We start from the raw sequence: 57,671 nt of genomic DNA on the forward strand, positions 1-57,671 counted from the left end.
CATGAATCAAGCGTTCAATGAGTTGCGTATCCGTGAAATGAATGAACTTCGTAAAGCAGTACAGAAAAACTGAAAAAGAACTGGCGCTTTTTGCTAAAAAATCGTACAAACATCAACCATTATGAATACAAAACATGGAAAAGTTTCCGAGCACCAAAATACCCATTTCTTACTGAAGCAATGATGATTGATCGTTTGCTTGAGTTTTCTACGCCCCTGAAGGAGGCGTATCCCTTTTTTCATGAATTAGTTGAAGCCTTTCGAGACAGAGACCCTAACTTATTTTTCTCCTTATTGGCAGAACTTCCAGAAACGTCAGATGATGGCTTTCGCGAGAAGCTTCAAAACCTTCTGCCCCATGAAGAAGGCATCACCAACGCAATGATCTATCCTTATTCCAATGAAAAAATAGAAGCGAAGAATACCCACATAAAGACAATGAAACGAGTATCCTACGGATTTAAATCATTCGAGAACATGAGAATTAGAATCTTTTTTATCAATCAATTAATCAATATAAGATAACAAAAAATCTGCGCCAGAATGGGATACATTCTAACCCAGATTTGATTTTTCGAAAAATATTATTCCTTATTGACAAAGAGCATTAGGTTATAAGATTTTTCTATAATCTAAGACAACTAGATTTCATTTTTTAAACATCAAATATTATTTAAATTCACATGTTCTAAATCTATAACAATAGACACTTTAAAATAATCTTTAATAACTTTATTTTTTACTTTTTCATCTTTTGGATTAAAATGCACATGTCTATAGAACAATTTAAAATTAAAGATTTCTACATAGTTTTCTTTTGTATTACTGTAATAGTCTCGACATGGGTCGTTTGTGGGAACAAATCAACAGGTTGGACTTCTTTTGTCACATACCCTTCTTCCGCAAATAACGCGAGGTCACGAGCCAAGGTTGCTGGATTGCAGGAAATGTAGACGATGCGCTCTGGTTTAACCGCAGCAGTCGTTTCGATAAAGCTAGCATCTAAACCTTTGCGAGGTGGATCAACGAAGACGACTGTCGGTTGAATGCCTTCGCGTAGCCATTGCGGCATGATTTTTTCGGCTTTACCGATAAAATAATGCACATTTTCGACACCATTTCTTTTGGCATTGGCTTTGGCATCGTTCACTGCTTCAGGAATGACTTCCATCCCTAACACTTCTTTCACGCGATCAGCCAAACTAATCCCGATTGTTCCGATTCCTGCATAAGCATCCACAACGACATCATTTTCAGACAGTTGCGCCATCTCGAAGGCGTTTTGATACAAGACTTCTGTTTGCGCTGTGTTGACTTGGTAGAAAGATTTCGCTGAGATTTGGAAGGTTTTACCTAATAATTGATCATCGATCGATGACTTGCCATACAACACACGCTCGAATTCCCCCATGATCACATTGGTTTTTTCTTCATTGATGTTTTGAATGACAGAAACAACTTCTGGAATCTCTTCGTGGATCACTTCCGCGATTTCTTCTCCTTTGAAGAATTTCGGTTTACGTGTCACTAATACGACCATCATTTCACCTGAGTGATGCCCACGACGAACGACAATGTGGCGTAAGAACCCTTCATGGGCTTCTTCATTGTAGGCTTTGACATTGAACCGCTGCAAAATATCTCTGACTTTGATGATTGCTTGATCGATGTTTGGATCTTGAATATAAAAGTCTTCGATCGGTACCAGAGTATGGCTGTTTTTGCGGTAAAATCCAGTCGTTAATTCCCCATGGATTTTTTGCACAGGGATTTGCGCTTTGTTGCGGTAACCAAATGGTTTTTCCATTCCGATTGGCGCATTGACTGTGATTTCAGGCAATTTGGCGATTTTAGCCAAAACATTCTCTACTTGCTGCTGTTTGAAGGCTAATTGTTTGTCATAGCTCAAATGACTCAATGGGGCGATCCCGGTGCGCAACAATGCTTCATTCGGCAATTCTTGCCGATCAGGACTTGCTTGCAACAGTTTCATCACTTTGGCAAAACCAAATTTGTTGCCGACTTTCAATACTTTGACTAAGGCACGTTCATTTGGCAGGGTGTTTTCAATAAATAATAAGTACCCATCGACTTTGGCGATCCCATTTCCTTCATGGGAAAGATCCAAAATATCAACTTCAAGTTCCTGATTCTTTTTAACAGGATAATTTTTCATAGATTTCTCCTTTGTGCTTGCTTTCTTCATTTTAAAAAGGAATGGCCGAAATTGCAAGCGGTGCTTATTCTAACGGTTCAACTTGACTTCGAGCAAAAAAGAACCGAAGGAGGGAAATCGGCTGATTGCTTTTTCTGGGTCCTGCGGCGAAGAGCCGCTGCAACACAGGAGCAATCCCTTTTCCATCCTTCGGAAAATCGAACAGATCAGAAGTGTTTAAAACTTTTGATCACTGTTTTAGTTATCAGTTATTTTTCTTTTTCTGTGATTTTTCCCGTTCGCTCTTGTTCAAGATTTGTTTTCTTAAACGAATGCTTTCTGGTGTTACTTCACAGTATTCATCATCATTCAAGAATTCCAGTGATTCTTCCAAAGAAAGAATACGAGGTTTCTTGATAACTGAGGTTTGGTCTTTGTTTGCAGAACGGACGTTGGTCATTTGTTTTGCTTTCGTGATATTGACCGTTAAGTCTTTGTCACGAGAGTTTTCACCAATGATCATTCCTTCGTACACTTCGGTACCTGGTTCAACGAAGACCGTTCCACGTTCTTCAATACTCATGATCGAGTAAGTCGTTGCTTTTCCTGTATCGATCGATACAAGTGCGCCTTGATGACGGCCACCAATTTGTCCTTGGATCATTGGCAAATATTGATCGAAGGTGTGGTGCATGATGCCGTAGCCGCGAGTCATTGATAGGAATTCTGTCGTGTAACCGATTAAGCCACGAGCTGGTGCCAAGAAAATGATCCGTACTTGTCCATTCCCTGTATTGATCATATCTTGCATTTCTGCTTTACGCATTCCCAATGATTCGATTACTGATCCCATGTATTCTTCTGGGGTATCGATTTGCACCCGTTCAAATGGTTCGCATTTCACGCCATCGATTTCGCGTTCGATAACTTCTGGACGAGAAACTTGCAATTCAAAGCCTTCACGACGCATATTTTCGATCAAAATTGACAAATGAAGTTCGCCACGTCCAGAAACAATCCATGAATCAGGTCCGATTGGATCCACACGCAATGAAACGTCTGTTTGCAATTGCGCCATTAAGCGTTCTTCAATTTTACGAGCGGTTACGAATTTTCCTTCGCGACCCGCAAATGGTGAATTGTTCACGATAAAGGTCATTTGCAAAGTTGGTTCATCAATGTGTAAAACAGGTAATGAATCTTGATGATCGATTGGTGTAACAGTTTCACCAACGAAGATATCTTCCATCCCAGAAACGGCAATCAAATCACCGGCTTTGGCTTCTTGGATTTCCAAACGTTTCAAACCGAAGAAACCGAAAAGTTTTGTCACACGGAATTTTTTAACTTCTCCGTTTAATTTCATCAATGCAACTTGGTCGCCGACTTTGATTGATCCGCGGAAGACACGGCCAATACCGATACGTCCAACGTAGTCATTGTAATCAAGCAATGATACTTGGAATTGCAATGGCTCATCGCTGTTGTCGATTGGCGCTGGAATGTGTTTTACGATTGTATCAAACAATGGTGCCATCGTTTTTTGTTGATCGGCAGGATCATCTGATTCACTTGAGGTTCCGTTGATCGCTGAAGCGTAGATCACTGGGAAGTCCAATTGGTCATCGTCTGCACCTAATTCGATAAATAGTTCTAATACTTCATCTACCACGTGCTCAGGACGAGCAGATGGTTTGTCGATTTTGTTAACAACAACGATTGGGACTAAATGTTGTTCCAACGCTTTTTTCAATACGAAACGTGTTTGAGGCATCGTTCCTTCATAAGCATCAACAACCAAAACAACACCATCGACCATTTTCATGATCCGCTCTACTTCACCACCGAAGTCCGCGTGTCCTGGGGTATCCATGATATTGATTTTGGTTCCGTTGTATTCAACCGCTGTATTTTTCGCTAAGATCGTGATACCACGTTCTTTTTCGATCGCATTTGAATCCATCGCCCGTTCTTGTAATTGGGTATGGCTATCTAACGTTTGGGATTGTTTCAATAATTCATCAACTAATGTAGTTTTTCCGTGGTCAACGTGGGCAATAATAGCGACGTTGCGGATATCATTTCTAATATTCAATTTATAAACTCCTTTTTTGGTGACATTGCACTCGACAAGCCATTATACCAGAATTTCTTTCTGAAATATAGTGCAAAGTTTTCATTTTTACAGAAAAAACCAGATATTTAATAAATATCTGGTTTTTTCTTATTGATTGACGATCGCCAATAATTCTTCAAAAGCTTTCGGTGTACCGCCTACGAACAATTCCCGTCCATTCAAGGATAGCGGCTCTCCTTTGATGTTAGCCATCTTTAATCCAAGGGTTTCTAACAAAACGCCTCCTGGTGCATAATCCCATGGCGCAAGATGAGAAAGATAGCCTGCTCTTTGTCCTTTAGCGAGGGCAATCAGCTCTACCCCAGCACAGCCAGTCATACGAATGCCTAATGCTTTGTCACTGACCTCGGTTTCGTGGTGGCGGTTATGAATCAACATGGGCGAATTCAAGCCAACGAGACCTTCGGATAAGGCAATATCTTTCGGCGGTTCGATCTGCTTGCCATTGTTATAGACACCAATCTCTGGCCCACCCCATAAGAATTCATCTTTCATAACATTATAGACAAAGCCAAAGCGCCCTTTGCCCTCTTCGTAAATCGCGATCATGATACAAAAGTTTTCTTTTTCTAACACGAAATTCATCGTTCCATCGATCGGATCAATGATGAAGACCCGCCCACTCATGTCGGCAAGTGTGTCCAGTCCGTTTTCTTCACCTAAAATTTTGGCATCCGGATCATAGGATTGGATCTTACCAATCAGAAAATCTTGCGTGGCTTTATCCAATTCTGTCACTAAGTCTTTCCGTCCTGATTTTGTCTCGACCACTAAGTCTTCTTTATTTAAATTGTCTTTGATCGTTTCACCTGCAGCGATCATCCACTGGCGAACTTCATTAACGATTTCATGCATTCGTTGATCTACCCTTTCATTTTTAGTTTTCCCTCAGTCTTTTTCGCTGCCTGCACAGCATGGTACAGCGAATAGCCTGATAGTTCTTCAAATTCTCTGCCTAAACGGCGTTCCTCGCCAATGCTAGGAACGACTTTCTTAAAGGCTTGATACGCCTCAAGAAACGTACTACTAGGAAGGCCTTTTTCATAGGCTTGTTCTAATCGTTCCCACATCTTCATGACGACGACCATTTCATCTGTCGACCAATCTAAGTCAAGAGGATATTGATAATCCCGCATAGTTTTCACCTCTAGTTTCTTTCTCTTCCAGTGTACCATAAAACCTCTTATTGTCGAAAAGAGGTTCTTTGGTACAAGCATTTTTTTATAGGTAATTCTCTTAAAAAAACTAACAAAGAATCACTCTGCTCGTTTAGTCACCGACAGCAAAGCGGATATTTTGTTGTTTTTCTAGGCATTTGTTACACTTGTGTTAGCAACCTAAAGGAGGAATTCTCTTGCGTTTAGAAAACAAAAAAATCATTGCCTTAGTCGACAATGAATTCGAAGATTTAGAACTGTGGTACCCGGTCCATCGGTTACGGGAAGAAGGCGCGCAAGTCGATTTAGTCGGTGAAGAAGCGCATAAAACGTATATTGGCAAATACGGTGTACCCGCAGAATCAGCCTATGCTTTTTCTGATATTCATGCCGATGACTACGATGCCATCTTAGTTCCAGGTGGTTGGGCGCCTGATAAATTACGACGTTTCCCAGAGGTCATCTCTTTCGTGCAAACGATGGACAAAGACGAAAAAGTCATTGGTCAAATCTGTCATGCAGGCTGGGTCTTGATTTCTGCGAATATCCTGCAAGGCAAGACGGTCACCAGTACACCAGGCATCAAAGATGATATGACAAATGCTGGAGCCACATGGGTGGATACACCTGTGGTTACGGATGGACATATCGTTTCCAGCCGCCGACCTCCAGATCTACCAGACTATATGCGGGAATTTATCGCTGTATTAGAAAAGAAATAGTACCCGTTGATCAGATTTAAAAGAGTTGCGACCGAAGCAAATACGGCCGCAACTCTTTTTTTTACCTATCGATCATTCGCTTAGGATCGCTAGTTTCTTGTTACTTTTAGGGATTTTTTTCACACCGATAAAGGTCAATGCAGCACCTAGAACGGCAAACCCAGTCCCAATCAAAAGCATTTCCCAGACACCGAAGCTTTGGATCAGCATCCCGCCCAAAAGATTGCCAATCACGCCACCGATCGTGGTAGCAATGATAATAATCGTTTGTCCAAAAACCCGATCTTCATCTGCCAAACTATGGTTGAACAAATAAGCTGAAGCTGGAATAAACAAAGCAAAACTAACCCCTTGCATCAAATGGCTCAATTCCATCAAGATGATGGAGCTGATCAACAGCATCAGCACCCCACGAATGGCAAAGGCAACACTGGAAAACAACAGCCAAAAACGGCTAGACCGTATCCTCACTAACTGTTCAAAGAAAATCATGCCAGGCAATTCGCATAACGCCGCAACCATCAGGGCGATGCCAACTTCCTTACTGCCACCGCCAATATCTGCAAAAATTTGTGCCAAAAAGCTGTTGATCATCGTGTGGAAGCTGAAAAGAAAGCTAAACCCGACAAAGAGAAAGAGTAAAAAAGGATATTTTTTCAAAAAGGCACCTGAATGACTTTGTTCAGTAAGCATCACGGGCATTTCTGGCTTCTTGATCGCTGGCAGCAAAAGCAAAATAATGAGAAACAAAACGGCCTGCCCGATAGCGATCATAGGCAAAAGGGCTGCCGAAAACTCCTCCAAGAGCTGCCCCAGTAAAAAGGAGGTCCCCGCAAATCCTAGTGACCCACCCGCACGCGAAAAGCCAAAATTGATTTTGTTGCCGCTATTCGTGTATTCAAACGCCAAGGCGTTGAGAAAGGACTGCATGGAAACGAGCAAAATCCCTCCTAAAACATAGGTCAGTATTGATAATGCAGGGAAAATCACACCTGCTAAAAGCACCGCGACCACGCCGATTGTCATCGTTTTCAAGACAACGATCAGCGGTACTTTACTTTTTTTGATAATGATTTGACTGATGAAGGGCTGCAAGATCGTAGACGCAATATTGACTAAGGCTAAAATACCGCCAATTTTTGCTGGATCGACCTTGAAATAAATCAAAAAAAGGGTCGCAAAGCCATAGATTGAGCAAAACATCATCCAATAAAGAAATTGCAAACTTGTGTAGTAAAACCGAATCCTCTTGTCACTTGCATGATTACGCATACATCCCCCACCTTATCCATATTCCTTAGCAACTAAATATAGCATAGAACCGATGGATTTACTATCCTTCTATCAACAGAAACCGCAGTTTTATTTGAAACACTAACCGACAACAAAAAAGCGCAGCATAGTATCCTGCGCTTTTCCTACTGCTTCAACTATTTAGAGCTGTTGGAAGGCTTGCGTGAGATCTTCCAATAGATCGTTGATGTTTTCCAATCCAATGGATAAGCGAATCGTCTCTGGACGAATTTTGGCTGCTGCAAGTTCTTCTACGCTAAGCTGGGAATGGGTCGTCGAAGCTGGATGGATGATCAAGGACTTTGCATCCCCGACATTTGCCAGCAAAGAGAAGAGCTTGGTTGCGCCACAAAAGGTTTTGCTTGCTTCTGCCCCACCCTTTAATCCAAAGGAAAAGACGGAACTGGTCCCTTTGGGGAAATACTCCTGCGCCCGTTCAAAATAGGGGCTGTCCGGCAGTGTTGGGAAATGAACCCCAGAGACTTCCGAGTGCTTGGCTAAAAATTCAGCAACTTGTTGCGCATTTTCTACATGACGTTCCATCCGCAACGAAAGCGTCTCGATGCCTAACAGCAACACCCATGAATTGAAGGGAGAAATCGCAGCGCCTGTATCTCGTAAAAGAATCGTTCGTGCCCGAGTGATATAGGCAGCGTTACCAGCGGCTTCTACCCATGAGATTCCATGGTAGCTATGATCGGGATCGACCAGCTTGGGAAATTTGCCATTTGTCCAATCAAAGTTGCCGCTGTCGATAATGGCCCCTCCCAAAGCAGCACCGTGACCACCGAGGTATTTTGTCGTGGAATAAACGACGATGTCCGCCCCATGCTCAAATCCTCGAAACAGATAAGGAGTCGCAAAGGTATTGTCAATGATGAGGGGAATCCCTGCTTCATGAGCGATCGCTGCAATCTTTTTAAAGTCGGCAATATCAATATCTGGATTGCCTAAAGACTCTAGAAAAACTGCTTTAGTATTTTCTTGGATGGCTGCTTTTAGTGCTGCCAGATCTTCACTATCAACAAAGCTTGTAGTGATGCCAAAATCTGGCAACGTATGAGCGAATAAATTATAGGTCCCCCCATAAATTGAAGCAGCAGAAACGATATGATCTCCTGCTTGTGCAAGATTTAAAATCGCATAGGTGATCGCTGCTGAGCCAGAAGCCGTTGCTAACGCACCGACACCGCCTTCTAAGAGGGCTAGTCGTTCTTCTAGAACAGCCGTTGTCGGATTGGTAATACGGGTATAGATATTGCCATTCTCACTAAGACTAAATCTCGCTGCCGCTTGATCTGCGTCCTCAAACACATACGATGTGGTTTGATAAATGGGTACGGCGCGACTCCCTGTGGTAGGATCTGGTGTTTGTCCTCCGTGTAATTGAATCGTCTCAAATCTTTCTGTCATACTATTCCTCCTTAATAATACAAATAAAAAAGCCCTCTGATATCGAGATATCAAAGGACGTGTTTACGTGTTACCACCTTTATTCAAGCAGACTTTCCAGCATGCTTCTCAGCAAGTACGCGACAAATTAACGTCGTTATACTCTGACGCGATAGCGGGCGCACCCGGATCTTCTTATCTTTCGTACAAGTTCAGAAGATCACCTCTGAGGCCATTTTCGATTGATTCTACAAGTTCTTCTTGCACCCTACGAAGACTCTCTAGGCTTGCCAAATCAATGTACTTTCCTCATCAACGGTTGAAATATTAAGAGCATCGTATCATTTACAGAAGATTCTGTCAATAGCTTAGGATCGCTTTATTTTTGGTGATAAAAAAACTCGTTCACCAAATGATGAACGAGTTTCAAAAAGCTTAAATGTGGATTGGTAAACCTAGAGCTAACTCAGCAGCATCCATTGTGATCTCACCTAGAGATGGATGTGGATGGATGGTTAACGCGATATCTTCTGCGTTCATGCCAGATTCAATAGCAAGAGCAAGTTCTGAAACCATATCGCTTGCTCCTAAACCAGCAATTTGCGCACCGATGATCACATTGTCTTCAACCGTTGTTACTAAGCGAATGAATCCTTCGGTTTTTCCTAGAGATAACGCACGACCGTTACCTGAGAATGGGAATTTGAATGCTTTTGCTTCAATTCCAGCATCCTTGGCATCTTTGATCGTCATACCGACAGAAGCCAATTCTGGGTCAGTAAAGGCAACTGCAGGCATCGCTTTGTAATCAACGGCAACTTTTTTGCCAGAGATTGCTTCAGCAGCGATTTTTGCTTCGTAGCTGGCTTTATGTGCTAATGCAGCACCAGGAACGATATCACCAATTGCGTAGATGTTTGATACGTTGGTACGGCCTTGTTTGTCAACCGTGATCAATCCGCGTTCGCCTACTTCAACACCTGCTTGTTCCAAGCCCATGTCATCAGTATTTGGACGACGGCCAACAGTAACCATCACGTAATCAGCAGTAACTGATTCTTCTTTACCATCTACGGCATATTTCACAGTTACGCTGTCGCCATTGTCAATTGCTTCTTTCGCCATTGCGTTGGTAACGACTGTTACACCTTTTTTCGCAAAGTCTTCTTCAACCAATTTGACCATGTCTTTTTCATAGGTTGGCAAGATTTGAGGAGAACCTTCAAGGATCGTTACTTCTGCACCTAGGTTTGCATACGCTGCACCTAGTTCAGAACCGATGACACCGCCACCGATAACAACGAATTTTTTAGGAACTTCTTTTAATGCCAATCCACCAGTTGAATCAAGGACACGTCCGCCGAATTTGAAACCAGGGATTTCAATTGGACGAGAACCTGTTGCGATGATTGCATTGTTGAAAGAGTAAGTTTGTGCTGAATCTGGGTGGATGACACGCAATGTGTGATCATCAACGAAGAAAGCTTCTCCTTCAATTGTTTCAACTTTATGTTTTTTCAATAGGAAACCAACACCAGAAGTTAACGTTTTAACGACTTTGTTGTCTTTCCATTCTTGTGTTTTGGTAAAATCAAGGGAAACATTTTCACTTGTTACACCAAACATTGTTGAATCCAAAGATTCTTGGTAATGATGACCTGCAGCGATCAAGGCTTTTGAAGGGATACAACCAACGTTTAAACAAACGCCGCCGATGTATTCTCTTTCAATGATTGCTACTTTTTGTCCCATTTCAGCAGCGCGGATGGCAGCTACATAGCCGCCAGGTCCCGCACCGATTACAACTGTATCTAATTCAACAGCAAAATCTCCAACTACCATTTGTTAATCATCCTTCCATCATTAATAGCTCTGGATCAGCTAATAGACGTTTGATATTATTCATTGCTTGTTGCGCTGTTGCGCCATCAACGATACGGTGGTCGAAGCTTAATGAAAGTTTCATCACACGTCCGACAACGATTTCGCCTTCAGCGTTTACGATTGGTTGTTGCGCGATCGTACCTACACCCAAAATAGCTACTTCAGGGTAGTTGATTACTGGTGTGAACCAGCCGCCACCAACTGAACCAATGTTACTGATCGTGATGGTACCGTTACGCATATCATCTGCAGCTAATTTGCCGTCATGAGCAAGTTTTGCTTTTTCGTTGATTTCATCGGCGATAGCAAACATGCCTTTACGATCTGCATCTTTTACGTTTGGTACATACAAACCATGGTCAGTATCTGTTGCGATACCGATGTTGTAATAGTTTTTGTATACGATCTCTTGTTTTGCATCATCGATCGACGCATTCAAGATAGGGAATTTTTTCACTGTTGCAGTCAATGCTTTCACAACATATGGTAAGAAAGTAAGTTTTGTGCCGTTTGCAACAGCAACTTCTTTGAATTTCTTACGGTTATCCCATAGGTTTGTTACTTCAACTTCATCATGCAAGGTTACATGAGGTGCTGTTTGTTTGCTGTTTACCATCGCTTTAGCGATTGCTTTACGTGTAGGTGTTAAGGCCACACGTTCTTCTAAATCACCTAAGTTTGATTTGAAGGCTTTTGCTGGAGCTGCTGGTTTGCTTTCAGTTGCTGCAGCTTTTGTTTCTTCTTTCGCAGGAGCTTGAGTTTCAGCTTTTGCAGCTTGTCCGCCACCTGATAGGAAGTTTTCGATGTCTTCTTTTGTTACACGGCCGCCTTTACCTGTTGCTGATACTTGAGAAATATCAACATCTTTTTCACGAGCAAATTGACGGACAGAAGGCATAGCCAATACGCGTTTGTTAGGATCTGCTGCTTCAACAACACTTGCTGAACCAGAAGTTTCCACTTTTTCTTTTGGTGCTTCTACAGATGTGCTTGATGAAGCAGGCGCACTGTTGTGACCAGGTGCGTCGATTTCAACTAAAACATCCCCAACATTTGCGACTGTTCCTTCAGCAACAACGACGTTTTTCACTGTTCCTGTTACTGGAGATGGAATTTCTTCCACTGATTTGTCGTTTTGAACTTCAAGCAACGTATCATCTTCATTGATGGTATCTCCTGCTTTAACGAACCATTTTACGATTTCGCCTTCTGCAATTCCTTCACCGATATCTGGTAATTTGAATTGGAAAACGCCTGAACCTTCAGAAGAACCAGCTGATGCTTCAGCCGTTTCCGTTGTAGGTTCTGCCGCTGGTTTTGCTGGTGTTTGAGACTCTGCTGCTACACCTTCATCGCCTTCGTTGTCTTCATGTCCTGGTGCATCGATCTCAACAAGGACGTCCCCAACGTTTGCGACTGTACCTTCAGGGACAACGATGTTTTTCACTGTTCCTGTTACTGGAGATGGAATTTCTTCCACTGATTTATCATTTTGAACTTCTAGTAAGGTATCATCTTCATTGATGGTATCCCCTGCTTTGACGAACCATTTTACGATTTCGCCTTCTGCAATTCCTTCACCGATATCCGGTAATTTAAATTGAAATGCCATTTTCTATTCTTCCCTTCTTCAACTATTAAAAGTTCACGATTTCTTTCACTTTGTCTTCGATGTCTTTTGCATTTGGCAACCAAATGTTTTCAGCTTGACCGAATGGGAAGATCGTATCTGGTGCAGACACGCGTCCGATTGGAGCTTCTAGTGATAGAACCGCACGTTCAGAAATTTCAGAAACGACTTGAGCACCAACACCTGCTTGTTTTTGTGCTTCTTGAACGACAACCACACGACCAGTTTTTTCAACTGATTTGATGATCGTTTCAACATCAAGAGGAGCAACTGTACGCAAGTCGATGATTTCAGCGTTGATGTTTTCTTTCGCTAAGTTGTCAGCAGCTTTGATTGCTTCACGAACCATCGCACCATAAGTGATGATGGAAACATCAGAACCTTCACGAGTTACTGCTGCTTTGTCTAAAGGAACTTCGTATGCTTCTTCTGGCACTTCTTCACGGAATGAACGGTAAAGTTTCATGTGCTCTAAGAAAACAACTGGGTCATTGCTGCGGATAGAAGCAATCAATAATCCTTTTGCATCATATGGGTTTGATGGAATAACGACACGGATACCAGGTGATTGAGCGATCAATCCTTCCAAGTTATCTGAGTGCAATTCTGGTGTGTGCACACCGCCACCAAATGGTGAACGAATAGTGATTGGTAAATTACGTGTACCACCCATACGGTAACGAGTACGCGCCATTTGACCAACGATTTCGTCAAAGGTTTCAAATACGAAACCAAAGAATTGGATTTCTGGAACTGGACGGAAACCTTCTAATGCTAAACCGAAAGCCAAGCCGCCGATACCAGATTCAGCAAGAGGGGTATCGAAGACACGATCTTCGCCGAATTTTTCTTGTAAACCTTCTGTTGCACGGAAAACCCCGCCGTTTTTACCGACATCTTCACCAAAGACTAAAATCTCTTTGTCATTTTCCATTTCAACAGCTAAGGCATCTGTAATTGCTTGAATCATTGTTTTTTGTGCCATGACTATTTCGACTCCTTCGCTTCATAAGTTGCAATTTGTTCTTTAATGTTTTGTGGTTGAACTTCAAACATGTTTTTCAAGAAATCTGAAACTTTTTGTTTTGGCACGCGGTCAGCTTCAGCGATCGCTGCTTTGATTTCTTCTTTTGTTTGTTCAATGACTTGTTCTTCTTTTTCTTCAGACCAAAGTCCTTTTTCAGTTAGGTAAGTACGGAAACGTACCAATGGATCTTTTTGTTGCCATTCGCTGTCCATGTCTTTTGAACGGTAACGGGTTGGATCATCACCAGACAATGTATGTGGACCGTAACGGTAAGTCAAGGTTTCGATCAATACAGGACCGTTGCCGTTTGCTGCCCATTCACGAGCTGCTTTAGAAACATAGTACACTGCCAATGGATCCATACCGTCAACTTGGATACCAGGGATCCCAGCTGCTGCTGCTTTTTGTGCCAATGTTGGTGCCGCACTTTGTACTTCACGAGGTGTAGAGATCGCAAAACCATTGTTTTGGATGTAGAATACAGCGTTTGCATGGTATGCCCCTGCAAAGTTGATTGCTTCATAGAAGTCCCCTTGTGAAGAACCGCCATCACCTGTATAAGTGAATACAACATTTTTCTTATTGCGTTTTTTCAATCCTAAAGCAACGCCGGCTGCTTGGACGTATTGTGCACCGATGATGATTTGTGGTGGCAATGCTTTTAAATCTTCTGGGTAAAGGTTCCCGGCAACGTGACCACGTGACCATAAGAACGCTTCTTTCAATGGCAGACCGTGTTGGATCAATTGTGGTACATCACGGTAACCAGGTAATAGAACGTCTTCTTTTTCAAAAGCAAATTGACTTGCTAATTGGCTTGCTTCTTGTCCAGCAGTTGGCGCGAAGAAACCTAGACGACCTTGACGGTTTAACGCAGTTGAGCGTTGGTCTAATACACGAGACCATACCATACGAGTCATCAATTCAACTAATTCGTCGTCACTTAAATCTGGTACTAACTCTTGATTTACAATTTTCCCGTCTTTGTCCAAAGCTTGGTAAGTTGGAAAATCCGCATTGACTTGCTCCAAAATCGCTTGGAAATCAAGTGCTTTTTGTTTTTTTGCCATCTTGACACACTTTCCTCTCTGATATAAAAATTCACTTTCGTATGTAACAGGGTTTAAATCTGTACTATCGAAATTTCATTTACTCTTATAAATTATCATTTAACTTCGAAAATGACAAGTGAAAAGGGTATTTTTTTTAATAAAACAATTCCCACTGTAGCAACTCTTAAGAAAACATTAGTGAAATTAATCACATTAAAGCAATCGCTTTCTTCAATTTTTTCTTTTCAGATTCTTTTTTTTATTTAAGAATAGTACAGCAATCATCATTTGGCTAAACAGATTTACCATTAACCTCCTTTTATTACTTGTGAAGGATTCGACTTGAATCAAAAAGAATTTTCTTAAGATGAGAAAAAAATAATACAGAGATCGGATAAAAAGAAACAGATCGGCAATTCTCCCCTCCATAGGAAGAACGCCGACCTGTTTTTTTAAATCCATTCTTTCGTTACATGAATATAAATGCGTTTGGCAAATTCAACTGTTACTAAATAAGCGAAATTGATACCAATAAACCATGGCCAGTAGCTTGATGGCAGCGCCGCAAAATCGAAGACGGTGTGCAATGGCGTCAAGATAACTAAGAAGCCAACTGCAATTGCTAGGACGCTGGAGATCAAGACTGCCGGTGAAGCAATACTATTGATAAATGGTAATTTTCTTGTTCGGATCATGTGAACGACTAAGGTTTGTGTCGTTAAGCCGATCATAAACCATCCTGCTTGGAACAAGGCTTGCTCTTGGATCGTATTTGCACTGAAGACATGCCACATCACAAAGAAGGTCAAAATATCAAAGATGCTGCTGACCGGTCCAATGCCGACGGTAAACTTCAATAGTCCGCCTACTTGCCATTTAACTGGTTTTTCTAACTCTGCTTTGTCTACGTTATCCCATGGAATCGTCAATTGTGCCATATCGTACACCAAGTTTTGAACCAACAATTGAATGGACAACATTGGTAAGAAAGGTAAAAAGGCACTAGCAACTAAGATCGAGAAGACATTCCCGAAGTTCGAACTCAACGTCATTTTGATGTACTTCATCATATTGGTAAATACTTTGCGCCCTTCGATGACCCCTTTATCAAGGACATTTAAACTTTTTTCTAATAAAATGATCGAGCTGGCATCTTTGGTGATATCTGCTGCTGTATCAACCGAGATGCCAACATCTGCCGTGCGTAAAGCAGGCGCATCGTTGATGCCATCTCCCATAAAGCCAACCGTATGGCCTGCTGCTTGAATGGTTTCAATGATTCGTGATTTTTGCATTGGGTTTAATTTTGCAAACAGATTGGTTTTTGCAGCTTTCGCTGCTAACTCTTCATCTGATAGATGATCAATATCGGTTCCCAATAAGTATTCATCTGCATCGATACCAACATCTCGGCAAACTTTTTGCGCAACGATCGCATTATCTCCAGTCAACACTTTGACATTGATGCCATGACCATGTAAAGAAGCAATCGCTGTTTTGGCTGTTTCTTTTGCTGGATCTAAGAAGCCCATAAAGCCAATCATGATCATGTCTTGTTCGTCTGCTACAGAATAAACGGCATCTGCGTGGGCATCGCGTTTTACGGCAACCGTTAACACACGCATCCCTTGTTTATTCAAGCGCAGGTTCACTTGACGTAATTGCTCTCTCAATTGAGGAGTCAGTTCCATCACTTTGCCATCAACTTCTACGTACTTGCAGACTTGTTCCATTTCTTCAGCTGCACCTTTTGTGACCATCAGTTGATGACCATCCGCATTGACAACAACCGTCAAGCGACGACGTGAAAAGTCAAAAGGAATCTCATCGATTTTTGTCACATCGTTAAATGGCGCTGCCAAACCTTCTTCTTCATAGTAGTTTAGCACTGCGATATCCATCAGGTTTTTCCACCCTGTTTGATAGTAAGAATTTAAATAGGTCATATCAAGAACTTGTTTATCTTCTACGCCAAACGGGTTTAAATGTTGTACCAGCACGACACGATCTTCGGTGATCGTACCCGTTTTATCGGTACATAGGACATCCATTGCACCTAAGTTTTGAATCGAAGGCAATTCTTTGACGATCACTTTTTCTTTTGACAAAGAGATCGCCCCTTTGGCTAAGTTACTGGTAACGATCATTGGTAGCATTTCTGGCGTCAAACCAACTGCTACTGCAATCGCGAAGAACAACGCTTCGCCCCAATCACCCTTGGTTAATCCATTGATCAGTAAAACGATTGGGAAAAGAACCATGACCATTCGCAACAATAGTTTGCTGACTTTCGTTAAGCCATCTTCAAAGGTTGTTTTGCCGCGTTTCGTGGTCGCATTTTTAGCAATATCGCCAAAGAATGTACTTTGACCGGTTTTCAAAATAATGGCTTTTCCTTGACCACTTAAGACATCGGTACCCATGAAAACAAGATCTTGCATATCTAGTGCAGAAATTTGTTCATCGCTTTCTTTGATCCCAGCATCGACAAATTTTTCAACGGGCATTGATTCGCCTGTTAATGAAGATTGATTGATAAATAAATCTTTGGTCCAAATCAAGATCGCATCCGCAGGGATCATGTCGCCAGTTGCTAAGGTGACGATGTCTCCAGGAACGACTTCATCCATTGGAATTTCTCTCGTGATTCCATCTCTGGTTACGGAACAAGTATTTTCAATAAGTTCTTTTAACGCTAAGCTTGCTTTTTGGGAACGGTATTCTTGGACGAAAGTAATCATGACACTGGCTAAAATCATGATTCCCATCACGATCACTGCTTCAATATCGCCTGTTACAAAAGAAATAATCATTAATAGGGCTAAAACTAACACAAAGGGATCTTTAAAAGCGCCTAAGATCATCAACCAAGCGGGTGTTGGTTTTTGTGCGTCGACTTTATTTGGACCATACTCTGCTAAACGTTCTGCAGCATCTTCTTCCGATAACCCTTGGAAGGAGGTCCGCATCTCCATCAATAATTCTCTTTCGGTCAATTTTGCAAGTAATTTTAGTTCTTGATCTTTCGATAGTTTTTTTAACATCTTTTTTTCCTCCTAGCACTTAGGAGTTGCTTACGCCACCCCTAGCGATTCGATAACTACTCCGCTGTTTCATCTGGGGACTGGGGTATTCCATGTGAATCTTCCTTTCTTTTTATTAGGTAAGTCACTGTGGAACGCGCGCAAAAGACACAAAAAAACGCACGCTCCCAATAAGCATGCGTAAAAAACTCATGATCATTGTAGAGCTTTAGCACTATAGGGCGTAGATAGCAAATTTGCTATCAGCTGCTTTGGGTTTAACCTTCACGATTAGACCTGTCCTACCAACTAAGCATCTCTCGATGCTTTTGCGGCAGCAGCTTGTGTCCATATAGGAGCCTCACCTAACAATTATTTGTATAAAATGTCAGTTCGTCGGAAGTCTTTCTTCCAACTACCCACATAATAACTGCTATCCTAACCAATGTCAACAGCATCTAAGGAAAAAAGTACCCTTTTTTCAAAGTTTTCCATAGGTTTTCAAATGAAAGGTCTTACAATAAAATAACAATGTTAAAGAACTGATGTGATTTTATACTTGATAAACCTTTATATACGAGCAGATGAACAGAAATCCTTTCAAAGCGAAACTCACACTTAATCAAGCTTCTTCGTTTGTCACAATCAACGAAAAATGGAAACGGCGTTCCCGCAGGTTTCATGTATATAAAAAGACAGCCATTTAACAAACAGCTGCCTCTTTCTCTATGTTCACCTATACTGGGAGAATTATTATTCACTCTAGCTCTCACGAAAAATGATCGGCTAAAATTTGCAGGATTCGCTGGCTTGCTTTCCCATCGCCGTATGGATTCTCTGCATGTGCCATGGCATTGTAAGCTTCTGGATCTTCTAGCAGTCGCTTTGTTTCCTGATAAACCGCAGCTTCAGACGTACCGATCAGTTTTAACGTACCTGCAGCAATGCCTTCTGGACGCTCTGTTGTATCTCGCAAGACCAAAACAGGAACGCCTAATGACGGCGCTTCTTCTTGGACACCACCGGAATCCGTCAAAATCAAGGTACTTTGATTCGCAACGTTATGAAAATCAATGACATCTAAAGGCTCAATCAACGTAACATTTGCTAGTTCCCCAAGAATCTCCTGAGCAATCCCTCGGACTTGGGGATTCTTGTGCATAGGGAAAACCACTTTGATCGTTGGCTTCTCCTTTGCGATCTGTGCTAAAGCACGAAAGACCTGCTGCATCGGAGCACCTAAGTTTTCTCGACGATGCATTGTTAATAGGATCATGGTTTGATCTGCTGCGGAAAGTTCTGGATGCTGGTATTCCTCCGAGATCGTATAACGCATCGCATCAATGGCGGTATTACCTGTTACATAAATCGCAGCCTCATTGCGGTTTTCAGCCAGCAGATTTTTTTTGCTTTGGGAAGTCGGCGCAAAATAAAAATCAGCTAAGACATCGATTAACTGACGATTGGCTTCTTCTGGATAAGGAGATTTTTTGTTCCATGTGCGCAAACCGGCTTCCACATGACCCACAGGAATTTGCTGATAAAAGGCGGCCGTCGCGGCTGCATAAGCGGTGGTCGTATCTCCATGAACCAGCACGATATCAGGAGTTTCTTTTTGCAGGATCGGTTCTAGATCCAGTAAAACTTTGGTGGTGATCCCTGTCAAGGTTTGCCCTAAAGTCATAATATCCAGATCATAGTCTGGTGCGATCTCAAAAACCGTTAATACTTGATCCAACATTTCTCGATGCTGCGCCGTCACCACAACGATCGATTCAAAACGCGGGTCGTTTTCCAATTCCTTTACTAGTGGCGCCATTTTGATGGCTTCCGGTCTGGTACCGAACACTGACATCACTTTGATTGTCATTTGGTCACCCGCTCCTCTACTCTTCATTGCTTCTATTATAACGAAGAAAACAGAAAAACAAAATGGTTCTTCTTACAAAAAAAGAAACGACCAATAGAAGGTCGCTTCTTTAGTATCCTGTTTAGATCGTATCTCCATTGAAAATCGAATTTTTCACGATTACGTAATCCACTTTACGAATCGATTCTAAATCTTTTCCACCTGCATAAGAGATCGATGACTGCAAGTCTTGCTGCATTTCAACTAACGTGTCTTTCAAAGAACCTTTGTATTGAATCCAAATTTTCTTTCCTTCCACGTTTTTCTTTTCACCTTTTTGAAATTCTGATGCAGAACCAAAGTATTCTTTCATCACAACACCGTTTTCTACTTTCGTTTCACCAGGTGATTCTTCATGACCTGCAAACAATGAACCGATCATGACCATTGTTGCACCGAAACGGACAGATTTAGCGATATCGCCGTGTGTCCGAATGCCGCCATCTGCAATGATTGGTTTGCGAGCAGCTTTGGCACACCAGCGTAGTGCTGCTAACTGCCAGCCGCCAGTTCCGAAACCAGTTTTGATTTTTGTGATACAAACTTTCCCAGGTCCAATGCCGACTTTCGTTGCATCTGCACCAGCGTTTTCCAATTCACGAACTGCTTCTGGTGTTCCAACATTTCCAGCGATCACAAACGTTGCTGGCAAATGCTTCTTGATGTGTTGGATCATATTGATCACGGCGTTTGAGTGGCCATGAGCAATATCGATCGTAATAAAATCAGGAACAAGCTCTTTGTCAGCTAGTTCTTCCACAAAGGCATATTCATTTTCTTTGACACCTACGCTGATAGAAGCAATCAAGCCACGGCTCTTCATTTTTTTGATAAATGGAATCCGTGCTTCTTCATCAAAGCGGTGCATAATATAAAAATAGCCATTTTCAGCTAAAAATTCTGCGATCGACTCATCAATAATCGTTTGCATATTTGCAGGAACGACAGGCATCTTAAAAGAGTGTCCGCCTAATGTCACCGTAGTATCACATTCTGAACGGCTGTTCACGATACACTTGTTAGGAATCAGTTGTATATCTTCGTAATCAAAAACTTTCATGTCAAACATAAAAATATCCTCCAAATCTTACTAAGAGTGAAGCAAGCATCAAATGGCCTCAGCCTATTTTTAACGCCCACAACAATTTAAACCACCTAGAAGTGAAATACAAGCTTTTTAGAAATACTTTTTGAAAAAAAAGGATGAATGTTCGTCATTTGCGAACATTCATCCTTATAAGTACTGAAAAAAACGGGATTTACTAATAAATTACGGCAAGATGTTCCCTGCTGCTTTATACACCTCATACCATTCATGGCGGGTCAATACGATCGAAGATGCTTGCGCGATTTCTTCGATCCGATGTGGGGTCATCGTTCCAGCAATCACTTGCATGTTTGCAGGGTGACGTAAGATCCACGCAGAAGCAATACCTGTTGGTGTCGTTTGATACTTGTCCGCTAGTTCGGTCAATTTTTCGTTCAACTCTGGGAATTTCTCGTTACCGATAAAGACACCTTCGAAGAAACCATATTGATACGGAGACCAAGCTTGGATCGTCATCTCATGCAAGCGAGAATATTCAAGAATTTCTCCATCATGATCGACACTACCAGCATCCGTCATGTTGACATGAATTCCTTGATCGATCATTCCCGTATGCATGATCCCGAATTGCAGCTGATTCGCTACTAAAGGTTGGGAAACATATTTTTTCAATAGCTCGATTTGACCAGGTTTTTGATTGCTGACACCGAAGTATTTCACTTTGCCGTCTTTTTCTAATTGATCAAAGGCAGCTGCCACTTCTTCTGGTTCAAACAAAGTATCAGGACGATGCAGCAATAGCGCATCCAAATGATCGGTTTTCAATCGTTGCAAACTGCCTTCCACAGAAGAGATAATATGCTCTTTCGAAAAATCAAACATTTCACCAGGAACGATGCCACATTTTGATTGAATGAACAACTCTTCTCTTTTGGCATCCGTTTTTGCTAATGCTTCCGCAAAAATCGTTTCACACTCCCCGCGTCCATAGATATCGGCATGGTCAAAAAAGGTAATGTCATTTTCAATCGCAGTCGTCAAGACCTTCACAGGATCTTTGGCATTGTTGATTCGCATCAAGCCTAAAATCACGCTAGATACTTCTAAATCAGTGGGACCGAATTTAATTTTTTTCACGTAAAGTTCCTCCTTATTTAAGCTACACTCCTATTTTAGCACAACAAGATGAAAACGCTATACCAACGTCAAAAAAACCTCCCATAAAACGAAAACCACCAGCACAACCGATCGGTTCTACTGGCAGTCCTCCTTTACTTTCAATTTGCATTACGCATTGAAACGTTCTTTACTTCATCGCCTTTGATGAGTTGCTATAGTGTAAGGCTTTGTCACCAATGTCATTTCGATAAAACAAACCCGACAAAGGCAATTTATTGATTGCTTCATAGACGTTCTTTTGGGCAGTAGCTAAATCCTCAGCTGAAGCTTCCACAAGAAAAACACGACCACCAGCTGCCGTCAAATCGCCTTGATCAGCAGTCTCCTCCACTCCTGCATAAAAGAATTGCGTTCCTTCTCCTTCTGGGCTTGGGACAGGCATTCCTTGCTGATACTTGCCTGGATATCCTTGAGAGGCAATCACGACACCGATCGAAGCCGATTGATTCCATTGGATCGTAGGTACTTGGTCCTGTAAGAGATCATCAATGATCTGGGCTAGACTGCTTTCTAAGCGACTTAGCACGACTTGTGTTTCTGGATCGCCAAAACGCGCATTGAATTCGATGACTTTCGGTCCATCATTGGTAGCAATCAGACCTGCATAGAGAATCCCCGTAAACGGTGTATTGTTGCGAATCATCCCTTTCGCTGCAGGAAGTAAAACTTCTGCTACCGCTTGATCGACCATTTCTTGCGGAATCTGCGGTACCGGCGTATAAGCCCCCATACCTCCTGTATTCGGACCTAAATCGCCATCGAAGGCACGTTTATGGTCTTGGGCAATGACCATTGGATAGACGGCTTCGCCCTTCACAAATGCCAATAGCGAAAACTCTTCTCCAGCCAAAAACTCTTCGATCACCACTTTTGCACCACTTTCATCGAAAGCATTTTGCTCTAGCATCGCTTCGACAGCCGCATTCGCCTCATCAACGGTTTCAGCGACGACTACGCCTTTGCCCGCAGCTAAGCCATCCGCTTTGATAACGATTGGTGCACCTTTAAGCTGGATATATGCTTTTGCTTGCGCACTATCTGTAAAACTTTGGTAGTCTGCTGTCGGAATCTGATTGTCCCGCATCAATTCTTTGGCAAACTCTTTTGATCCTTCGATCATCGCTGCTTGTCGATTGGGGCCAAAAATTTCCAAGCCCGCCCCCTGAAAATCATCTACGATGCCATTTAGCAACGGAACTTCCGGACCAACGAAGGTCCAATCAACCTCCTGCTCTTGAGCAAAAGCAATTAGACTTTCATGATCGGACTCTTCAATTGCGACTGTCTTGATCCCGTCTTTTCGCATACCGGGATTACCCTTCGCACAAAAGACTGTTTCCACTTGAGGATCCTGCAGAAACTTTTTTGCGACGGCATGCTCTCTACCGCCACTACCAATAACAAGTATTTTCATCGTCTTCTCCTATTTCTTAGTGTTTAAAATGACGAACACCAGTAAAGACCATCGCCACACCGTATTTATCTGCCATGTCGATCGACTCTTGATCTTTGATACTGCCACCAGGTTGAATAATCGCTTTGATTCCTTGTTGCGCTGCATATTCAACACTGTCATCCATTGGGAAAAAGGCGTCGCTTGCCAGCACTGAACCGGCCAATTTATTGTTTTCACGGGCTTGTTCGACGGCGATTTTCACCGAACCCACGCGGTTCATTTGACCAGCGCCGATCCCGACGGTTTGCTGTTGATTGGCTAAAACGATGGCATTAGATTTCACGTGTTTCACCGCTTTCCAAGCAAATGCCAAAGCTGCGATTTCTTCTGGTGTCGGCTTTCTCTTTGTCACCACGGTCCAATCTTCTGGTGTTTCCATTTGATCATCTGGTTCTTGCACCAATAAGCCCCCAAGGACAGAGACAACTTCTGGCTGTTTGGCTGCTTTTTCGAAATCAACAACCAGCAGGCGCAGATTTTTTTTCTTCGTTAAGATTTCTAGTGCTTCTTCTTCAAATGCAGGTGCAATGATGATCTCAAGAAAAATTCGCTGCAGTTGCTCCGCAGTTGCCACATCAACTGGACGATTCAAAACAATGATCCCGCCAAAAATCGACACTGGGTCTGCTTCGTAAGCTTCTTGGAAAGCTTCAGCAATCGTTTCTCCACTTCCGATCCCACAGGGATTCATGTGCTTGAGGGCTACTGCAGTTGGCTCTGTAAATTCTTCTGCGATCCGCAAGGCAGCGTCAGCATCTTTAATGTTGTTGTAAGACAATTCTTTGCCGTGGATTTGTTTTGCGCTGGCAATCGAATATGGCACGGGTAATGCGTCTTGATAGAAGGAAGCTTTCTGATGACTATTTTCACCATAACGCAATGTTTGTTTCAAAACATAGGTTTTCGTCAAGGTCTCTGTTTCTGTTTCAGCCACCGCTTTGGTCAAGTATTCACCAATCAAGGCATCGTAAGCTGCGGTATGGCGGAAGACTTTGGCAGCTAATTTCTTTCTTGATGCCAACGTCGTATTGCCTTCCTTCAGCTCAGTTAAAACCCAGTCGTAATCCTTGGGATCAACGACAACAGTTACTGAGGCATGATTTTTCGCCGCAGAACGCAGCATACTTGGTCCGCCGATGTCGATATTTTCGATTGCGTCGGCTTCTGTGACGTCAAGCTTACTGATGGTTTCTTTAAATGGATAAAGATTGACGACAACAAGGTCGATCGGTAAAATGCCATGCTCAGCCATTGCCTCCATATGAGAAGGCAGATCACGCCGTCCTAACAGACCACCATGCACCCGTGGATGTAGCGTCTTGACCCTACCATCCATCATTTCAGGAAATTCTGTGACCGCTTCGATGCCGATCGGTTGAAGCCCCGCTTGTTCCAAGGCCATTTTTGTCCCGCCAGTTGAGATAATCTCAAATCCTAAATTGGTCAATTCTTGGACAAATGGTACGAGTCCTTCTTTGTCAGACACACTGATTAATGCACGTTTATTCACGATTCGATAGCCCCTTTTCCACGATTTCAGCTAAAACAGCTGGATAGATTTGATGTTCTACTTGATGAATTTTTTCTGTCACATTTGCTAATGTATCGTCGGTGTCGATCCGAACGATTTCTTGGGCAATGATTGGCCCTGTGTCAATGCCGGCATCGACATAATGAACCGTCACTCCCGTCACTTTCACGCCGTAAGCGAAGGCATCGGCGATCCCAGATTTACCTGGGAAACTCGGCAACAAGGAGGGATGGATATTGATGACTCTGCCTTCATAAGCGGATAATAGAGTGTTGCCGATGATTCGCATATACCCTGCTAAAACAATAAAATCGATGGCATGATCCTGCAATTCTTCGATCAATTTATTTTCAAAGGCTGCTTTTGATGCAAATGCCGCTGGCTCTATGACAAGCGTTTCATAGTCTCTCGCGCGGGCTTTTTCTATTACTGGCGCTGTAGGTTTATCGGAAAAGACCAACCCGATCTGCGCTCCTTTGATTTTATTTGCTTGGATCGCATCGGCGATTGCTGTAAAATTGCTGCCCGTTCCAGAAGCAAAGACGGCGATCCTCATCGGACTGCCTCTTTGAAGCAAACGGCTTCGTTGTTACGTTTGGTCACTTTACCGATCCGGTATGCTTGTTCTTCATTGGCGGATAGAAGTGCCATCACAGCCGCAACATTTTCTGGCGCAACGGCTAAGACCATACCGATACCCATATTGAAAATCTCGAACATTTCTTGATGAGGAATCGCGCCATGAGTAGCGATCATATCAAATATTGGCAACTGCGGCCAAGTGTCTAAGGCGATTTCTGCCGCAAGTCCTTCAGGCAGCATCCGTGGAATATTTTCAACAAAGCCGCCACCTGTGATATGAGAAATTCCAGCTAACAATCCTTCTGTCAATAAAGGTTTCAGTGCATCAACGTAAATTCTCGTTGGCGTCAATAAACTTTCTGCAAGCGTTTGGTTGCCAAGTTCCGCAAACGTTTCTGCTCCTGTATAGCCATGCTGTTCAAAAAAGATTTTTCTGACTAAAGAGTACCCATTGGAATGAATGCCTGAAGAAGGCAAACCAATCAGCTCATCGCCCTCTTTGATGGTTTCTCCAGTGATCAACCGACTTTTTTCGACGATCCCTACGGCGAAACCAGCAAGATCATATTCTTCCGGCTGATACATCCCCGGCATTTCAGCGGTTTCTCCACCAATCAGGGCAGCCCCCGCTTGCACACAGCCCTCTGCGACACCAGCAATGATTTGTTCGATCTTTGCCGGATCGTTTTTACCAACTGCAACATAGTCAAGGAAGTAGATAGGTTCTGCCCCTTGAGCGACGATATCATTCACGCACATCGCGACGCAATCAATGCCGATCGTTGTGTGCTGTTCTTGTTGGATCGCCAACAAAAGCTTGGTTCCTACACCATCAGTCCCAGAAACGAGTACCGGTTCTTTCAATTGGTACGATGATAAGTCAAAACAGCCGCCAAAGCCCCCGATTGCCCCCATCACGCCTAGTCGTTCTGTTCGTTTCACATGCTTTTTGATCCGTTCGACTACTTCATAACCGGCTTCGACATCGACACCGGCTTTTGCATATGCATTTGCCACGTTCGTTCCTCCTCAATCATTCATCCGCTTTTCTTCATTCAGCTCATTCGTCGTTAACGCAAGTAAACCAGCGGTCCTTCACTGCTTCGTTTGAAAAGCCATTTTTGCCTACAATTTATTCAGCTAAAGACGCGAGATAGTTTTCTTCATAATCATACAAAGGGGTTGGATAATCGCCATTGAAATAGGCCATACACAATCCTGAGTAAGGTGCGTCGAAATCTAAACCGATCGCTTCGATCAACCCGTCTTCACTTAAAAAGGCCAAAGAATCTGCTTCGATTTTTTCACAAATCTCAGCTTCCGTATATTTGGCTGCGATCAATTCTTTTCTTGTTTGAATGTCGATCCCGTAAAAACACGGATAGCGCAAAGGTGGCGAACCGATACGCACATGAACTTCTTTGGCACCTGCTTCTTTTAGCAGTTGCACGATACGGCGGCTGGTGGTTCCTCGGACGATCGAATCGTCGACTAGAATCACTCGTTTGCCTTCGACTACGCCACGAACAGCTGAGAGCTTCATTCGCACGCCTTGCTCTCTTAACTCCTGTGTCGGTTGAATAAACGTTCGTGCAATGTATTGATTTTTTACTAAGCCCAATTCATAAGGAATACCTGAAGCTTCTGCGTACCCGCTGGCAGCAGATAAGGATGAATTCGGTACACCAATGACCATATCCGCTTCGATCGGCGCCTCTTTTGCCAAGCGACGGCCCATATTTTTACGGGCACGATGAACATTGACGCCAGCGATGTTGGAATCAGGACGGGCAAAATAAATAAACTCCATCGAACAAATCGCCGGTTGTACTTCTTGGGTATACTGCTCGATTTGAATGCCTGCATCATCAATGATCACGACTTCGCCCGGTCGGACATCACGAATAAATTCCGCACCGATGACTTCCAACGCACAGGTTTCTGAAGCCACCACATAAGCACCATTGACCATTTTCCCGATTGACAATGGCCGAAAGCCATTGGGGTCTAGTGCTGCGATCATGGCATTTTCCGTCAGTAAAAGGTACGCAAATCCACCTTTAACTTGATTTAATGCCTCCTTGACCCGATCCATAAAAAGCGGTTCTTCGCTGCGACGGATCAAGTGCATGAGAATCTCTGTATCGGAATTCGAGTGGAAAATCGCACCAGCCTCTTCTAATGATTTCCGTAGACTTTTCGCATTCGTCAAGTTGCCGTTATGAGCTAAGCCAATCTGCTGATCAAAAAATTTGAATAAAAATGGTTGAATATTATCAACGCTACCATTACCAGCAGTTGCGTAACGAACGTGACCAATGGCAGCATCTCCTGTCAGACGCTGGAGGACACGTTCATCCGAAAACACTTCCGCTAGCAAACCTAAATCACGGTGACCATTGAGTTTTCCCGCATCATTCGTGACGATCCCAGCACCTTCTTGGCCGCGATGTTGCAAACTGTGTAGTCCGAAGTAGGTGACACGAGCGGCATCTGGATGACCCCAAACACCAAAAACCCCACATTCCTCGTTGAGGCTCTTTACTTCATTAAACATGGAATGGCTTCCTCCCATTTCAATTTCGCCTCAGTAAGGGGCATCTCGATCGTATCATCTTGTGCTTGCATGCGAATCTGGCCATCAGCAGTCACTTCCCCGATCGCTATTGCAGCAGCACCTACCAGTGCTTCAAAAGCTGCTTGCTTATCAGGTGCGACTGAAAGCACAAAACGGGATTGGGTTTCTGAAAACAATTGTGCTGCTGGCAATGACACGGTCACATTTAGACCAAAGCCCTTGTCAAAAGCGGATTCGGCTAAAGCGATCGCTAAACCACCTTCGGCACAGTCGTGGGCACTTTGAACAAGACCTGCTTGGATCGCTGCGGTAACCAAATGTTGGTTCGTTTTTTCTGTTTCAAGATCAAAGGACATTAAACGCCCAGCGATCTTTCCTGTCTGCAGTTTTTGCAATTCAGACCCATTGAAATCAGCATGGGTTTCCCCTAGGACATAGATCACATCCCCTGCTGCTTGGAAATGCTGCGTCGTGATATGCGCCAGCTCTTCGATCAATCCGACCATCCCAATTACAGGCGTTGGATAGACCGATTGTCCGTCCGTTTCGTTGTATAAGGAGACGTTCCCAGAGATTACTGGTGTCTCTAGTACACGACAAGCTTCTGAGATCCCGTCAGCAGCCGTAGATAACTCCCAGAATCCTTCTGGTTTATCTGGCGAGCCGAAGTTAAGGCAGTCAGTGATCGCCAATGGACGCCCACCGGAAGCGACGATATTTCGAGCAGCTTCTGCAACTGCGATCTGTCCGCCGACTTCAGGATCTAAGTAAAGGTAACGAGCATTACAGTCAGTCGTCATCGCCAAGGCTTTATTGGTTCCCTTGATTCGTAAAACGGCCGCATCACTGCCGGGTCCTACCACGGTATTGGTACGAACTTGCGAATCGTAGGTTTCAAAAATCGAGCGTTTCGAAGCGATCGTCGGCTGCTGCAGCAGATCCGCAAATACAGACGTTGCTGAATGAATCACTGGAACAAAGTCCGGTGTTTCCTTAAACACTTTGATCCGTGCTGGTTCTGCCATCTCTTTGTAGTAAGTCGGTGCATCTTCAGCTAAAGCATCCACTGGTAAATTAGCGACTTTCTGTCCATGATGGAACAAACGATAGTTGCCATCATCCGTCACTTCACCGATCACGACTGCTTCTAGATCGTATTTCTTAAAGAGAGCTTCCACTTCAGCTTCATGCCCTTTTTTGACACAGATCAGCATCCGCTCTTGGGATTCTGACAACATCATTTCATAAGGCGTCATATTGGTTTCTCGTTGTGGAACATCATCTAATGTTAAGCGCAAACCTGATCCGGATTTTGATGCCATCTCGGCACTAGAAGAAACCAATCCAGCAGCACCCATATCTTGAATTCCGACTAAAATGTCCGAATGATCCACGATCAATTCCAAACAAGCTTCCAACAAAAGTTTTTCCATAAAAGGATCACCGACTTGTACGGCGGAACGTTGTTGTTCTTCTCCTTCGACAAATTCTTCCGATGCAAAAGTCGCCCCATGTATCCCGTCGCGTCCTGTTTTTGCGCCGACATACATGATGGTGTTCCCAACACCTTTGGCCTGCCCTTTTTGAATATCCTTGTGGGCAATGATCCCTACACACATGGCATTGACTAACGGATTGCCTTCATAACAAGGATCAAATGCCACTTCACCACCGACGGTCGGAATCCCGATACAGTTGCCATAGCCACTGATCCCAGCAACGACTTCTTCCAAAAGATATTTCGTTCTTGGATTATCTAACTCACCAAATCGTAAGGAGTCTAAAACAGCAATCGGTCTTGCTCCCATACTAAAGATGTCGCGGATGATCCCACCAACACCAGTTGCTGCTCCTTCATAAGGTTCCACCGCAGAAGGATGATTATGGCTTTCCGCTTTAAATACGACAGCTAGATCATCGCCGATATCCACGATGCCCGCACCTTCTCCCGGACCTTGCAGTACTTGCGGCCCATCTGTCGGGAATTTCCGCAAAACAGGTTTGGAATTTTTGTAAGAACAATGTTCACTCCACATCACTGAAAAGAGTCCAGTTTCGGTATAGTTTGGTAAACGTCCCAAAATATCTTCTGAGATCATCCGATATTCTTCTTGGGTCAATCCCCATTGCTCGTATAATTTCGTATCTTTGATTTCTTGTGGTGTAGGTTCTTTTACGATCATTTTATCCATTTACCGGCACCTTCCCAAAATTTTTCAATAATGAAGCAAAAAACTTCTTGCCATCTTCTGAGCCTAATAAACTTTCCATCGCTCGTTCTGGATGAGGCATCATGCCTAGGACATTGCCTGCTTTGTTGCAGATACCAGCGATATTGTGTAGACTGCCGTTGACGTTATCTTCATAACGGAAAACGATTTGATTGTTGGCAACCAATTCCTGATAAGTCGTTTCATCACAATAATAATTGCCCTCACCATGAGCGACAGGAAGCGTAATGACTTGATCCGTTTCATATTCAGAAGTAAAAGCTGTTCGATTATTCACTTGCAGACGGACCGGCTTGCAAATAAAATGCAATGATTCATTTCTTTGTAAAACCCCTGGTAACAAGCCCGCTTCCGTTAAAATTTGAAACCCATTGCAGGTACCAAAGACAGGTTTGCCTTCATTTGCCAAACGAATGACCTCTGACATGATCGTAGAAAAACGGGCAATCGCTCCGCATCTTAAGTAATCACCATAAGAAAATCCTCCTGGAAGCAAAACACCGTCAAAACCGGCTAAGCTTTCTGCATCATGGCGCACATATTCTGCTTCTGCCCCCATGATATCTTTGATTGCCCACATCAAATCAACATCACAATTTGATCCAGGAAAGACGATCACTGCAAATTTCATAGGGCTGCTTCCTCCATTTGAACTATTTCATAACGGTAGGTTTCCATATTGACGTTTGCTAAAAGTTTGTCACAGATCGCTTCAATCTCCTCTGCTACTGCTGCTTGTGTTTGATTGTTGGAAGGTGTCACTTTGATTTCAAAGTATTTCCCGATGCGAATATCACTGACATCTTGATATCCTAAGCGATGAACAGCTCCTTTGACGGCTTCTCCTTGAGGGTCCAAAACAGATTCCTTATAAGTGACGTAAACTTTGACTAAATACATGTTGAATTCTCCTTTTCTAAACGATTTAAAACTTCTTCATAAACAGGAACGATGTCCCCTAAATCACGACGATAGACATCTTTATCAAGATGTTCATTTGTACCCATATCCCATAAGCGGCAAGTATCTGGTGAGATCTCATCAGCCAGGAGCAACTCGCCCTTCTTGGTTTTGCCGATCTCGATTTTAAAATCGATCAGTTGAATCTGGATACTTGCAAAGATTTCCAGTAACGCAGCGTTGACTTGTAGCGCCAGTTTTTTGATCTGGTCCAGTTCCTCTTTTGTAGCAAGACCCAGATAGAACACATGATCGTCATTGATAAACGGATCATCTAAGCGATCCTCTTTGTAGTAAAACTCCACGATCGGCTTTGGCAGTTTGGTTCCTTCTTCGATGCCCAAGCGCTTTGAAAAACTACCAGCAGCCGTATTGCGAACAACGACTTCTAAAGGAATCATGGTGACAGCTCGAATTAATTGTTCGTGTTTAGACACTAATTGAAGAAAGTGACTTGGGACATTTTTATCAGCTAAACGCTGAAAAAGATGCGCAGTGATCTGATTGTTTAGGGCACCCTTCCCTGCGACTGCATCTTTCTTTAAACCGTTCAGCGCAGTTGCTTGGTCCAGATAAAGGACTCTCAACACATCTTCTTCGTTGGTTTTAAACAATTTCTTGGCTTTTCCTTCATAAAGAAGCACTTCTGATTCCATATTCCACCTCAGTTAAGTATTATTTTTCACATAGCGATGACACACATCTTTATTTGTTTATTATTCTAACAACGCTGAAAAAGCGGGTCAACGATTATCTGTACATTTACACATTAATAAACACGAATGTTCGCCTTTTATCCCGTCAAGTAAGTTTACCTCTCCCGTTTGACTGGCGAAGGGTTTTATAAAGCGTTTACAACATTCTATTTTCATGCTATATTTAGGTCGTATTGTAGCTACATTCAAGGAGGAGTACTATATGTGGTCGCTAAAGAATCGTGCTGAACTTTTTTTAGCTCATCTAACAGACAAAGAAAAACAACATCTCCATAACGAATTATTGGCCGTGCAGCAAATCCTTTCCATTAACCAACAAACGAGTTTCTATGTATTCAGTCCCTTCAAAAAAGGGGCACGTCCTCACTATGCAGAAGAACAAAAAAGAGTTCTACAATTTCAAAATGGCCGCAATGACGAATTGATCATTCACCAGATACATCGTCAAAGCTTATTTAAACATACGTATTCTTTCCGTATTTATTTTAATTTAGAAGAAATGGACTTTTCTTTTTTAGACGATCTTTTGCATCTTTTGAAGGAACAAAGCCAGACACCAACGTTTAAATTGAGTCCAGCGGCAAATTGACTGAGTATCCTTCGATAAAAAAAGGTAAAATAAACAAAAGCCCGTAATTTTTCGGGCTTTTTTTGTTATACTATTTTCAGACAACAGAAAGGATACGATTATGCTATTTACGAAACAATCATTTGATGCTTTTTCTTTAGAAACGTTAGACGATCGAATGGAAAAAATCCGTGCCGAGATTCAGCCGATTTTTCAAACGATCGGTGAGGCAGCGATCCCAATAATTGAAGAAAGCTGCCAAGAGCCTTTTTATTTGCATATTGCTCAGCACCGGCGCAGAACCGTCTACCCTCCTGCCGAAACCTGGGCAGGGATCGGTCCGAACAAACGAGGCTATAAAATGGATGCCCACTTTCAGATTGGGATCAATCAAGCGTATGTCTTTGTTTGGCTCAGCGTGATCGACCAACCGAAAAATCAGGCAACGATTGCTCAATCCTGGTTGGACCAAAAAGAATTATTCGATCAATTACCAGCTGACTTTACGCTTTCTCCTGATCACACAAAATACGACCACCACCCTATCGCCATGTGGCCAACCTATCTGGAACGATTGAAGAAAGTCAAAAAAAGCGAGCTTCAAATTGGAAAGATTTTTCCGAAAGAAATGATCGAAGACGTTGAGATGGCGGATATTTTAGCAGTTTATCAAACACTGTTGCCGCTTTATCATGCCCGTATGACGGCTCTGAAGGAGGAACAATAATATGTCAGAAAATCGGCGCTCTCGCAACGAAAAGCCAGCGAAAAGCCCTAAGCGCTTCGTCTGGTTGGCACTTCCTGCCGCCTTATTGGTACTAGGTGGCGGCTATTATGGTTATACCGTCTATCAGGATCGGCAAGAAGAAGCCGCTGCTAAAGAAGCCCTCACTTCCTTTATCGACGCTTTGGCCGATCAGAAGTACAGTGACTTGCCTGCCTTCGTGTCTGAAGACAGTTTAGCATCAACCGGCTTTACCGCAGACGAAGTCTCTGCAAAATACGAAGCGATCTTCACTGGTATCGGTGCCGAATCATTTAAAGCCTCTGGGATTGAGGTAACTCCTAATGACAAGGATTCCGATCAATTCAATTTCCAATACAACGGTTCCTTGACCACCTCGTTAGGTGAATTAACCGAGCTTTCTTATAGTGGCACGATCACTGTAGCTGATAACGAAGCCAAGATCGATTGGTCCCCTCAGTTGATCTTTCCAGGAATGGAGGGACAAGACAAAGTCAGTATTTCCGTAGATAATGCCACTCGCGGTGAGATTCTCGACCGAAACAACGAACCACTAGCAGAAAATGGCACGCTTTATCAGTTAGGCGTCGTTCCGGGGCAACTGGGCACGGGAGACGAAAAAAACGCCAATATCAAAGCGATCGCGGAACGTTTCGACCTGACAGAAGAAGCCATCAATCAAGCGTTGGAGCAATCTTGGGTTCAAGATGAGTTGTTCGTCCCCTTGAAGATCATCGAACCAACGGATGAGATGCCAACTGGAACAAGTTTAAAAGAAACGACTGGACGCACTTACCCACTTGGGGAAGCTGCCGCCCAACTGATTGGTTACTTAGGAAATGTAACAGCGGAAGATATCGAAAAAGATGAAACACTAGCAAGCAACGGACAAATTGGTCGTAGTGGTCTGGAAGCTGCCTTCGATAAAGAGTTGCGAGAAGAAAACGGCGGAAAAATCGCCATCACAGATGAAGATGGTGCTGAAAAAGTCGTCCTGTTAGAAAAAGAACGAGCAGATGGCAAGGATATCCAATTGACCATTGATGCCCAAGCCCAAAAGACGGCGTTTGACTCCTTACAAAACCAAGCAGGAGCAACGGTCGTTACCGAACCCAAAACTGGCGATCTGCTGGTACTTGCCAGCTCGCCAAGTTATGATCCCAATAAAATGACCCAAGGGATCTCACAAGAAGATTATGATGCGTATGAACAAAATGAAGACCTGCCTTTCATCAGCCGCTTTGCTACGGCCTATGCACCTGGTTCGACCTTTAAGGCCATCACTGGTGCGATCGGCTTGGAAAATGGCACGATCGATCCTACGCAGAGTATCGCGATCGATGGATTGAAATGGCAAAAAGATAGCTCATGGGGCGACTACTTTGTGACGAGAGTTACTGATGTAGCTTCTGTGAATCTCAAGGATGCACTGGTATACTCTGATAATATTTATATGGCGCAACAAACCTTATCTATGGGCGAAGATGCCTTTCGTGACGGCTTGTCGAAATTGATTTTTGGTGAAACACTAGATTTACCGATCGCGATGAATCCTGCTCAAATTTCAAATGAAGACTCCTTCAATTCGGACATTTTACTGGCAGATACCGGCTATGGCCAAGGAGAATTGTTATTGAATCCAATCCAGCAAGCGGCGATCTACTCCGTCTTTGCCAATCAAGGGAAGCTGGTCTATCCCCGTTTAGTGAAAGAGGCAGAGCAAAAAGACAAAGAAGTCTTTAAAGCAGAAACGATCGATCAAATCAATCAAGATTTGACCGCTGTTGTTTCCGATCCAAACGGAACTGCACATTCCTTGGCAGCATTAAACATTCCATTGGCTGCTAAGACAGGAACAGCTGAAATCAAAGAAAAGCAAGATGAAAAAGGCCAAGAAAACAGTTTCTTATTTGCCTTTGATTCGCAAGACCAAGGATTTCTAATGGTCTCCATGCTAGAAGATCGTCAAGAAAACCAATCAGCAACTGGTTTAGCACCTGAGCTATTGACCTACTTAGCTGAACATTATTAAAAAAAAGCCGCAACCTTCAGACACGGATCTGATATGCTCCCCCTATATAGGACACTGAAATATAAAGTGGCTTATATAGGGGGAGTTTGTATGTCTAGAGGAAAAATGAAATTAAGTTCAGAAGAACGGCTAGCTTTTGTAGAAAGAGCTTTAAAAAATGAAGCTAGCATAAACAGCCTGGCCAAAGAAGCACAAGTAAGTTTCAGTACGATAGAAAGGTGGATCACTCTTTATGAGAATGAAGGACCCACAGGTTTACTCCCTACAAAAAGGAATCAATCATACTCAACAGAGTTGAAACTGAATGCGGTCCATGATTATTTAGCTGGAACACATGGTAGCTTAAGAGCTGTCGCCAAGAAATACGGGCTTCGTAACAAAAAACAATTAGAAGACTGGTTAAAGATATATAATACTCATAGAAACTTCAAATCAGAAAGTGGTGGAAGTAGAATGAGTAAATCCAGAAAAACAACATTGAATGAACGAATTAAAATTGTGCATGACTGTATTATCAACGGTCGAGACTATGGGAAAACCGCGATTCAGTACCAAGTCTCTTACCAACAAGTTCGGAACTGGGTGTTGAAATACGACGAGATGGGAGAAAAAGGCTTAGAAGACCGTCGAGGGCAACGAGCGGGAAGTAAACCTGCCAGAACACCCGAAGAAGAAATGCGCGATAAACTGGCTCAACAAGAACGACGGATCAAGTTGCTTGAAATGGAAAATGACCTATTAAAAAAAGTCAGCGAGTTAGAAAGGAGGCGGGATTTGAATTAGTTCGTCATACGTTTGAATACCAATCGATCAAAGAGCTGCACGAGACAAAAAGCTATCCAATTAACACCACGTGTACCCTGCTCCATGTCACAAGATCGGCCTATTATCGTTGGTTAAAAAATCCCAAACTGCCTGAAGTGGTATTGAATGAACAGTTGGCAGACCTTGTTCGTTATATTTATGAAGCAGACAACGATAAAGGATATCGCAGAATCTGTGAAGATCTCGTGAATGATTATGGCTTTCAAGTGAATGACAAGCGTATTCTTCGAATCTGTCGCAAACTTCAAATCCAATCAACCATCAAGCATTCAGGCAATAGTATCACTAAGGCATCCAAGACTCCGTATCATATTGCGAAAAATTATTTGAATCGAAAGTTCTATGCGGATCAACCGAATCAAAAATGGCTAACAGATGTGAGTGAATTCAAGTATTATGAAGGGGCCGAAGTGAAGAAAATCTATTTGAGCGCTATTCTCGATCTCGCCGATCGTCGCATTGTTTCATTTGTCATCAGCGACAAAAATGACAATAAATTAGTCTTTGATACCTTCGATCAAGCAGTCGCCGCCGAACCAACCGCTCATCCGCTATTTCATAGCGATCGCGGATTTCAATATACAAGTAAAGTTTTTTGCACAAAGCTAAAGAAAGCAAAAATGAAGCAGAGTATGTCTCGTGTCGCCCGTTGTACCGATAATGGTCCAATGGAAGGCTTCTGGGGAATGCTTAAGCGAGAAAAATATTATCGGCGAAAGTTTATCAGTAGAGAAAGTCTCGTTGAAATGATCGAGAAATACATGAACTATTACAACAATGGTCGCTATCAACGATGTTTGAAGAGCAAAACACCGATCCAAGTTCATCAAGAATTATTAATGGCAGCTTAATCACTTCCCCCTCTTGGACAAGCGAATAGAATAAATCCGCTTAACCAAGAAGGAGGCCAGTCGAGCAAAGTTGAGGTTAAACAAAGTAAAAAACATAAAAACTGCCTACCGAATTTCGGTAGACAGTCGTCAAAATAATTTTATTCTATTTCATTGTCCACTTGACGGGGAGCCCAGCAATCTGAAGGTTGCGGCTTTTTTCTTATTCGGCTAAACCGACACGTTCAAAGATCGTGTCGACTTGTTTTAAATGATGGTTGTAATCAAACGCATCGTCTAAGTCTGCTTTGGTCAACACATCTGTAATGGCTGGATCAGCTTCTAATAGTGGACGGAAATCCGTTTGCTCATCCCAAGCTTGCGCTGTTTTTGGCTGAATCAAGTCATAGGCTTGCTCTCTTGTCATTCCGTGATCGATCAATTTCAACATTACTCGTTGGCTGTAGATCAATCCAAAGGTCGCATTCATATTGCGCTTCATATTCTCTGGGAAAACTGTCAGATTTTTGACGATATTGCCAAAGCGATTCAGCATATAATCGATCAAAATCGTCGTATCCGGAATAATGATCCGTTCTGCCGATGAATGTGAGATATCCCGTTCATGCCACAGTGAGACATTTTCATAAGCTGTCACCATATGGCCGCGAACGACTCGTGCAAGTCCCGCCATATTTTCAGAACCGATTGGGTTACGCTTATGGGGCATGGCAGAAGAACCTTTTTGTCCTTTGGCGAAGAATTCTTCAACTTCTCGGGTTTCTGATTTTTGTAAGCCCCGGATTTCGGTTGCAAATTTCTCAATGCTAGTTGCGATCAACGCCATTGCAGAGAAATACTCTGCATGCAAGTCACGAGGTAGTACTTGTGTGGAAATATCTTGCGCACGAATCCCTAATTTTTCACAGACATACTCTTCGACAAACGGTGGAATATTTGCAAAGGTTCCAACTGCTCCGCTGATCTTTCCTGCTTCGACCCCTTTTGCTGCCCGCTCAAAACGCTCGACATTGCGTTTCATTTCCGCATACCATAAGGCTAATTTCAAGCCAAAGGTCGTTGGTTCCGCATGTACACCATGGGTACGTCCCATCATTACGGTATGTTTGTATTCTTTGGCTTTTTCACCAATGATCGTCACAAAACGATTTAAATCTTCCCGAATCAAGTCGTTGGCTTGCTTCATCAAGTAGCCATACGCAGTATCAACAACATCCGTCGACGTCAAGCCGTAGTGGACCCATTTACTTTCATCACCTAAAGATTCAGAGACTGCTCGGGTAAAAGCAACCACATCATGTCGCGTTTGCGCTTCGATCTCTAAGATACGGTCGATATCGAAGGTTGCTTTTTCACGAATCAAAGCAACATCCTCTTTCGGTATCTCCCCTAGTTCCGCCCAAGCTTCATCCGCCAATATTTCTACTTCTAACCACGCTTGGTAACGGTTTTGATCGGTCCAAATAGCACCCATTTCTGGTCTTGTGTAACGCTCTAACATGTTATTATCTCCTTTAATCCCAAATATTGGTTTGATAGATTTCTTCAGTGGTCTCTGCGATATCTTCTGTCAAAACAGTGATATGACCCATTTTACGCCCGGTTTTCGCTTCTTCTTTGCCATAGTAATGGAATTGCCAAGCAGGTTTTGTGGCAATCAACTCATACGTTTCTGTCAATTCATCGCCTAAGACATTGACCATGACTGCTGGTGAAAGCAATGACACTTCTGGTAATGGCCAGCCACAGATCCCCCGGATATGGGCATCAAACTGACTCATGGAACAAGCTTCGATCGAATAGTGACCAGAATTATGTGGTCGCGGTGCCAACTCATTGACATACAAGCCGCCACTTTTAGTCAAGAACATTTCGATGGCTAAAACGCCTTGCAGATCAAAGGCCTTCGCAATAATATGAGCGATCCGTTTGGCTTCTTCGGCAACTTCTGGATCAATGCGCGCAGGAGCGATCGTTTGATGCAAAATATTGTTGCGGTGGATGTTTTCTACCACTGGGAAAGTGGTAAAGGTTTCTCCATTACCAGCAACTAAAATCGACAATTCTTTTTCAAAAGGAATCCACGCTTCTAATTCGCACGTCCCTTCACGCAGTAAGTTCATCGAAGGCGCTAAGTCCGCGGTACTGTATAACACGTGCTGCCCTTTTCCGTCATAACCGCCTCTAGTCGTTTTTAACACACAGGGATAACCGATACTGTCGATGGCATCTTGGATATCCGTTGGACTGATGATCGTGGCATAAGGTGCAATTACGATATTGTTAGCCTCTAGAAATGACTTTTCTAATAAACGGTCTTGAGTGATTGCTAACAGGTCAGTCCCTTGAGGGATATGGGAATAAGGCAAAATGGAATTCAATGCCTCGACACTGACATTTTCGAATTCATAAGTAATCACGTCGGCACGTCGAGCCATTTCTTCTAAAGCAAACACATCATCGTAGGCAGCAACAATATGCCAATCAGCGACTTGGGCTGTTGGACAATTGGCAGTAGGGTCTAAGACGCCAACCCGAAAGCCCATTTCTTTGGCACTCATTGCCATCATACGACCTAGCTGTCCTCCGCCAACGATTCCGATCGTTGCGTTGGGCATTAAAGGTTTAATCAAGTTGATCACTACTTTCCAATACAATTTCTTTTAATGTATTTCTTCGCGCGTTTAATTTCTCCGCTATCTCTAAATCATACATGGAAAGCATCTGCGCTGCAAGTAGTCCTGCGTTAGTTGCGCCAGCTTTTCCGATCGCTGTTGTTGCCACTGGTACACCAGCTGGCATCTGCACGATCGATAGTAGGGAATCCAACCCGTTTAATGCGCGAGATTGTACAGGCACACCAATGACGGGCAACGTTGTTTTCGCTGCGACCATTCCTGGCAAATGAGCTGCTCCTCCTGCTCCTGCGACAATGACTTTGATTCCTTCTGCACGAGCAGTTTCGGCAAATTCGAACATCAAATCTGGTGTACGATGTGCCGAAACGACTTTTTTCTGATAAGGTATCGCTAACTCATCTAAAATCAAGCAGCACTCCTTCATTGTTTCCCAATCTGACTTGCTCCCCATAATCACTGCAACTGCTGGTTTCATTTGATTTTCCCTCCAACGATTTTTTACTAGTTTCTTCTGAAACAAGCTCAGAAGTATTTTCTCACGAAATTAGTTTGTTAGCAGCAGTTTGTCACTGCGACCCAACGCCCCTTGCATAGCACGTTATGACTAACAATCACTTTCCCCTTTAAATAGTAACGAGTTGCCGGAGCAATGTCAAAATATTTTCGAACTATTTGCTAGTTTAACTTTGTATCGTTCGTTTTTATGGCTAAGAAAACCATTCAGTCTTTCTGTTTGGCAGGAAAAAGACAAATAAAGGAACAATACAAAAAATCCAGACGAATCCTCGTCTGGATCAAATCAACTTACTGTTGCAAGCTCAATTCCGTCACTTCGTCTGTTTCTTTCGGCAATCCGTTGAAGAACAGATTCAAAACAATGGCTGTCAAACTACTCATGACGATCCCATTGCCTGTAAACATTTGGACGGTTTCAGGCATCTGACTGAATAAGGTTGGCATCATATTGAACCCTAAACCAAAACCGATCGATACCGCAATCACTAACAAGTTCTTGTCATTCATAAAATCAACTTTGCTTAGCATTCGCATCCCTTGAACAGCGACCATGCCAAACATCACTAACATGCCGCCTCCCAGTACTGCTTCTGGAATGATTTGCGCAATGGCACCGACTTTTGGAAACAGCCCTAATACGATCAAAAAGATAGCTGAAAAGAAAATCGGGCGTCGCGTCTTAATACCTGAAAGTTGAACTAAACCTACATTTTGTGAAAATCCAGTATAAGGAAATGTATTGAAGATCCCCCCAAGGATCACCGCCAAGCCTTCCGCACGATAGCCGCGCTTTAAGTCATTGCCTGTAATCGGTTTTTCAGTAATATCTCCCAGCGCAAAATAAACACCAGTGGACTCTACCAGACTCACGATGGAAATAATGATCATCAAAACGATCGACCACAGATCAAAGGTTGGTAAGCCGAAATAAAAAGGCTGAGGCAAATGAAACACAGGCGCATGGGCGATGGCAGAAAGATCCACCAATCCTAAGAGCGCTGCTAAAATGGTCCCACCGATCAAACCGATCAAAACGGCAATCGAGCGAATAAAGCCTTTCCCAAAGACCTGCACCCCAATGATCAAGGCAATCGTCACAAAGCCTAACAATAAATTCGTTGGATCACCAAAGTTAGCAGCTGCAGCATCGCCGCCACCGATTTTAGTGATGGCGACTGGAATCAAGGTCAAGCCGATGACGGTAATCACGGTTCCCGTCACCAATGGGGGAAACAAGACTTTGATTTTCGAAAAAATGCCAGCGATCAGAACAATGAAAATCCCAGCGGCAATGATCGCTCCGTAAATCGCACTGATCCCTGATTTGGTGCCAATCAAAATCAATGGGGAGACAGCTTGGATGGCACAGCCTAAAACGACTGGTAGGCCGATCCCGAAAAAGCGGGTAACAACTAATTGCAAAAGCGTAGCGATTCCGCACATGAAAATATCGATCGAGATCAAATACGTCATCTGAGCTTCATTGAAGCCCAGACCTGTTCCAATCAGCAAAGGAACGGCAACAGCTCCTGCATACATTGCTAGTAAATGCTGCAAGCCTAAAACTGCTGAACGGCTATTCGTTTCTTTCATTAGGCATCTCCTTCTATAAAGCTGACTTGTCCCTCAGACAATGAGGCGATCCGTGCTAGTGAAACAACAGGAATCCCCATTTCTTCAAGTAATTGTCGACCACTTTGGAATGATTTTTCAATCACGATACCGATACCGACGACGTTGGCTCCTGCTTGTTGACACAGTTCGATCAAGCCTTTTGCTGCTTGTCCGTTTGCTAAAAAATCATCAATAATCAAGACTGTATCCTCTGAAGACAAAAATTTCTTGGAAATCGATACTTGGCTGGTCACTTGCTTGGTAAAGGAATAGACAGATGCAGTCAGCAGCTCTTCATCCATTGTCAGACTCTTTGCTTTACGGGCAAAGATCATTGGTACTTGTAACTGTTCTGCAGTATAAAGGGCTGGTGCGATCCCTGAAGCTTCGATGGTCACTACTTTTGTGATGCCGCTTCCTTGAAACCGTTCCGCGAAGACTGTACCGATTTCTTTCATCAACTCATAATCCACTTGGTGGGTCAAAAATTGGTCCACTTTAAGAACCCCTTCGCCCAGCACATTTCCGTGTGTTTTGATACGCTCAACTAATTTTTCCATCCTAGCTCTCCTCGTTCCTTTCTATTCCATCCTGAAAAAAAAGACACTCTTTTTGCCAAAGCAAAAAAAGTGTCTAACAGGCACGATTTTTACTTATAGTCCGATATTTACGGTATCGGGTAGAGACTGTCGACCATATTTCGACGATATACAAGTAATTTTTAAATGATAGATTCGATTATGCCTGTCTTTGATTAAAAACACAAGCATGGAATGCCCTTTATAAATAAAAATATTCTCATTTGTGGATCATTTCCTACTCTGGCTTCTCCATATCGCGATAGTGTTCCATCTTTTTACTGAAAAGCTCCCCATTGGACGGCGGCGTGTAGGTGATGGCATTAGCGCCTGCTTCAATCGTTTCTAAGATGCTTTCATCGGTTGGTCCACCGGTTGCGATGATCGGCAGCTTCGGATATTTTTTACGGAAGAAAGCCACGGTATCTGCTGTGTCCTTGCCCGCACTGATATTGATGACTTTCACACCAGCTTCAAGCTTGTCATCAATTTCGGTATACTTACTCGTTACGGTACTGATAACGGGAATATCTACAACTTTACAGACTTGCTCCACAGTTTTCAGTGGCGTTGGTCCGTTTAAGACGACCCCGATCGACCCTTGGGCTTCAGCAAACATGCTCATATAAGACGAGCGAAATCCTTGGGTCAAGCCCCCGCCGACACCAGAAAACACTGGAATGTCCGCTGCTTCGATGATTGCTTTCGTAATTGCTGGGTGTGGTGTAAAGGGATAGACCGCAATCACAGCATCCGCATTTGTATTACGGATGATCGCAATATCCGTTGTGAAAATAATGGAGCGGATTTGTTTTCCAAATATTTGAATACCGCTAGCCTCTCGAATAACTTTAGGCACTTTCACGATATCTTTACGCAAATCGGTGGTGATTTTTGGCATATATTTTTCTTCCATAAGCAGCCAACTCTCTTTTCTTATTGATCAAATCGATTCAATTGGTAGGTTTCAATTACTTGAATGATTTTGCTGGCATAATCCGGATCCGTTGCATACCCTGCATCTTGTAATGCTTGTGCGGCACTGCGGTAGTCGTTTGCTGTCAAGACATTTACATAAAGTGCAGGATTCCAATCCACACCATTTACAAACAACATCGTATGATCATCCATTGATTCTTCCCAAGTATCATAGACACGAAAATCTCCTTGAATCGTGACCCATTCTCCATTATAAAACTCTTGGGTATCTAATGTCACCTTTTTTGAATGGCCAAACGACTTAATTCCAAATAAATTATTGTATTCACTGGCTAGAGAACTTTGACCCCAATCTGATTCAAGGATTGCCTGTCCAATAATGATACTTGGTAAAATCCCGTAGCCCTTTTGCAGTTCTTGTGCGTAAGGAGCGATGCGATCAATAAATTCTTCATGGGAGATGGCTTCCGTGTTTGTTTCTTCCTCTTTGGGAAGGGGGTCTGCCAAACTATTCAAGGAAAAAATAAAGGCAATCCCAATCAAGAATAACCCTAGAAAGACTAATGGGAAACGAGTCTTCTGTTTTTTTCGTCTTGCGCTCATTTTTTCACTTCCTTTGTCTGACTAAACACATTTTCAGAAAACAAATTGCCTCCATTCGGCAACAACTCATCTTGTGTAAGCTCACTGCTTTCTTGACTTTTAGCAAGAGACCCCTCATAGATCCAGTCCTCTGCCAAAGGATCTTCCCATTCGTGAGAGGACAATTCTGCTTCTTTTCGAGCGATGTGTTCTTTTGCTTCTTCCAGGAACTCTTCAAAGGTCAACTCCTGCTCCTCAATGTAGGTTGCCACTTCGACCCCTACATATCGTAGATGCCAAGGCTCATAATCGATTTGCGTAATAGCATGTTTTCCTTTCGGGTAACGGATGATAAACCCATACTCCCTTGCATGAGCTTGTAGCCATTTTCCACCCTCAGTATCACCGAACCCCTCATTGAGCAGTTCTCCTGTATGATTTTGATACCAATCCTGATCCACAACATCAACAGCAAGCCCAGTATGGTGTTCGCTAAAGCCAGGCTCAGTAAAGGTCAGTTTCGTGATCCGAATTGCTTCTTCTTTTGTATGACCTTGACTCATCAGGGTGTTGACATTGGCATTGAATATCTCCTCTTGATACGCGACTGAACGGTAGGCAGAGACCATCACCAAAGGATGTCCTGCAGCTTTTGCGGCATCTGCCAGCTTTTCATAAGCTGAAACGATGCGTTGATCGACGAGATAGCCATTCGACAATTTCCCTAAATCTTTTTGGGCAATTTCGCTTTTGATTTTATTGTTTGGGCCTACCAAAACTAATGACCAATCATCCAATGAGACAGTTGGTAAATCCTCTTCGTTCACTTCATCACTAGCACTTGCTTGTTCTTGTGACTCTTGCGTGTTCCCATTTGGCTCTTTTTCATTTGTTTCTGTTGTTTCACTCGTTGTTGCTTGATCTGTTGAACGAGCGATACTTGCACTCTTTGTTGGGGTGACTGCGGTCACTCGGTTCACTTGAATGGTTAAAAGAACCAGAAACAAGAAGCCCGCCGCCGCAGCCATTCCATAATACTTTTTCAAAAAATATCCTACCTTTAGTTGTAAGTTTCTTCCAGATTTTCTTTGACCCACTCCAACAGTTCGATTTTTTCATTGCGAATTTGCTGCTGAACAAAAGCGGGCAATCGGAAGTTTAGTATATCATCATAACCCCACTCATCATACGTAATACTGACTCTCAAATCAAGGTATTGGGCTGTTTCTTCAGATTCTGTTAACAATTCGACTTTCGCTAAATCGCTTGCTAACCACGTTCTGGCGATTTGAGTCTTCATTTTTTTGAACTCGACGACCGCTTGATTGCGTTTTTCTGGATAAATGACGGTTTGCCGAATGATTTTTTGGATCAACATCCATTCATAATCTGAAAACAGCAGCTTCACTTTCTGATTTTCAGCAGGTGACAGACTCATTGTGCCATTTTTCCATGCCTCCCATTGCTCCTCGGTGATGCCTAATTGTGTTTCATAAAACTGTTTTTCTGATGCGTATTGCTCGATGATGGTATTTAAAATAATTGCAATTGATACATTATGCATATGTTATCCCTCCTCTTCTATATTTTACTGAAAGTCAGCCGTAATGGAAACTTTTTGCGATTGTTTTTGATTATTTTAAAGAATTGATTTCTTTTGTTATACTAAATACGAAGGAGATGATCAATGATGAAAAAATACCGTTGGGGAATGATTGGCCTCGGAGATATCGCAACGCAATTTGCTGCTGGCTTTTCTAATGAAGCAAGTGAACTATATGGGGTCAGTGCCCGGAGTTTCCCTAAAGTCCAAGCATTTGCTGAGAAACACTCTATTCCCCATGCCTATGAAAGCACAGATGCCATGTTAGAAGATCCGCAAATCGATATTGTTTATATTGCAGTACCTAATGATCTTCATCATGAATTTATTATGAAAGCTCTGATGGCAGGAAAACATGTCCTCTGCGAAAAAGCCATCACCACCAGTGCCGATGAGCTAGCGGAAGAACTAGCCTTAGCCAAAGAAAAAAATCTAATCTTAGAAGAAGCAATGACGATTTTCAATATGCCGGTTTATGCTCGGTTGAAAGAAGAGATCGATGCCGGACGCTTAGGAAAATTAAAAATGATCCAAGCACCATTTGGCAGCTACAAAGATCCAGACCCAAGCAATCGTTTCTTCAATCCAGATTTAGGCGGCGGTGCTTTATTGGATATCGGTACGTATGCTGTTTCATTTGCCCGCTTTTTCATGACGGATACACCAGAAGTGACGTTTAGCAGCATGAAGCCCTTCTCTACAGGTGTGGATGAACAATCAGTCACGATCCTACAAAATCCAGCCGATGAAATGGCCAGTGTCACGCTGACTTTTCAAGCGAAAATGCCTAAAACCGGTATCGTCGCTTTCGAAGAAGGATACATTACCGTAGATGAATACCCTCGTGCGGACAAAGCCGTGATCCATTTCCGAGATGGAACAAATGAAGTGATTGAAGCTGGGGACAGCAGTCAAGCCCTTAATTATGAAATTGCCAATATGATCAAAGCCATCGATGGCGAGATCGAAGGATCGATCCATTTGACCACCGATGTCATTGACGTTCTTGATCAAATGCAAGCTTTTTGGGAACAGCAGTAAAATGAAAAAGACTCCTTTTTAGGAGTCTTTTTTTAGCGTGCCATTGTTTGCATTTGATCAGAAAAGTCGGCTTTGATTTCAATAAAACTTTTAAAGGTTTGCAGAAACTGAAACAGCTGAGCGCGATTTTCAAACTCTGCTCTTGTTTGGGGCAATGGCTTTTGTCGATAATCTTCATAAAGCGCAGCAATTTTTGCCAAGATCTCTTTCCCATCGTTATTTTCGTGAAAGGACTCGGCAGTAAAGGATAGCAACTCTTGAAACGCATTTGTATAGGCTTCTTCTACCCAAAACAACTGCAATAAGTCAACCATTTCTAAGAGTAAGCGTGCCTGACTTTGGCGCATGGTAAAGTACTCTTCATAATAGGAGGCTTCTCCTCGCCATTGATTTTCACTATGCACCATTGCTTGTTGTTTGCCTTGCTTGATATCCCCCAAAAGCGTTTGGCAGACCTGGGGAAGCGTCGCCTTTTCTTTTTCAGTTAACGCAATCGACATGTCTTTTAAAAGACTTTTAAACGTTTCTTCCACTAATTGCTGTCTTTCTTTCAATGCTCGTTCGCCATCTGGCATATATAAATTGAACAAAAGTGCAAAGCCAATGCCAATACTCATCAATAAAAAAGCATTCCCAATCAGTGGCCAAGCAAACGAACGTTCCATCATATAATGGGTCACCAAGACAGAATTGACGACGATCCCATCGGTCAAATTGAAATAGACAGCGGTTGGGATAAAGAGAAAGAGAAAAAGAACAAATCCTATCGGCCCAAAGCCTAATAAATGGAAGCTGACAAAAGCTAAGAGCGTTGCGATCGCCAAAGAGATCAAACGCCCGATTCCCGTAAAAAGTGACGTTTTCTTTGTATTACCGACGCTTAAAATGGCGATGATCCCTGCGGCTGGCGCATACAAAAGACCGATCTGTTGTGCCAGAAACATTGATAAACCAGCAGCAATCGCCGTTTTCACGGTCCTCATTCCGATTTTCATTTTTGTCACCTCCTGTGAAAAGTATACTAAATTGTGAGGAATAAGACTAGAATTTCTCAACTGCTTTGAGTATGATTAAGTAAAGGGGGCATTTGACCATGAAACTGGGGCGTTTTCGCTTAGGTATGCGAACGATAAAAACAGCCATCGCTGTCATGCTTTGTATTCTGCTCTTTCATTTTCTTGATCGTGGCCAACCATTGATTGCTGCCTTGTCGGCTGTCTTTTCTTTGCGACAAGACCTGACCACAACGATCTCTTTTGGTAAGTCACGGGTATTAGGAAATACGATCGGCGGCGGTACAGCCATTTTTTACTTTTTGACGAAGCAATATTTTCAAAATGACTTTCTGATCGAATTGTTTGTCTTGCCAGCGCTAGTCATTTTTGTCATCGTTTTTTCAGATGGCATCAATAACAATTCTGGCATTATCTCTGCTATTGCGACGATGCTTTTGATCACTTCCAGTGTCCCTCAAGGGGAATCGATCATCTTCGCCTTAGACCGTGTATTGGACACCTTTATCGGCACGTTAGTTGCCCTATCGATCAATTTCGTCATTCGACCACCTGAGGAAGAGAAAAAGGATGAGATCCAAGAAGATCTGGTGGTGCTGAGGCAAAAAGAGCTTGAACTAAAAGCCATGCTAGAAGAAGTCCAAGGTGAGATTTCCGAACAAGAAAAACAAGAAAAATAAAAACAGCCTTTTTCCAGAATCATTCTGAGAAAAGGCTGTTTTTGTTACTCATTGGCTTTCAGTGCATCGATCATATTGACATGTTTCAGTTTGAAATACATTGCGATCCCTACCACGCTTGAAAATAAGCAGGTCAATCCAGCGGCATACACATAGCTCATTGGTTCGACTGTCGGTGAAAACATGGCGATATCGACTTCGATGGTCTGTAAGACAAATTGATGCTGAAGGGCCCCTAATAATAAACCAAATGCAATGCCGAAGATCGTCAGAAAGATATTTTCACGAAAGACGTACATGGTCACTTCTCGATCATAAAAGCCCAATACTTTGATGGTCGACAACTCGCGAACGCGTTCCGCTATATTGATGTTGTTCAAGTTGTACAACACGATAAAGGCTAATGCCCCCGCAGACGAGATCAAGATCCAGATGACGATGTTCAAGGTTGCTGTCGTGTCATCTAAGGCATCCGCTGAAGCTGAGAGGAAGGAAACATTGATGACATTGTCTTGTGCCATCAAATCAGCCGCGATCGCTTCTTCCTCCGATTTCGTCAAACGCTGACTGAATTTCAATAACTCACTGTTGTAAGAAGGGGCGGCCTGAAAGATCTTTTGATACGCATCTGGGGTCAAATAAGCAAAATGCCCTGTGTAGTTTTCTGCGATTGCAACCACATTCAGTTCAAATGCTTCGCCGCTTTCATTCGTCAACGTTATCGTATCACCCACCGATAATCCAAACAACTTAGCAAGCTTTTCATTGATGATGGCGCCCTCTCCTTCTAGCTCGTAAGCTTCTCCTGAAACCCGATCATTCAAGTGGACAAATCTCGATAAAGCCGCAGGATCTTCTGGCACGGTGACGGTTACTTCTTGCTGCGTGACCCCCGATTGAGCCAACGTCAGACTTTCCGTATGCAAGAATAACCCTGCTTCAAAACCAGCAATATCTTCTGCGGCGGCTTTTGTTTCACTCATTGCTTCCGAATCCTCATCATCAAAGGTGATCACCGCCTGATACTGCCAGATTTTCTCAAACTGTAAAGGAATGATATTGCTGATGGAATCTCTTAGGCCAAATCCAGTCAAGATCATGGAGGTACATCCCGCGATCCCTAAGATGGTCATGAGCATTCTGGACTTGTAGCGAAACAGGTTTCGCATTGTAACTTTTTGAATAAAACTTAAGTGCCGCCATATAACGGTGATTCTTTCTAAGAGAATTCGTTTTCCTGTTTTGGGTGCCTTTGGTCGTAACAATGAAGCCGATGACTGTCTTAAATCAAATCGTAAAACCAGCAGTGCGATACCGATGGTGCAAAGCAAACTGACTCCCACAGCAATCAATGAAAGCCGCAAATACCATGGGGTGTCATACTCCGTGAGATTGTAAAGCGGTCCATAAGCTTGAATGATGATTGCTGGAAAAAAGGAAAAGCCGACTGCTAGACCCAATACAGCACCTGTGATGCCTGCTGCAGAGGAATAAAGCAAAAATTTCTGTCCAATCTCCCAGTTACGATAGCCTAATGCTTTCAATGTACCGATCTCACTACGTTTTTCATCGATCATCCGCGTCATGGTGGTTAGACTGACTAACGCTGCAATCAAAAAGAAGATAACTGGGAAAATCGTTGCTAACGAAGAAACTCGTTCCGCATTGTCTTGGTACTCTGAATAACCAGGATTCGCATCGCGGTTCGCGACACGATAAACTGCCGGTTTTAGATCCAATAATTCCTGCTCTTTTTCAGCAACTTCTTTTTTGGCATCTTCAAGTTTTTCGCGTTCTTTTGGTGCTTTTTCTTTGAATTCGTCAAGCTTTTCTTGAAGGGTTGCTTCGTTTTCTCGATATTCTTGCCAACCAGCAGCTAATAAAGACTGACCCTTGGCTTTTTCAGAAGCTAAGGTCTCACGAGCTTCGCTCAGCTGCGTCTCTCCTTGGGTGATCTGGGTTTGCGCTTGTGCCAATTCTTGGCGCCCAGCTCTGATTTGGTTCCAGCCAGCATTGACTTGCTGTTGTGCCTGCTGAAGTTGCGCTTCTTGGTCATTGATCGCAGCCATTTGCCCAAGTAATTGAGCACGTTGTTGCTCACCTTCGGCAATGAGTGGACGCAATGTATCTTCAGCTGCCGTCAGCATAGTAGCAATCATCGTTTCATCGATTTCCTCCAGATCAGGAATCGGACCAAGGACATCTGTCGGCAGGTTCAACTGTGCCAGAGCGGCGGTTACTTGTGCATAGACGGTAGGCAGCTGGGCCATTTGCTCCTCTGCAGAAAGTTGACCCACACTTCTGATTTGATCCATGCCTTGGTATGCCAGCGCCAGTTGCTCCTCTACCTGCTGGATGCCCTTTTGTAGTTCAGGTCTTTGTGCCAAAACGGGTGCCAACTGAGCTTGGGCTGACTGTACTTGGGCTTCTTGCTGAATCAATGCTTGTTCATTTTGATCTAGCAGGCGTTGATTTTCGATCAATGCCTGTTTCCCCTCAGCTAATTTTTGCGCTTCTCCATTCAATTGCTCTTGGGCAGTTTGAATCTCTGTCTGAAAAGCTGCTTCTTGTTCCGTCAACTCCTGATGCGCCTGCGCCAATTTCTCTGTTGCGTCGTCAAGTTCCGCTTGCGCTTGCTGCAATGCTTCTTCGCCATCACGGATCTGTTCTTTGGCCTCATCAATGGCTGGTTGCGCTTCATCGATCAACTCTTGCCGCCGTCCTTGTGCCCGCGGAGCCAACCGTTCTTCTACTTCATCACTTACTTGATCCCTTTTTGTCTGATATGCTTCTGAATAGCTAGCCACTTGCGATAGCTCATCAAAACGAACTAACAATCTAGCATACGCAGTTTCTTTAAAATCTTCTTCTGGAATTACTGCAAAGTAATCGACCGTCCCATTCCCAACGGTACTATTGCCTCGATGAAAATTCTCAATAAATTCGGGACTATTGACAAAGCCAACGATCGTGTAAGTGTGCGTTTCTAGCTGGTTTTCACCGCTTTCTGGCAGTTCAAAAGTTTCATCTAGTGCAAACCCACCGCTGCTTTGTGCCGCTTGATCCAAAGCAATTTCCCCTGACTTTTGCGGCAATCGACCAGAAGTCACCTGATATTGATTGACTTGCCGCTCCTTCGAAAGGGAAAAGACACGGATCACGGCACGGTGATTTTCGGCATTGATATCGGCGATCTGCTCTGCTTCAACAGACGTGACACCAGGCATTTCTTCAATGATTTCCCGATCGGCAGTCGACAACCCTAATGTTGACGCAATCGTAAAGTCCGCTAATTTCTGGCGAGCAAAATAATCTTCAGCTGCTTGTTCCATATTCGGACCAGTTGCACTGATCCCCACAAAAAAAGCGACCCCTAAAAAGATAATGCCTAATATGGACAAAAACCGCCCGGGTGCTTGCCTGATTTCACGTAAACTGGAACGTAATAATTTTTTTTTCATAGGCATTTACCAAGAAATAGAGGCAATTGGAATCGGATGAGTATTTTTTTCCATCTTGCGGACCTTTGCATCATTGATATGGATCACACGATCAGCCATGGGAGCCAATGCGCTGTTATGTGTAATGATCAAAACGGTCGTCCCAGTCTCGCGAGCCGTTTTTTCTAGAATTGCTAGAATCTGTTTCCCCGTTTCATAGTCAAGTGCCCCAGTTGGTTCATCACAAAGCAGCAATTTGGGCTTCTTCGCAATAGCACGAGCGATCGTGACTCGCTGCTGCTCGCCACCAGACATTTGCGCTGGAAAGTGATCCAAGCGATCACCAAGCCCAACTTGGGTCAAGATCTCAGCTGCATCAAGTGCCTCTGGCACGATTTGTGCTGAGAGTTCAACGTTTTCTCTGGCTGTCAAATTAGGGACCAAATTATAAAACTGAAAGACAAACCCGACATCTTTGCGGCGATAGGTCGTCAATTGTTTGGCATCAAAGCCAGCAATATCTGTTCCATCAACGATCACTTTGCCACTATCACATTGATCCATTCCGCCTAATATGTTCAAAACGGTGGACTTACCAGCGCCACTAGGACCAAGGATCAGTGCGATCTCTCCTTTTTCTACGGAAAACGAAACACCATCATTAGCAGCAATTACCGTGTCGCCCATTGTGTATTTCTTCACTTCTTTCACAACTTCGATATAACTCATTATGTTCCTCCAAGAATTCCAGCGCCGCATGCGCTTTCTCGCTTAATAGTGTATCATACTTATTCCTGCGAAAGAAACAGCAAAAAAGCAGCTCATTTTATCAAATTAAAAAATCTGAGACAAAATGATGCTCATTCTGTCCCAGAATCGATTTTACACTTCCATCTAATTTGATTGACAAAGAACAAAAACCAATCATTGTGCTTGGTCGGCAATTCTTCGCTGGGTTTCTTCCCAAAGTTTTTGCGCTTGCTGCCGCTCATCAAGGATCTCCGTCGGCACTGCCTGCCGATCGACAAAGTAGCGCCCGCTAATGCCAGCCACCTCGGGGCTTAGTGCCAAATATATCGCTGTATCAGACCCTTCCTCAGGTGTTTTGAAAAAAGGCGTGAGCATTTTGTAAACAGATTGACCAAATCCTGTCTGTCGGCTGACCCCTAAGCTCGTCGCCACAGCTCCTGGATGCAATGCATTGGCAGTAACGGTCGTATTGCGCAGTTGAAACGCAAGCGCATCTGTAAATAAAATCAGGGCTTTTTTTGAGCGGCCATATTCCCGCCAAGGCAAAAAATTCGCCACATCGAAAAAGCGCTGATCCTTTTTCTTTACAAATTTGTAAGCACCAGAAGCAACATTAACGATCCTACCAGCATCCGCACGTTTTATTAACGGCAATAACTGACGGGTCAGTTCAAAATGCCCCACGTAGTTTACGCCCAGCATTTGTTCAAATCCATCGGCTGTTCGCTCTTTTTTTAAATTGACGATGCCCGCATTATTGATCAGTACATCCAATTTCTCAAAGCGGGCATTGATTTCAGCGGCTGACTTGCGTACGCTAGCCAACGACCCCAAATCACCGATCACTAGATCGATGCTTGGATTGCCTGTCTCTTCCTTCAAACGTTGCTGTGCTGCCTGACCTCGTTCGGCAGAACGGCAATACAAAATCACATGCATCCCCAATTCTGCCAATTGTTTGGCTGTTGCAAAGCCCATGCCAGCGTTGGCACCCGTAACTAAAATCGTCTTCAATTTGCCACCTTCCCCTTCTAAGAATACCGTTTTCTTTCATCATAACTGAAAACAAAAAAATCTGCTCAAAAAACAGATCAAGAGAAGCTCTCTTCTTGTTTCTTGAAGCAGATTGTTTCATTTTATGCTTGGTAACGGCAAACACCATCTAAATAAGTGGCTGCTAAATTCATTTCTTGATCCAAAACAATGAAGTCGGCTGGACGACCTTGTTTGATCATACCGCAAGCGTGGTCGATCTTGCAGCTGATCGCTGGGATCAAGCTGGCCATCATGACCGCTTCTTGAGGAGTAGCAATTCCCCACTCTACAACATTTTTCACGGCTTCTTTTAGTTTCAAGATGCTGCCAGCAAGATTGCCTGATTCCATTCGAGCCGTGCCATCTTTTACCACTACTGGAAATTCACCTAAAATGTAATCACCGTCTGGCATACCGCCAGCCATCATACAGTCGGTGATCAAGGCCACATGGTCGTGACCAGCTTTTTCCATCAAAATCTCAGCTGCTTGAGGATGCACATGGTGGCCATCACAAATCAACTCAGAAAAAACTTCTTTTAATGAAAGTAAAGCACCGACCATTCCAGGTTCACGATGGTTTAATCCGCGCATTCCATTGAAGGCATGAACAAAAACACTGGCACCAGCTTCTACTGCTGTTTGCGCTTCTTGTAACGTTCCGTTACTATGCCCTAGCGCAACCACTACACCTTCTTCCGTCACTTGCGAAACAAACTCACTCACACCTTCGCGCTCAGGAGCCAAGGCGATTTTCTTGATAATTCCACCAGAAGCTTCTTGCCATTCATGGAAGGTATCAATATCAGGATCACCAAAATAGATCGGATTTTGTGCCCCTTTATGTTCTTCAGTAAAGAACGGACCTTCAAAGTAGATGCCTTGGATTTTTGCTCCTGTAACTTCGTCTTTGACTTTCCCAACGGTTTCAGCAACATCCCGCAACCGTTCTTTGCTGGATGTTAAGGTTGTTGGTAAGAACGATGTCACACCACAAGACAAAAGACCTTCTGACATGGCTTTGATGCCTTCTGCATCGTTATCCATCACATCATGGTTCATAAACCCGTGGATATGAGTATCCACAAGACCCGGTGCTACCCATTTGCCTGAATAATCTTCTACGTCTGCACCAGCAGGGACTTCATCGACGATCGCGCCGAATTTTCCCTCCTTGACCTCCAAGTAACCAGGGCCATGAACCGCTGATTTCAGAAAGAATTTGTCTGCGTAAATATATTTATTCATCTTGATCGCTCCTCTATTTCTTTTCTTCCTTAAAAGTACTCTTATTTGCAGCAGAAGTCAAGAAAGGTCTACACCACTTTGTCAGATTGGCGAATATCCATGACGGCACGATACAGTTGAAAACTTTTTTCAGCTGCTTTTTCTTCTTTTAGTCTTTGAAGCAATTGTCCTTTTAGTTCAAACAATTCTTCTAGAAAATACAAGCTATTTTTCTCTCTCGCTAGAGCAATGCCTTCGTTTGTTACTTTTAGCGCGCGACAGTCTTCTTGTTGCTCCTTTAAAAAGACCGCATAGTTGTAATAAATTTTGGTCAGCGCTGTGGACAGTCGCTCCGGCGGCAAGGCATGCATGGCATCGTAGGCTTTTTCTAAATAAAAACGCGCCTCACCCAGTTGCAGCAAATCACTATAGACACGACCCATGCAGCTCAAGATACGAATTTCCATCACCGAAACGTTGGTCTTATCCTGTTGATAGGAATAGGCCAATCCTTTTTTCAGCGCCTCAAGGGCGGCATCATAGTTTTGATCGAGGAAATAATCACAGCTACCTAGATAGTAGTAATACATTTGCATATCTGAATCCAGATACAGATAATCCTTGATCGCCTTGTCTTCCATTTTTTCCCGCATTTCTTGAAATTGTTTATGGACAAAATGTGATTCGATTTCGGCAAAGATTTGATTGGTTTTGTTGATCTCTTCCGAATGAAGCATCATTACTTGATCTAAGGTGACGCCTAAGCGTTGGCAAATTTGATACATCACCCAGACATTGGGCAGCTCTTCGTTGTTTTCGATACGACTTAACACACTTTGCGAACAAATATCTTCCGCTAACATCTTCTGGGTCATCTTTCGTTTCAACCGAATTGAACGGATATTTTGACCAAAAGATTCATCTCTTTTTTTCATAATCGTCCTCCAGGGGGAATTCTAAAAAAATCGAACGTTTCTTGTCAAAAATGCGAATTCGCATTTTTAATTTTCTTTATTTTAGCACATAATGACAAAAAGGAAAGCAATTTCAAGAATGTCTTGTTATTTTTCCACAATTTCAAATGAGGTGTTAAGATGACGATCGACAGTACGATCTTTTTTACATGGGAAGGCAAAAAATACCAAGGGATCATCGAACGGGAATATGAAAATTCGGTCCTCGTTCAAGTGACCGATCCTAGTGCTGAAATGCTGGATAAGTTTACCAATCGGATGATTGTCAGCAAAAAAATTTGTCAACCAGTTACCGAATAAAAACATAAGCACCGCTCCCTCACGATCGCTGAAGGAGCGGTGCTTTTTCATGTACTTACTTCTGGCGATACGCTGCCAAGAATTCTGTCATTTTTTCAGCAGTCGTTTTTAAATCTTCCATATTAGGAAGGTAGACGATACGGAAATGATCGGGCTGTTGCCAATTGAACCCACCGCCGTGCACCAACAAGATATGGTGTTCATGTAAAAAGTCGAGAACAAATTGTTCATCATTGGTAATGTTAAAGCGCTGAATATCAATTTTAGGAAAAATATAAAAGGCTGCTTTCGGTTTCACTGCTGACAATCCAGGAATATCATTGATCGCCTTGTAGATAAACTCTCTTTGTTCATAGATTCGACCACCTGGCAGCAGCAGCTCATCGGAGCTTTGATAGCCGCCTAATGCAGTCTGGACGATTTGTTGCGATAAAACATTGGAACACAGCCGCATCGATGACAACATATTCAAGCCTTCGATATAGTCTTTGACATTGGACTTATCCCCGCTGAGAACCATCCAGCCAACTCGGAAGCCTGCCACTCGGTGAGACTTAGACAAACCGCCTAGCGTCACAACGAAGCGATCTGGTGCTAGTGTAGCAATCGGTACATGGACATAATCATCCATGACTAAACGGTCATAGATCTCATCGGAGAAAATGATCAAGTCATGCTCACGAGCAACCTCGACGATTTGTTGCAAAACATCTTTCGGATAAACGGCGCCGGTTGGATTATTTGGATTAATAATGACGATGGCCTTCGTCTTGCTGGTTACTTTGGCTTTGATATCCTCAATATCAGGATTCCAATCTGCTTGTTCATCACAAATATAATGGACGGGTTTTCCGCCAGCTAATGAGATCGAAGCAGTCCACAAGGGATAGTCTGGCATCGGCACGAGCACTTCGTCCCCATTGTTACATAACCCTTGCATACACATCGTGATCAGCTCGGAAACACCATTACCTGTGTAAATATCATTGATGGTCACATCAGGAAATTTTTGTAATTGATAATATTGCTCGATCGCTTTACGGGCCGAGAAAATCCCTTTTGAATCAGAATAGCCTTCCGACTCTCGCACATTCATAATCAAATCTCTAACGATTTCATTTGGGGCTTCAAAGCCAAAGGGCGCGGGATTCCCAGTATTTAATTTTAAGATACTGATGCCTTCTTCTTGCATCCGATCAGCTTCTTCTAAAACAGGGCCGCGTACATCATAACTGACCCCTTCAAGTTTTGACGACTTTGAAAATTTCTTCATATTCCATTTCTCCTTTAACCATAGGTCAACGTCAGGTTATTGGTTCTCGTCGTTGATCTCTTTTCAGATTGAACCTATTATAGCAAAAAAATTTTAACTGTGGCGAAAATTTTTCACCTCTGGATCGAGAGCGCTTGCCCTGCGTTCATCCACTGAATTTGGTTCATTCAGGAATTTTCAGGAAAATACTTCAAGTACAATTCATTTAACGCCAAATGCCCCACCGAAAAATCAGTGATTCCTGCTGCGATAAAACGTTGCGGCAGCTGCGGATCGCTGATTTCTACTAGATAGATTCGCCCTTGCAGATCGATAGTCACTGTCGTTAACTCTGGAAAAGCCACCAGGAAATCCGCCGAGTCCGTCTTTACATACAACGGTTCATTGACCAACGACTTGCGACCAAGGTATTCGTGAATGATCTTACCGTCTTTTAAAAACAAGACCCGATCCGCGTAAGAATCTAAATTCGTCAGAATATGCGAAGCGATCACGATCGCTTTCTTTTGCTCCCGCAAGGCTTTCAACACGTTAGAGATCAATTCGACATTTGTCGGATCTAAGCCATTCATCACCTCATCCATCAGCATGTAAGGCGTATCTGTCACGATCTGCATCGCAAAACACAGACGTTGCCGCATCCCCAGCGAATAGGTTCCCACTGGGCGTTTGATATAATCGCTCATTCGCAAACGAGCAATCGTTTCTTCCACCAAGCGTTCCTCCGAACGCCACATACGCTGATACAGTTTCAGATGCTCGAGTCCGCTTAAATCATTGTACAA

At 43.2% G+C, this 57,671-nt stretch carries 49 protein-coding genes, 1 pseudogene, 2 riboswitches and 1 other annotated feature (1 of these 53 running past the window's edge); of the genes and pseudogenes, 10 read left to right on the forward strand and 40 right to left on the reverse strand.

Going from position 1 to position 57,671, the window contains the following annotated elements; translation table 11 throughout:
- Positions 1-525: pseudogene (locus IGI96_RS00005) on the forward strand (transposase); the annotation flags it as partial.
- A 277-nt stretch (positions 526-802) separates the two neighbouring features.
- On the opposite strand, the gene rlmD reads toward IGI96_RS00005, so the two are convergent.
- From rlmD to IGI96_RS00025, 4 genes are all read right to left on the reverse strand, one after another.
- Positions 803-2,176: a 23S rRNA (uracil(1939)-C(5))-methyltransferase RlmD gene (gene rlmD, locus IGI96_RS00010; protein WP_438784768.1), complete on the reverse strand. Its 1,374-nt coding sequence runs from the start codon at positions 2,174-2,176 to the stop codon at positions 803-805.
- A gap of 244 nt (positions 2,177-2,420) precedes the next feature.
- Positions 2,421-4,250 (reverse strand): translational GTPase TypA, encoded by a 1,830-nt coding sequence (gene typA / locus IGI96_RS00015; protein WP_270288032.1) that lies wholly within the window; start codon positions 4,248-4,250, stop codon positions 2,421-2,423.
- Between the two features lie 129 nt (positions 4,251-4,379).
- A complete protein-coding gene (locus tag IGI96_RS00020; RefSeq protein ID WP_005230062.1) occupies positions 4,380-5,147 on the reverse strand; it encodes an inositol monophosphatase family protein in 768 nt (255 codons plus the stop codon).
- A gap of 8 nt (positions 5,148-5,155) precedes the next feature.
- Positions 5,156-5,428, reverse strand: coding sequence for a UPF0223 family protein (locus tag IGI96_RS00025; RefSeq protein WP_008381425.1), 273 nt, complete (start codon positions 5,426-5,428; stop codon positions 5,156-5,158).
- Positions 5,429-5,646: 218 nt separating this feature from the next.
- Between IGI96_RS00025 and IGI96_RS00030 the strand changes: the two genes are divergently transcribed.
- Entirely contained in the window at positions 5,647-6,171 is a 525-nt protein-coding gene (locus tag IGI96_RS00030; protein WP_270288033.1) for a type 1 glutamine amidotransferase domain-containing protein, read from the forward strand.
- A 72-nt stretch (positions 6,172-6,243) separates the two neighbouring features.
- Here the strand turns inward: IGI96_RS00030 and IGI96_RS00035 are convergent, their stop codons facing one another.
- The 19 genes from IGI96_RS00035 to purC form a co-directional block, all read right to left on the reverse strand.
- Positions 6,244-7,443: an MFS transporter gene (locus tag IGI96_RS00035; protein WP_270288034.1), complete on the reverse strand. Its 1,200-nt coding sequence runs from the start codon at positions 7,441-7,443 to the stop codon at positions 6,244-6,246.
- Positions 7,444-7,605: 162 nt separating this feature from the next.
- Positions 7,606-8,877 carry an O-acetylhomoserine aminocarboxypropyltransferase/cysteine synthase family protein gene (locus IGI96_RS00040; RefSeq protein WP_270288035.1) on the reverse strand — a complete coding sequence of 424 codons (1,272 nt, stop codon included), beginning with the start codon at positions 8,875-8,877 and terminating at the stop codon, positions 7,606-7,608.
- A gap of 50 nt (positions 8,878-8,927) precedes the next feature.
- Positions 8,928-9,181: a binding site (T-box leader), on the reverse strand.
- Between the two features lie 110 nt (positions 9,182-9,291).
- Positions 9,292-10,698: a dihydrolipoyl dehydrogenase gene (gene lpdA, locus IGI96_RS00045; RefSeq protein ID WP_005230052.1), complete on the reverse strand. Its 1,407-nt coding sequence runs from the start codon at positions 10,696-10,698 to the stop codon at positions 9,292-9,294.
- Between the two features lie 7 nt (positions 10,699-10,705).
- Positions 10,706-12,352, reverse strand: a complete 1,647-nt coding sequence (locus tag IGI96_RS00050; protein WP_438784769.1) for a dihydrolipoyllysine-residue acetyltransferase — start codon at positions 12,350-12,352, stop codon at positions 10,706-10,708.
- Positions 12,353-12,377: 25 nt separating this feature from the next.
- On the reverse strand, positions 12,378-13,355 hold the full coding sequence (locus IGI96_RS00055; protein ID WP_005230047.1) for an alpha-ketoacid dehydrogenase subunit beta: 978 nt from the start codon (positions 13,353-13,355) through the stop codon (positions 12,378-12,380).
- 2 nt (positions 13,356-13,357) lie between these two features.
- Positions 13,358-14,467 carry a pyruvate dehydrogenase (acetyl-transferring) E1 component subunit alpha gene (gene pdhA / locus IGI96_RS00060; RefSeq protein ID WP_005231936.1) on the reverse strand — a complete coding sequence of 370 codons (1,110 nt, stop codon included), beginning with the start codon at positions 14,465-14,467 and terminating at the stop codon, positions 13,358-13,360.
- 434 nt (positions 14,468-14,901) lie between these two features.
- Positions 14,902-17,493 carry a magnesium-translocating P-type ATPase gene (mgtA, locus tag IGI96_RS00065; protein WP_010749598.1) on the reverse strand — a complete coding sequence of 864 codons (2,592 nt, stop codon included), beginning with the start codon at positions 17,491-17,493 and terminating at the stop codon, positions 14,902-14,904.
- Positions 17,494-17,680: 187 nt separating this feature from the next.
- Positions 17,681-17,852, reverse strand: a riboswitch (M-box (ykoK) riboswitch).
- Positions 17,853-18,241: 389 nt separating this feature from the next.
- Entirely contained in the window at positions 18,242-19,342 is a 1,101-nt protein-coding gene (wecB, locus tag IGI96_RS00070; protein ID WP_016611033.1) for a non-hydrolyzing UDP-N-acetylglucosamine 2-epimerase, read from the reverse strand.
- 121 nt (positions 19,343-19,463) lie between these two features.
- The gene (guaC, locus tag IGI96_RS00075; protein WP_270288114.1) at positions 19,464-20,441 is read right to left on the reverse strand and encodes a GMP reductase; all 978 of its coding nucleotides are present in this window, start codon (positions 20,439-20,441) and stop codon (positions 19,464-19,466) included.
- A gap of 210 nt (positions 20,442-20,651) precedes the next feature.
- Entirely contained in the window at positions 20,652-21,566 is a 915-nt protein-coding gene (locus IGI96_RS00080; protein WP_016611032.1) for an aldo/keto reductase, read from the reverse strand.
- A 169-nt stretch (positions 21,567-21,735) separates the two neighbouring features.
- A complete protein-coding gene (purD, locus tag IGI96_RS00085; protein WP_101698949.1) occupies positions 21,736-23,022 on the reverse strand; it encodes a phosphoribosylamine--glycine ligase in 1,287 nt (428 codons plus the stop codon).
- 16 nt (positions 23,023-23,038) lie between these two features.
- Positions 23,039-24,574, reverse strand: a complete 1,536-nt coding sequence (purH, locus tag IGI96_RS00090; protein ID WP_101698948.1) for a bifunctional phosphoribosylaminoimidazolecarboxamide formyltransferase/IMP cyclohydrolase — start codon at positions 24,572-24,574, stop codon at positions 23,039-23,041.
- Complete coding sequence (purN, locus tag IGI96_RS00095; RefSeq protein ID WP_086317291.1) at positions 24,567-25,151, reverse strand: phosphoribosylglycinamide formyltransferase; 585 nt, start codon at positions 25,149-25,151, stop codon at positions 24,567-24,569. Before purN ends, purH begins: the two co-directional genes overlap by 8 nt.
- Positions 25,148-26,194, reverse strand: a complete 1,047-nt coding sequence (gene purM / locus IGI96_RS00100; protein ID WP_005236392.1) for a phosphoribosylformylglycinamidine cyclo-ligase — start codon at positions 26,192-26,194, stop codon at positions 25,148-25,150. The genes purN and purM overlap by 4 nt, the downstream gene beginning before the upstream one ends.
- Positions 26,195-26,309: 115 nt before the next feature.
- Positions 26,310-27,734: an amidophosphoribosyltransferase gene (gene purF, locus IGI96_RS00105; RefSeq protein WP_016613330.1), complete on the reverse strand. Its 1,425-nt coding sequence runs from the start codon at positions 27,732-27,734 to the stop codon at positions 26,310-26,312.
- Positions 27,719-29,947, reverse strand: coding sequence for a phosphoribosylformylglycinamidine synthase subunit PurL (gene purL, locus IGI96_RS00110; RefSeq protein WP_176462024.1), 2,229 nt, complete (start codon positions 29,945-29,947; stop codon positions 27,719-27,721). The genes purF and purL overlap by 16 nt, the downstream gene beginning before the upstream one ends.
- Positions 29,940-30,617: a phosphoribosylformylglycinamidine synthase subunit PurQ gene (gene purQ, locus IGI96_RS00115; protein ID WP_016613328.1), complete on the reverse strand. Its 678-nt coding sequence runs from the start codon at positions 30,615-30,617 to the stop codon at positions 29,940-29,942. The genes purL and purQ overlap by 8 nt, the downstream gene beginning before the upstream one ends.
- Positions 30,614-30,886: a phosphoribosylformylglycinamidine synthase subunit PurS gene (gene purS / locus IGI96_RS00120; RefSeq protein ID WP_005230018.1), complete on the reverse strand. Its 273-nt coding sequence runs from the start codon at positions 30,884-30,886 to the stop codon at positions 30,614-30,616. Before purS ends, purQ begins: the two co-directional genes overlap by 4 nt.
- The gene (purC, locus tag IGI96_RS00125; protein ID WP_086372828.1) at positions 30,877-31,602 is read right to left on the reverse strand and encodes a phosphoribosylaminoimidazolesuccinocarboxamide synthase; all 726 of its coding nucleotides are present in this window, start codon (positions 31,600-31,602) and stop codon (positions 30,877-30,879) included. The genes purS and purC overlap by 10 nt, the downstream gene beginning before the upstream one ends.
- Positions 31,603-31,816: 214 nt before the next feature.
- Between purC and IGI96_RS00130 the strand changes: the two genes are divergently transcribed.
- The 5 genes from IGI96_RS00130 to IGI96_RS00150 all read left to right on the forward strand — a co-directional run bounded on the left by IGI96_RS00130 (position 31,817) and on the right by IGI96_RS00150 (position 36,683).
- Positions 31,817-32,251: a hypothetical protein gene (locus tag IGI96_RS00130; protein ID WP_333493926.1), complete on the forward strand. Its 435-nt coding sequence runs from the start codon at positions 31,817-31,819 to the stop codon at positions 32,249-32,251.
- A 100-nt stretch (positions 32,252-32,351) separates the two neighbouring features.
- Positions 32,352-32,957: a DUF1054 domain-containing protein gene (locus IGI96_RS00135; protein ID WP_270288039.1), complete on the forward strand. Its 606-nt coding sequence runs from the start codon at positions 32,352-32,354 to the stop codon at positions 32,955-32,957.
- A gap of 1 nt (position 32,958) precedes the next feature.
- On the forward strand, positions 32,959-35,007 hold the full coding sequence (gene pbp4 / locus IGI96_RS00140; RefSeq protein ID WP_270288040.1) for a penicillin-binding protein PBP4(5): 2,049 nt from the start codon (positions 32,959-32,961) through the stop codon (positions 35,005-35,007).
- 90 nt (positions 35,008-35,097) lie between these two features.
- The gene (locus tag IGI96_RS00145) at positions 35,098-35,790 is read left to right on the forward strand and encodes a helix-turn-helix domain-containing protein (RefSeq protein WP_074935028.1); all 693 of its coding nucleotides are present in this window, start codon (positions 35,098-35,100) and stop codon (positions 35,788-35,790) included.
- 35 nt (positions 35,791-35,825) lie between these two features.
- Positions 35,826-36,683: an IS3 family transposase gene (locus IGI96_RS00150; protein ID WP_270288115.1), complete on the forward strand. Its 858-nt coding sequence runs from the start codon at positions 35,826-35,828 to the stop codon at positions 36,681-36,683.
- Positions 36,684-36,885: 202 nt separating this feature from the next.
- Here the strand turns inward: IGI96_RS00150 and purB are convergent, their stop codons facing one another.
- The 9 genes from purB to IGI96_RS00195 all read right to left on the reverse strand — a co-directional run bounded on the left by purB (position 36,886) and on the right by IGI96_RS00195 (position 45,115).
- A complete protein-coding gene (purB, locus tag IGI96_RS00155) occupies positions 36,886-38,184 on the reverse strand; it encodes an adenylosuccinate lyase (RefSeq protein WP_375838679.1) in 1,299 nt (432 codons plus the stop codon).
- A gap of 13 nt (positions 38,185-38,197) precedes the next feature.
- Positions 38,198-39,325 (reverse strand): 5-(carboxyamino)imidazole ribonucleotide synthase, encoded by a 1,128-nt coding sequence (gene purK / locus IGI96_RS00160; RefSeq protein ID WP_270288116.1) that lies wholly within the window; start codon positions 39,323-39,325, stop codon positions 38,198-38,200.
- Entirely contained in the window at positions 39,309-39,797 is a 489-nt protein-coding gene (purE, locus tag IGI96_RS00165) for a 5-(carboxyamino)imidazole ribonucleotide mutase (RefSeq protein WP_010749580.1), read from the reverse strand. Before purE ends, purK begins: the two co-directional genes overlap by 17 nt.
- Before the next feature lie 329 nt (positions 39,798-40,126).
- Positions 40,127-41,431 (reverse strand): nucleobase:cation symporter-2 family protein, encoded by a 1,305-nt coding sequence (locus tag IGI96_RS00170; protein WP_010749579.1) that lies wholly within the window; start codon positions 41,429-41,431, stop codon positions 40,127-40,129.
- Positions 41,431-42,012 carry a xanthine phosphoribosyltransferase gene (locus IGI96_RS00175; RefSeq protein WP_270288042.1) on the reverse strand — a complete coding sequence of 194 codons (582 nt, stop codon included), beginning with the start codon at positions 42,010-42,012 and terminating at the stop codon, positions 41,431-41,433. The genes IGI96_RS00170 and IGI96_RS00175 overlap by 1 nt, the downstream gene beginning before the upstream one ends.
- 76 nt (positions 42,013-42,088) lie before the next feature.
- Positions 42,089-42,186, reverse strand: a riboswitch (purine riboswitch).
- Between the two features lie 82 nt (positions 42,187-42,268).
- Entirely contained in the window at positions 42,269-42,946 is a 678-nt protein-coding gene (locus IGI96_RS00180) for a hydrolase (protein WP_270288043.1), read from the reverse strand.
- Between the two features lie 20 nt (positions 42,947-42,966).
- Entirely contained in the window at positions 42,967-43,572 is a 606-nt protein-coding gene (locus tag IGI96_RS00185) for a glycoside hydrolase family 73 protein (protein ID WP_005229997.1), read from the reverse strand.
- A complete protein-coding gene (locus IGI96_RS00190) occupies positions 43,569-44,579 on the reverse strand; it encodes a M15 family metallopeptidase (RefSeq protein ID WP_333493928.1) in 1,011 nt (336 codons plus the stop codon). Before IGI96_RS00190 ends, IGI96_RS00185 begins: the two co-directional genes overlap by 4 nt.
- A gap of 32 nt (positions 44,580-44,611) precedes the next feature.
- A complete protein-coding gene (locus IGI96_RS00195) occupies positions 44,612-45,115 on the reverse strand; it encodes a hypothetical protein (protein ID WP_005229993.1) in 504 nt (167 codons plus the stop codon).
- Positions 45,116-45,238: 123 nt separating this feature from the next.
- Between IGI96_RS00195 and IGI96_RS00200 the strand changes: the two genes are divergently transcribed.
- Positions 45,239-46,195, forward strand: coding sequence for a Gfo/Idh/MocA family protein (locus IGI96_RS00200; protein WP_005229991.1), 957 nt, complete (start codon positions 45,239-45,241; stop codon positions 46,193-46,195).
- A gap of 32 nt (positions 46,196-46,227) precedes the next feature.
- Here IGI96_RS00200 and IGI96_RS00205 read toward each other — a convergent pair whose 3' ends face one another.
- On the reverse strand, positions 46,228-47,190 hold the full coding sequence (locus tag IGI96_RS00205; protein WP_016611010.1) for an aromatic acid exporter family protein: 963 nt from the start codon (positions 47,188-47,190) through the stop codon (positions 46,228-46,230).
- Between the two features lie 98 nt (positions 47,191-47,288).
- Between IGI96_RS00205 and IGI96_RS00210 the strand changes: the two genes are divergently transcribed.
- Positions 47,289-47,888: an FUSC family protein gene (locus IGI96_RS00210; protein WP_005231932.1), complete on the forward strand. Its 600-nt coding sequence runs from the start codon at positions 47,289-47,291 to the stop codon at positions 47,886-47,888.
- A 44-nt stretch (positions 47,889-47,932) separates the two neighbouring features.
- On the opposite strand, the gene IGI96_RS00215 is transcribed toward IGI96_RS00210, so the two are convergent.
- The 5 genes from IGI96_RS00215 to IGI96_RS00235 all read right to left on the reverse strand — a co-directional run bounded on the left by IGI96_RS00215 (position 47,933) and on the right by IGI96_RS00235 (position 55,274).
- Positions 47,933-51,355, reverse strand: a complete 3,423-nt coding sequence (locus IGI96_RS00215; protein WP_438784771.1) for an FtsX-like permease family protein — start codon at positions 51,353-51,355, stop codon at positions 47,933-47,935.
- On the reverse strand, positions 51,356-52,057 hold the full coding sequence (locus IGI96_RS00220; protein WP_270288046.1) for an ABC transporter ATP-binding protein: 702 nt from the start codon (positions 52,055-52,057) through the stop codon (positions 51,356-51,358). It lies immediately after the preceding gene.
- Positions 52,058-52,252: 195 nt separating this feature from the next.
- The gene (locus IGI96_RS00225; protein ID WP_115232458.1) at positions 52,253-53,092 is read right to left on the reverse strand and encodes an SDR family oxidoreductase; all 840 of its coding nucleotides are present in this window, start codon (positions 53,090-53,092) and stop codon (positions 52,253-52,255) included.
- Between the two features lie 122 nt (positions 53,093-53,214).
- Positions 53,215-54,360, reverse strand: coding sequence for an N-acetylglucosamine-6-phosphate deacetylase (gene nagA, locus IGI96_RS00230; protein ID WP_115232459.1), 1,146 nt, complete (start codon positions 54,358-54,360; stop codon positions 53,215-53,217).
- Positions 54,361-54,428: 68 nt separating this feature from the next.
- A complete protein-coding gene (locus IGI96_RS00235; protein ID WP_015509901.1) occupies positions 54,429-55,274 on the reverse strand; it encodes a helix-turn-helix domain-containing protein in 846 nt (281 codons plus the stop codon).
- A gap of 159 nt (positions 55,275-55,433) precedes the next feature.
- Here IGI96_RS00235 and IGI96_RS00240 point away from each other — a divergent pair, with 159 nt between their 5' ends.
- Positions 55,434-55,613 carry a hypothetical protein gene (locus tag IGI96_RS00240; RefSeq protein ID WP_005229977.1) on the forward strand — a complete coding sequence of 60 codons (180 nt, stop codon included), beginning with the start codon at positions 55,434-55,436 and terminating at the stop codon, positions 55,611-55,613.
- Between the two features lie 55 nt (positions 55,614-55,668).
- On the opposite strand, the gene IGI96_RS00245 is transcribed toward IGI96_RS00240, so the two are convergent.
- Positions 55,669-56,886, reverse strand: a complete 1,218-nt coding sequence (locus IGI96_RS00245) for a pyridoxal phosphate-dependent aminotransferase (RefSeq protein ID WP_375838677.1) — start codon at positions 56,884-56,886, stop codon at positions 55,669-55,671.
- A gap of 167 nt (positions 56,887-57,053) precedes the next feature.
- Positions 57,054-57,671, reverse strand: partial view of an ABC transporter ATP-binding protein gene (locus IGI96_RS00250; protein WP_005229973.1) — the 3' portion only. The gene runs 258 nt beyond the window's last position; only the last 618 of its 876 coding nucleotides appear in the window; the start codon falls outside the window, past its right edge; it ends in the stop codon at positions 57,054-57,056.

Origin of the sequence: Enterococcus sp. DIV0421, assembly GCF_051713745.1 — a bacterium.
Lineage (GTDB): Bacteria > Bacillota > Bacilli > Lactobacillales > Enterococcaceae > Enterococcus_D > Enterococcus_D casseliflavus.

What these genes read in the sequence shown, in the direction of transcription:
- IGI96_RS00020 (WP_005230062.1), bottom strand. Translation starts at nt 5,147, where the DNA reads ATGCATGAAATCGTTAATGAAGTTCGCCAGTGGATGATCGCTGCAGGT.
- wecB (WP_016611033.1), bottom strand. Translation starts at nt 19,342, where the DNA reads ATGACAATCAAAGTGATGTCAGTGTTCGGTACCAGACCGGAAGCCATC.
- IGI96_RS00170 (WP_010749579.1), bottom strand. Translation starts at nt 41,431, where the DNA reads ATGAAAGAAACGAATAGCCGTTCAGCAGTTTTAGGCTTGCAGCATTTA.
- IGI96_RS00055 (WP_005230047.1), bottom strand. Translation starts at nt 13,355, where the DNA reads ATGGCACAAAAAACAATGATTCAAGCAATTACAGATGCCTTAGCTGTT.
- IGI96_RS00175 (WP_270288042.1), bottom strand. Translation starts at nt 42,012, where the DNA reads ATGGAAAAATTAGTTGAGCGTATCAAAACACACGGAAATGTGCTGGGC.
- IGI96_RS00185 (WP_005229997.1), bottom strand. Translation starts at nt 43,572, where the DNA reads ATGAGCGCAAGACGAAAAAAACAGAAGACTCGTTTCCCATTAGTCTTT.
- IGI96_RS00190 (WP_333493928.1), bottom strand. Translation starts at nt 44,579, where the DNA reads ATGGCTGCGGCGGCGGGCTTCTTGTTTCTGGTTCTTTTAACCATTCAA.
- IGI96_RS00035 (WP_270288034.1), bottom strand. Translation starts at nt 7,443, where the DNA reads ATGCGTAATCATGCAAGTGACAAGAGGATTCGGTTTTACTACACAAGT.
- IGI96_RS00240 (WP_005229977.1), top strand. Translation starts at nt 55,434, where the DNA reads ATGACGATCGACAGTACGATCTTTTTTACATGGGAAGGCAAAAAATAC.
- guaC (WP_270288114.1), bottom strand. Translation starts at nt 20,441, where the DNA reads ATGAAAGTTTTTGATTACGAAGATATACAACTGATTCCTAACAAGTGT.
- IGI96_RS00245 (WP_375838677.1), bottom strand. Translation starts at nt 56,886, where the DNA reads ATGAAGAAATTTTCAAAGTCGTCAAAACTTGAAGGGGTCAGTTATGAT.
- purF (WP_016613330.1), bottom strand. Translation starts at nt 27,734, where the DNA reads ATGTTTAATGAAGTAAAGAGCCTCAACGAGGAATGTGGGGTTTTTGGT.
- pbp4 (WP_270288040.1), top strand. Translation starts at nt 32,959, where the DNA reads ATGTCAGAAAATCGGCGCTCTCGCAACGAAAAGCCAGCGAAAAGCCCT.
- purD (WP_101698949.1), bottom strand. Translation starts at nt 23,022, where the DNA reads ATGAAAATACTTGTTATTGGTAGTGGCGGTAGAGAGCATGCCGTCGCA.
- rlmD (WP_438784768.1), bottom strand. Translation starts at nt 2,176, where the DNA reads ATGAAAAATTATCCTGTTAAAAAGAATCAGGAACTTGAAGTTGATATT.
- IGI96_RS00215 (WP_438784771.1), bottom strand. Translation starts at nt 51,355, where the DNA reads ATGCCTATGAAAAAAAAATTATTACGTTCCAGTTTACGTGAAATCAGG.
- IGI96_RS00050 (WP_438784769.1), bottom strand. Translation starts at nt 12,352, where the DNA reads ATGGCATTTCAATTTAAATTACCGGATATCGGTGAAGGAATTGCAGAA.
- purB (WP_375838679.1), bottom strand. Translation starts at nt 38,184, where the DNA reads ATGTTAGAGCGTTACACAAGACCAGAAATGGGTGCTATTTGGACCGAT.
- IGI96_RS00025 (WP_008381425.1), bottom strand. Translation starts at nt 5,428, where the DNA reads ATGCGGGATTATCAATATCCTCTTGACTTAGATTGGTCGACAGATGAA.
- IGI96_RS00135 (WP_270288039.1), top strand. Translation starts at nt 32,352, where the DNA reads ATGCTATTTACGAAACAATCATTTGATGCTTTTTCTTTAGAAACGTTA.
- purE (WP_010749580.1), bottom strand. Translation starts at nt 39,797, where the DNA reads ATGAAACCAGCAGTTGCAGTGATTATGGGGAGCAAGTCAGATTGGGAA.
- IGI96_RS00220 (WP_270288046.1), bottom strand. Translation starts at nt 52,057, where the DNA reads ATGAGTTATATCGAAGTTGTGAAAGAAGTGAAGAAATACACAATGGGC.
- mgtA (WP_010749598.1), bottom strand. Translation starts at nt 17,493, where the DNA reads ATGTTAAAAAAACTATCGAAAGATCAAGAACTAAAATTACTTGCAAAA.
- pdhA (WP_005231936.1), bottom strand. Translation starts at nt 14,467, where the DNA reads ATGGCAAAAAAACAAAAAGCACTTGATTTCCAAGCGATTTTGGAGCAA.
- IGI96_RS00145 (WP_074935028.1), top strand. Translation starts at nt 35,098, where the DNA reads ATGTCTAGAGGAAAAATGAAATTAAGTTCAGAAGAACGGCTAGCTTTT.
- lpdA (WP_005230052.1), bottom strand. Translation starts at nt 10,698, where the DNA reads ATGGTAGTTGGAGATTTTGCTGTTGAATTAGATACAGTTGTAATCGGT.
- IGI96_RS00235 (WP_015509901.1), bottom strand. Translation starts at nt 55,274, where the DNA reads ATGAAAAAAAGAGATGAATCTTTTGGTCAAAATATCCGTTCAATTCGG.
- purQ (WP_016613328.1), bottom strand. Translation starts at nt 30,617, where the DNA reads ATGAAATTTGCAGTGATCGTCTTTCCTGGATCAAATTGTGATGTTGAT.
- purC (WP_086372828.1), bottom strand. Translation starts at nt 31,602, where the DNA reads ATGGAATCAGAAGTGCTTCTTTATGAAGGAAAAGCCAAGAAATTGTTT.
- nagA (WP_115232459.1), bottom strand. Translation starts at nt 54,360, where the DNA reads ATGAATAAATATATTTACGCAGACAAATTCTTTCTGAAATCAGCGGTT.
- IGI96_RS00205 (WP_016611010.1), bottom strand. Translation starts at nt 47,190, where the DNA reads ATGAAAATCGGAATGAGGACCGTGAAAACGGCGATTGCTGCTGGTTTA.
- IGI96_RS00195 (WP_005229993.1), bottom strand. Translation starts at nt 45,115, where the DNA reads ATGCATAATGTATCAATTGCAATTATTTTAAATACCATCATCGAGCAA.
- purS (WP_005230018.1), bottom strand. Translation starts at nt 30,886, where the DNA reads ATGTATTTAGTCAAAGTTTACGTCACTTATAAGGAATCTGTTTTGGAC.
- IGI96_RS00130 (WP_333493926.1), top strand. Translation starts at nt 31,817, where the DNA reads ATGCTATATTTAGGTCGTATTGTAGCTACATTCAAGGAGGAGTACTAT.
- purN (WP_086317291.1), bottom strand. Translation starts at nt 25,151, where the DNA reads ATGAGGATCGCCGTCTTTGCTTCTGGAACGGGCAGCAATTTTACAGCA.
- IGI96_RS00180 (WP_270288043.1), bottom strand. Translation starts at nt 42,946, where the DNA reads ATGGAAGAAAAATATATGCCAAAAATCACCACCGATTTGCGTAAAGAT.
- IGI96_RS00200 (WP_005229991.1), top strand. Translation starts at nt 45,239, where the DNA reads ATGATGAAAAAATACCGTTGGGGAATGATTGGCCTCGGAGATATCGCA.
- IGI96_RS00040 (WP_270288035.1), bottom strand. Translation starts at nt 8,877, where the DNA reads ATGACAGAAAGATTTGAGACGATTCAATTACACGGAGGACAAACACCA.
- purL (WP_176462024.1), bottom strand. Translation starts at nt 29,947, where the DNA reads ATGGATAAAATGATCGTAAAAGAACCTACACCACAAGAAATCAAAGAT.
- IGI96_RS00210 (WP_005231932.1), top strand. Translation starts at nt 47,289, where the DNA reads ATGAAACTGGGGCGTTTTCGCTTAGGTATGCGAACGATAAAAACAGCC.